This is a genomic window from Streptomyces sp. NPDC056128, assembly GCF_042263835.1.
Taxonomy (GTDB): domain Bacteria; phylum Actinomycetota; class Actinomycetes; order Streptomycetales; family Streptomycetaceae; genus Streptomyces.
Genome location: NZ_JBHJVQ010000001.1, coordinates 798,773 through 854,258 on the forward strand (window position 1 = coordinate 798,773; position 55,486 = coordinate 854,258).

53 protein-coding genes and 2 tRNA genes (1 of these 55 only partly in view) are annotated in these 55,486 nt (G+C 73.2%); 36 read left to right on the plus strand and 19 right to left on the minus strand.

From position 1 onward, the window contains the following. Positions 1–11 precede the first annotated feature (11 nt). From ACFC1X_RS03495 to ACFC1X_RS03505, 3 genes are all read right to left on the minus strand, one after another. Entirely contained in the window at positions 12–248 is a 237-nt protein-coding gene (locus tag ACFC1X_RS03495) for a hypothetical protein (protein WP_376348347.1), read from the minus strand. A gap of 66 nt (positions 249–314) precedes the next feature. Then, on the minus strand, positions 315–1,085 hold the full coding sequence (gene cobF / locus ACFC1X_RS03500) for a precorrin-6A synthase (deacetylating) (RefSeq protein WP_376348349.1): 771 nt from the start codon (positions 1,083–1,085) through the stop codon (positions 315–317). Positions 1,086–1,149: 64 nt separating this feature from the next. Continuing rightward, positions 1,150–1,665: a DUF309 domain-containing protein gene (locus ACFC1X_RS03505; RefSeq protein WP_376348350.1), complete on the minus strand. Its 516-nt coding sequence runs from the start codon at positions 1,663–1,665 to the stop codon at positions 1,150–1,152. Positions 1,666–1,764: 99 nt separating this feature from the next. On the opposite strand from ACFC1X_RS03505, the gene ACFC1X_RS03510 reads away from it, so the two are divergent. After that, a tRNA-Pro gene (locus tag ACFC1X_RS03510) sits at positions 1,765–1,838 on the plus strand. A gap of 86 nt (positions 1,839–1,924) precedes the next feature. Here the strand turns inward: ACFC1X_RS03510 and ACFC1X_RS03515 are convergent. After that, positions 1,925–2,923: a GDP-mannose 4,6-dehydratase gene (locus ACFC1X_RS03515; protein WP_376348351.1), complete on the minus strand. Its 999-nt coding sequence runs from the start codon at positions 2,921–2,923 to the stop codon at positions 1,925–1,927. Next, positions 2,920–4,050 (minus strand): glycosyltransferase, encoded by a 1,131-nt coding sequence (locus ACFC1X_RS03520; protein WP_376348544.1) that lies wholly within the window; start codon positions 4,048–4,050, stop codon positions 2,920–2,922. Before ACFC1X_RS03520 ends, ACFC1X_RS03515 begins: the two co-directional genes overlap by 4 nt. A gap of 141 nt (positions 4,051–4,191) precedes the next feature. On the opposite strand from ACFC1X_RS03520, the gene ACFC1X_RS03525 reads away from it, so the two are divergent. After that, positions 4,192–4,878 (plus strand): response regulator transcription factor, encoded by a 687-nt coding sequence (locus tag ACFC1X_RS03525; protein ID WP_376348353.1) that lies wholly within the window; start codon positions 4,192–4,194, stop codon positions 4,876–4,878. Continuing rightward, positions 4,875–6,251, plus strand: a complete 1,377-nt coding sequence (locus ACFC1X_RS03530; RefSeq protein WP_376348355.1) for a sensor histidine kinase — start codon at positions 4,875–4,877, stop codon at positions 6,249–6,251. Before ACFC1X_RS03525 ends, ACFC1X_RS03530 begins: the two co-directional genes overlap by 4 nt. 19 nt (positions 6,252–6,270) lie before the next feature. Here ACFC1X_RS03530 and ACFC1X_RS03535 read toward each other — a convergent pair whose 3' ends face one another. The 5 genes from ACFC1X_RS03535 to iolC are packed head-to-tail and all read right to left on the minus strand — an operon-like array spanning position 6,271 to position 11,793. Continuing rightward, the gene (locus ACFC1X_RS03535) at positions 6,271–7,056 is read right to left on the minus strand and encodes a GntR family transcriptional regulator (protein WP_376348356.1); all 786 of its coding nucleotides are present in this window, start codon (positions 7,054–7,056) and stop codon (positions 6,271–6,273) included. Positions 7,057–7,088: 32 nt separating this feature from the next. Then, complete coding sequence (gene iolD, locus ACFC1X_RS03540) at positions 7,089–8,987, minus strand: 3D-(3,5/4)-trihydroxycyclohexane-1,2-dione acylhydrolase (decyclizing) (RefSeq protein WP_376348358.1); 1,899 nt, start codon at positions 8,985–8,987, stop codon at positions 7,089–7,091. Further along, a complete protein-coding gene (gene iolB / locus ACFC1X_RS03545; protein ID WP_376348360.1) occupies positions 8,984–9,904 on the minus strand; it encodes a 5-deoxy-glucuronate isomerase in 921 nt (306 codons plus the stop codon). The genes iolD and iolB overlap by 4 nt, the downstream gene beginning before the upstream one ends. A gap of 25 nt (positions 9,905–9,929) precedes the next feature. Next, on the minus strand, positions 9,930–10,817 hold the full coding sequence (locus ACFC1X_RS03550) for a deoxyribose-phosphate aldolase (RefSeq protein ID WP_376348361.1): 888 nt from the start codon (positions 10,815–10,817) through the stop codon (positions 9,930–9,932). A gap of 13 nt (positions 10,818–10,830) precedes the next feature. Then, a complete protein-coding gene (gene iolC, locus ACFC1X_RS03555; protein ID WP_376348363.1) occupies positions 10,831–11,793 on the minus strand; it encodes a 5-dehydro-2-deoxygluconokinase in 963 nt (320 codons plus the stop codon). A gap of 234 nt (positions 11,794–12,027) precedes the next feature. Between iolC and ACFC1X_RS03560 the strand changes: the two genes are divergently transcribed. The 5 genes from ACFC1X_RS03560 to ACFC1X_RS03580 all read left to right on the plus strand — a co-directional run bounded on the left by ACFC1X_RS03560 (position 12,028) and on the right by ACFC1X_RS03580 (position 16,561). Next, positions 12,028–13,050: a sugar ABC transporter substrate-binding protein gene (locus ACFC1X_RS03560; RefSeq protein ID WP_376348364.1), complete on the plus strand. Its 1,023-nt coding sequence runs from the start codon at positions 12,028–12,030 to the stop codon at positions 13,048–13,050. Continuing rightward, positions 13,050–14,126: an ABC transporter permease gene (locus ACFC1X_RS03565; protein ID WP_376348366.1), complete on the plus strand. Its 1,077-nt coding sequence runs from the start codon at positions 13,050–13,052 to the stop codon at positions 14,124–14,126. Before ACFC1X_RS03560 ends, ACFC1X_RS03565 begins: the two co-directional genes overlap by 1 nt. Before the next feature lie 5 nt (positions 14,127–14,131). After that, the gene (locus ACFC1X_RS03570) at positions 14,132–15,130 is read left to right on the plus strand and encodes an ATP-binding cassette domain-containing protein (protein WP_376348368.1); all 999 of its coding nucleotides are present in this window, start codon (positions 14,132–14,134) and stop codon (positions 15,128–15,130) included. Between the two features lies 1 nt (position 15,131). Beyond that, positions 15,132–16,034, plus strand: coding sequence for a sugar phosphate isomerase/epimerase family protein (locus ACFC1X_RS03575; protein WP_376348369.1), 903 nt, complete (start codon positions 15,132–15,134; stop codon positions 16,032–16,034). A 113-nt stretch (positions 16,035–16,147) separates the two neighbouring features. After that, complete coding sequence (locus ACFC1X_RS03580) at positions 16,148–16,561, plus strand: VOC family protein (protein ID WP_376348371.1); 414 nt, start codon at positions 16,148–16,150, stop codon at positions 16,559–16,561. A gap of 40 nt (positions 16,562–16,601) precedes the next feature. Here ACFC1X_RS03580 and ACFC1X_RS03585 read toward each other — a convergent pair whose 3' ends face one another. Together ACFC1X_RS03585 and ACFC1X_RS03590 are read right to left on the minus strand one after the other, a co-directional pair. Beyond that, entirely contained in the window at positions 16,602–17,606 is a 1,005-nt protein-coding gene (locus ACFC1X_RS03585) for a Gfo/Idh/MocA family oxidoreductase (RefSeq protein WP_376348372.1), read from the minus strand. A gap of 83 nt (positions 17,607–17,689) precedes the next feature. Next, positions 17,690–18,850: a phytanoyl-CoA dioxygenase family protein gene (locus ACFC1X_RS03590; RefSeq protein WP_376348374.1), complete on the minus strand. Its 1,161-nt coding sequence runs from the start codon at positions 18,848–18,850 to the stop codon at positions 17,690–17,692. 127 nt (positions 18,851–18,977) lie between these two features. Between ACFC1X_RS03590 and ACFC1X_RS03595 the strand changes: the two genes are divergently transcribed. Next, positions 18,978–20,012 (plus strand): LacI family DNA-binding transcriptional regulator, encoded by a 1,035-nt coding sequence (locus ACFC1X_RS03595; protein ID WP_376348376.1) that lies wholly within the window; start codon positions 18,978–18,980, stop codon positions 20,010–20,012. A gap of 362 nt (positions 20,013–20,374) precedes the next feature. Continuing rightward, the gene (locus tag ACFC1X_RS03600; RefSeq protein ID WP_376348378.1) at positions 20,375–21,019 is read left to right on the plus strand and encodes a TMEM175 family protein; all 645 of its coding nucleotides are present in this window, start codon (positions 20,375–20,377) and stop codon (positions 21,017–21,019) included. Here the strand turns inward: ACFC1X_RS03600 and ACFC1X_RS03605 are convergent. Continuing rightward, positions 20,997–22,160 (minus strand): Gfo/Idh/MocA family protein, encoded by a 1,164-nt coding sequence (locus ACFC1X_RS03605; RefSeq protein WP_376348380.1) that lies wholly within the window; start codon positions 22,158–22,160, stop codon positions 20,997–20,999. The two genes, ACFC1X_RS03600 and ACFC1X_RS03605, sit on opposite strands and share 23 nt — an antisense overlap. A 141-nt stretch (positions 22,161–22,301) precedes the next feature. After that, on the minus strand, positions 22,302–22,655 hold the full coding sequence (locus ACFC1X_RS03610; protein ID WP_376348382.1) for a cupin domain-containing protein: 354 nt from the start codon (positions 22,653–22,655) through the stop codon (positions 22,302–22,304). Positions 22,656–22,811: 156 nt separating this feature from the next. Between ACFC1X_RS03610 and ACFC1X_RS03615 the strand changes: the two genes are divergently transcribed. From ACFC1X_RS03615 to ACFC1X_RS03640, 6 genes are all read left to right on the plus strand, one after another. Further along, on the plus strand, positions 22,812–23,462 hold the full coding sequence (locus tag ACFC1X_RS03615) for a GntR family transcriptional regulator (protein WP_376348384.1): 651 nt from the start codon (positions 22,812–22,814) through the stop codon (positions 23,460–23,462). A 46-nt stretch (positions 23,463–23,508) separates the two neighbouring features. Further along, positions 23,509–24,276 carry a PIG-L deacetylase family protein gene (locus tag ACFC1X_RS03620; RefSeq protein WP_376348386.1) on the plus strand — a complete coding sequence of 256 codons (768 nt, stop codon included), beginning with the start codon at positions 23,509–23,511 and terminating at the stop codon, positions 24,274–24,276. Continuing rightward, positions 24,273–25,013 carry a 4-carboxy-4-hydroxy-2-oxoadipate aldolase/oxaloacetate decarboxylase gene (locus ACFC1X_RS03625; RefSeq protein WP_376348388.1) on the plus strand — a complete coding sequence of 247 codons (741 nt, stop codon included), beginning with the start codon at positions 24,273–24,275 and terminating at the stop codon, positions 25,011–25,013. Before ACFC1X_RS03620 ends, ACFC1X_RS03625 begins: the two co-directional genes overlap by 4 nt. Next, positions 25,010–26,125, plus strand: coding sequence for a 4-oxalomesaconate tautomerase (locus ACFC1X_RS03630; protein WP_376348389.1), 1,116 nt, complete (start codon positions 25,010–25,012; stop codon positions 26,123–26,125). Before ACFC1X_RS03625 ends, ACFC1X_RS03630 begins: the two co-directional genes overlap by 4 nt. Next, positions 26,106–27,056, plus strand: coding sequence for a VOC family protein (locus tag ACFC1X_RS03635; RefSeq protein ID WP_376348391.1), 951 nt, complete (start codon positions 26,106–26,108; stop codon positions 27,054–27,056). The genes ACFC1X_RS03630 and ACFC1X_RS03635 overlap by 20 nt, the downstream gene beginning before the upstream one ends. Positions 27,057–27,179: 123 nt before the next feature. Next, positions 27,180–28,508, plus strand: a complete 1,329-nt coding sequence (locus tag ACFC1X_RS03640) for an MFS transporter (protein WP_376348393.1) — start codon at positions 27,180–27,182, stop codon at positions 28,506–28,508. Between the two features lie 657 nt (positions 28,509–29,165). Here ACFC1X_RS03640 and ACFC1X_RS03645 read toward each other — a convergent pair. Together ACFC1X_RS03645 and ACFC1X_RS03650 are read right to left on the minus strand one after the other, a co-directional pair. Next, the gene (locus ACFC1X_RS03645; protein WP_376348395.1) at positions 29,166–30,125 is read right to left on the minus strand and encodes a bile acid:sodium symporter family protein; all 960 of its coding nucleotides are present in this window, start codon (positions 30,123–30,125) and stop codon (positions 29,166–29,168) included. Between the two features lie 87 nt (positions 30,126–30,212). Next, a complete protein-coding gene (locus ACFC1X_RS03650) occupies positions 30,213–30,623 on the minus strand; it encodes a cupin domain-containing protein (protein ID WP_376348396.1) in 411 nt (136 codons plus the stop codon). A gap of 228 nt (positions 30,624–30,851) precedes the next feature. Between ACFC1X_RS03650 and ACFC1X_RS03655 the strand changes: the two genes are divergently transcribed. The 12 genes from ACFC1X_RS03655 (at position 30,852) to ACFC1X_RS03710 (ending at position 41,942) form a co-directional block, all read left to right on the plus strand. Further along, positions 30,852–31,448 (plus strand): carboxymuconolactone decarboxylase family protein, encoded by a 597-nt coding sequence (locus tag ACFC1X_RS03655; protein ID WP_376348398.1) that lies wholly within the window; start codon positions 30,852–30,854, stop codon positions 31,446–31,448. After that, entirely contained in the window at positions 31,445–32,971 is a 1,527-nt protein-coding gene (locus ACFC1X_RS03660) for a sugar ABC transporter ATP-binding protein (protein ID WP_376348400.1), read from the plus strand. The genes ACFC1X_RS03655 and ACFC1X_RS03660 overlap by 4 nt, the downstream gene beginning before the upstream one ends. Then, complete coding sequence (locus ACFC1X_RS03665) at positions 32,968–33,987, plus strand: ABC transporter permease (protein WP_376348402.1); 1,020 nt, start codon at positions 32,968–32,970, stop codon at positions 33,985–33,987. Before ACFC1X_RS03660 ends, ACFC1X_RS03665 begins: the two co-directional genes overlap by 4 nt. A 52-nt stretch (positions 33,988–34,039) precedes the next feature. Next, entirely contained in the window at positions 34,040–35,020 is a 981-nt protein-coding gene (locus tag ACFC1X_RS03670; protein ID WP_376348404.1) for a sugar ABC transporter substrate-binding protein, read from the plus strand. A gap of 54 nt (positions 35,021–35,074) precedes the next feature. Further along, complete coding sequence (locus ACFC1X_RS03675) at positions 35,075–36,022, plus strand: LysR family transcriptional regulator (RefSeq protein ID WP_376348406.1); 948 nt, start codon at positions 35,075–35,077, stop codon at positions 36,020–36,022. Between the two features lie 73 nt (positions 36,023–36,095). After that, positions 36,096–37,016, plus strand: a complete 921-nt coding sequence (locus ACFC1X_RS03680) for a VOC family protein (RefSeq protein WP_376348408.1) — start codon at positions 36,096–36,098, stop codon at positions 37,014–37,016. A gap of 20 nt (positions 37,017–37,036) precedes the next feature. After that, on the plus strand, positions 37,037–38,485 hold the full coding sequence (locus ACFC1X_RS03685) for an NAD-dependent succinate-semialdehyde dehydrogenase (protein ID WP_376348410.1): 1,449 nt from the start codon (positions 37,037–37,039) through the stop codon (positions 38,483–38,485). Further along, complete coding sequence (locus ACFC1X_RS03690; protein WP_376348412.1) at positions 38,482–39,255, plus strand: fumarylacetoacetate hydrolase family protein; 774 nt, start codon at positions 38,482–38,484, stop codon at positions 39,253–39,255. Before ACFC1X_RS03685 ends, ACFC1X_RS03690 begins: the two co-directional genes overlap by 4 nt. Further along, positions 39,252–39,623 (plus strand): VOC family protein, encoded by a 372-nt coding sequence (locus ACFC1X_RS03695; RefSeq protein ID WP_376348414.1) that lies wholly within the window; start codon positions 39,252–39,254, stop codon positions 39,621–39,623. The genes ACFC1X_RS03690 and ACFC1X_RS03695 overlap by 4 nt, the downstream gene beginning before the upstream one ends. Before the next feature lie 25 nt (positions 39,624–39,648). Continuing rightward, positions 39,649–40,434 (plus strand): alpha/beta fold hydrolase, encoded by a 786-nt coding sequence (locus ACFC1X_RS03700; protein WP_376348416.1) that lies wholly within the window; start codon positions 39,649–39,651, stop codon positions 40,432–40,434. Continuing rightward, entirely contained in the window at positions 40,431–40,910 is a 480-nt protein-coding gene (locus ACFC1X_RS03705) for a heme-binding protein (protein WP_376348418.1), read from the plus strand. Before ACFC1X_RS03700 ends, ACFC1X_RS03705 begins: the two co-directional genes overlap by 4 nt. A gap of 3 nt (positions 40,911–40,913) precedes the next feature. Then, a complete protein-coding gene (locus tag ACFC1X_RS03710; protein WP_376348420.1) occupies positions 40,914–41,942 on the plus strand; it encodes a methionine synthase II (cobalamin-independent)-like protein in 1,029 nt (342 codons plus the stop codon). 28 nt (positions 41,943–41,970) lie between these two features. On the opposite strand, the gene ACFC1X_RS03715 is transcribed toward ACFC1X_RS03710, so the two are convergent. Next, on the minus strand, positions 41,971–42,258 hold the full coding sequence (locus ACFC1X_RS03715) for a putative quinol monooxygenase (protein ID WP_376348422.1): 288 nt from the start codon (positions 42,256–42,258) through the stop codon (positions 41,971–41,973). Positions 42,259–42,459: 201 nt separating this feature from the next. On the opposite strand from ACFC1X_RS03715, the gene ACFC1X_RS03720 reads away from it, so the two are divergent. The 7 genes from ACFC1X_RS03720 (at position 42,460) to ACFC1X_RS03750 (ending at position 49,896) form a co-directional block, all read left to right on the plus strand. After that, positions 42,460–43,929 (plus strand): aldehyde dehydrogenase family protein, encoded by a 1,470-nt coding sequence (locus tag ACFC1X_RS03720; RefSeq protein WP_376348424.1) that lies wholly within the window; start codon positions 42,460–42,462, stop codon positions 43,927–43,929. Next, a complete protein-coding gene (gene lhgO, locus ACFC1X_RS03725; RefSeq protein ID WP_376348426.1) occupies positions 43,922–45,121 on the plus strand; it encodes an L-2-hydroxyglutarate oxidase in 1,200 nt (399 codons plus the stop codon). Before ACFC1X_RS03720 ends, lhgO begins: the two co-directional genes overlap by 8 nt. A gap of 141 nt (positions 45,122–45,262) precedes the next feature. Next, on the plus strand, positions 45,263–46,123 hold the full coding sequence (locus tag ACFC1X_RS03730) for an amidohydrolase family protein (RefSeq protein WP_376348428.1): 861 nt from the start codon (positions 45,263–45,265) through the stop codon (positions 46,121–46,123). Between the two features lie 11 nt (positions 46,124–46,134). Continuing rightward, positions 46,135–47,859 (plus strand): thiamine pyrophosphate-dependent enzyme, encoded by a 1,725-nt coding sequence (locus tag ACFC1X_RS03735; protein ID WP_376348430.1) that lies wholly within the window; start codon positions 46,135–46,137, stop codon positions 47,857–47,859. Between the two features lie 18 nt (positions 47,860–47,877). Beyond that, the gene (locus tag ACFC1X_RS03740) at positions 47,878–48,963 is read left to right on the plus strand and encodes an Ldh family oxidoreductase (protein ID WP_376348432.1); all 1,086 of its coding nucleotides are present in this window, start codon (positions 47,878–47,880) and stop codon (positions 48,961–48,963) included. Between the two features lie 45 nt (positions 48,964–49,008). Beyond that, a tRNA-Pro gene (locus ACFC1X_RS03745) sits at positions 49,009–49,082 on the plus strand. 139 nt (positions 49,083–49,221) lie between these two features. Beyond that, entirely contained in the window at positions 49,222–49,896 is a 675-nt protein-coding gene (locus tag ACFC1X_RS03750; RefSeq protein ID WP_376348434.1) for a glutathione S-transferase family protein, read from the plus strand. A 170-nt stretch (positions 49,897–50,066) separates the two neighbouring features. Here the strand turns inward: ACFC1X_RS03750 and ACFC1X_RS03755 are convergent, their stop codons facing one another. After that, positions 50,067–51,146 (minus strand): hypothetical protein, encoded by a 1,080-nt coding sequence (locus ACFC1X_RS03755; protein ID WP_376348436.1) that lies wholly within the window; start codon positions 51,144–51,146, stop codon positions 50,067–50,069. A 72-nt stretch (positions 51,147–51,218) separates the two neighbouring features. Between ACFC1X_RS03755 and ACFC1X_RS03760 the strand changes: the two genes are divergently transcribed. After that, positions 51,219–53,033, plus strand: coding sequence for a LuxR C-terminal-related transcriptional regulator (locus ACFC1X_RS03760; RefSeq protein WP_376348437.1), 1,815 nt, complete (start codon positions 51,219–51,221; stop codon positions 53,031–53,033). Between the two features lie 19 nt (positions 53,034–53,052). Here ACFC1X_RS03760 and ACFC1X_RS03765 read toward each other — a convergent pair whose 3' ends face one another. Further along, a protein-coding gene (locus ACFC1X_RS03765; protein ID WP_376348546.1) for a CHAT domain-containing protein crosses the window boundary here: on the minus strand, positions 53,053–55,486 show its 3' portion. The gene runs 614 nt beyond the window's last position; only the last 2,434 of its 3,048 coding nucleotides appear in the window; its start codon lies off the right edge, out of view; its stop codon occupies positions 53,053–53,055.

Sequence of the window (55,486 nt, forward strand, 5' to 3'; positions counted from 1 at the left end):
AGGGCCACCACCTAGATCTTATCAGGAAAGTTGGGCGCCTCCTTCATTTTTTTATATCTGTCTGTCTTGTGCGTGTGGCCGCCATGGTCAGATTCTTTCTTCGGCTGCGCGTTCCCGTCTATCGTCTGGTCCAGCGCGGCCAGCAGCATCCCGAGCATGATCGTGACGAAGACGACGTTACGGCGCCGCCGGTCCAGCACGGGCGGCTGGGCGGCGGCGGTCCGCGGCGCTTCCTCGGCGACTGTCACGAGGTCACGATCACACCCGTGCAGCGGCCACGCATGCGGGGACGGTCCGCCCGGGTGCGCCGGAACCTAGGCTCTGGGGCGCCGCCGCAACAGGTACGTGTCCATGATCCAGCCCTTGCGCTCCCGCGCCTCCGCGCGCAGCCGCTCGATGCGCGGCCCGGCCTCGGCGATCGGACCCGAGTCGAGGATCTCGTCCGGGGTGCCCAGGTAGGCACCCCAGTAGATGTCCAGGTCCTGGTCCGCGTACCGCCGGAAGGTCTGGTGGGCGTCCAGCATCACCACGACGTCGTCGACGCCCTCGGGGAAGCCCTCCGCGAGCCGCCGCCCGGTGGTGATCTGCACCGGCCGCGCCACCCGGTTCAGCCCCGTCCGGTGCCGGGCGGCCAGCGACGAGACGCTGCTGATGCCGGGCACCACGTCGTACTCGAACGCCACGCTGCCGCGCCCCAGGACCTCCTCCAGGATGCCCAGCGTGCTGTCGTACAGCGACGGGTCGCCCCACACCAGGAACGCGCCGCTCTCGTCCTCGCCCAGCTCCTCGGCGATCAGCCGTTCGTAGATGCCGGCGCGGGCCAGGCGCCAGTCCTCGACGGCGGGGGAGTACGCCGCGCCCTCCGCGCTCCGGTCCCGCTCCGGGTCACGGGCCTCGACGACCCGGTACGTGCCCTCCGGTACGTGCGTCTCCAGCATGTCCCGGCGCAGCCGCACCAGGTCGTCCTTCACCTCGCCCTTGCCCAGGACGAAGAACACGTCCGTGCTCCGCAGCGCCCTGACCGCCTGCAGGGTCAGCTGGTCGGGGTCGCCCGCACCGATACCGATCACATGAATCTTCCGCACCCCACGAGTCTGCCGTACGCCACCGACAGCACCCGGACCGGGCCGCCCGGCCGGCAGGTGCGGGTCAGCCCCGGAGCCGCGGCGCCCGCGCCCCCGCGTCCACGGACGCGCCGTCCTCCACGTCCCCCGCCAGCTCCCCGGCCCACCCGGCGACCGAGCCGAGGTCCATCCCGTACGGCCGTTCCCGTCCGGCGTCCGACGCCGCCCACTCCGTCACGGCGCCCACCCCGCGCCGCAGCAGCCTGGCCCCGCCGGTGCCGTTGCCGCGGGCCGCGTGCGTGAGCCCCACCGCCAGCTGGGCCATCCCGCGCCACAGCTGCCGCTCCTCCTCGGGGCCCGACTTCCAGGCGTCCTCGAAGACCTCGTGCGCGTGGAACGGCTTCCCCTCGTCAAGCAGCCGCTGCGCCTCGGCGACCGTCTCGTCCGGCGCCCGGACGACGCCCTCCGGCTGACGGGCGACGCCGTCCGCGCCGTACGGCAGCGGGCGCCCCAGCCCGTCGCGCGGCCGGGCGTTGCGCGCCCGCCCCTCGTCGTCCCGGTCGCGGGCGTCGGCCGGGCGGTCCGATGCTGTCCTGTCCATACGGCCGATTGTCCCCCGACCGTCCCGCTTAGGCGTGGCCCGGTGGGTGCGGTAAGGTGCTGTCGCGTGATCGCGCGGTCGCACCGCGCGTGGGCACACCGGGACGTGGCGCAGCTTGGTAGCGCACTTGACTGGGGGTCAAGGGGTCGCAGGTTCAAATCCTGTCGTCCCGACGGTGACCGAAGAAGGACCTCCGCGGGCGTGAGCCCGCGGAGGTCCTTCTCACATGTCCGGCCGCCACAGCCGCGGGCCCGCCCGGTCAGACCTGGTAGCGCTCCGCCGCGAACAGGTCCAGGTGCTCCTTCACCCACGCCGACGTCCGGCGCAGCCCGTCCGCCAGGCCCACCTGCGGCTCCCAGCCCGCCCACCGGCGGGCGCGGGAGTTGTCGGACAGGAGGCGCTGGACCTCGCTGCCGCTCGGGCGCAGCCGGGCGGGGTCCACGACGATCTCCGCGTCGGTGCCCGCGGCGACGGTGAGGGCCTGCGCCAGGTCGCCGATGGATATCTCCCGGCCCGAGCCGAGGTTGACCACCTGCCCGAGGGCCCGGTCGCAGTCGGCCATCGCCATGAACCCCCGCGCCGTGTCGGTGACGTAGGTGAAGTCCCGGGTCGGCGTGAGCGAGCCGAGCCTGATCGTGCGGGCCCCGGAGTGCAGTTGGGCGAGGATCGCCGGGATCACCGCGCGGGCGGACTGCCGGGGGCCGTAGGTGTTGAAGGGGCGCACCACGGTGACCGGCAGTTCGAAGGCGTGCCAGTGGGACAGCGCCATCATGTCCGCGCCGATCTTGGACGCGGAGTACGGCGACTGCGGCTGCAGCGGGTGGCTCTCGCTGATCGGCGCCGTGCGGGCGGTGCCGTACACCTCGCTGGTGGAGGTGTGCACCAGGCGGCGCACCTGGTGGCGCCGGCAGGCCTCGGCGATGTTCTCGGTGCCGACGACGTTCGTCTGGACGTAGGCGCCGGGCGAGTCGTAGCTGTACGGGATGCCGATCAGCGCGGCGAGGTGGAAGACCGTGTCGCAGCCGTCGACGGCGTCCATCACGCGGCCGGCGTCGCGGACGTCGCCGGTGACCGTCGTGACCAGCGGGTGGCCGAGGAGGTGGGCGAGGTGGCCCTTCTCGGCGTACGGCTTGTAGTGCGTGAACGCCCGGACCCGGGCGCCCCGGGCGATGAGCAGGTCGACCAGGGCCGAGCCGATGAAACCCTCGGCTCCGGTGACCAGGACCTCGCGGCCGGTCCAGTCGGGGGTGTGGTTCATGGGGTGCGCTCCAAGGGGTCGAAGGTCGGCAGGGGGTGGCCGGCGAGGCGCAGTACCTCGGCGGCGAGCAGGTCGGCGGCGTACGCGTGCGGGCCGGGGTCGGCGGCCGACTCCATCGCCGCGAGCCGGGCAGGATCGGTCAGCAGCGGTTCGATCAGTTCGGCCAGCCGCGCCGCCGAGGTCTCGGCGTCGGACAGCAGCAGGCCGGCCCCGGCGTCGGTCAGCACGCGCGCGTTGTGGGTCTGGTGGTCGCCGGGCGCGTGCGGGTAGGGCACGAGCACCGCGGGCACTCCGGTGCTGGCGAGTTCGGCGACCGTCGCCGAACCGGCCCGGCAGACCACCAGGTCGGCGGCGGCGTACACCTGGTCCATGTGGTCCAGGTACGGCACCACGCGGGCCACCTGGCTGCCCGCGAGCCGGAACCGGGCCTCCTCCAGGGCGTCCGGCCCCGTCTTGATCAGCAGGTGTACGTCGGTGCGCCGACGCCAGCGCCGGGCCAGTTCCGTCGCGGCTTCGGTGAGCCGCGCGGCGCCCAGGCTGCCGCCGTTGAAGACGACGAGCCGGGCCCCGTCCGGCACCCCCAGCGCCCTCCGTGCCTCGGGGCGCCGGGCGTCGCGGTCCAGTCCGGCGAGGGCCGCCGCGATGGGCATGCCGACGACGCGGGCGTTCTCGCCGCCGGCCAGGCCCGAGCGGGAGCGGTCGAAGGCGACCGTGACGTGCGGGGTGAGCCGGGCGGCGAAGCGGTTGGCGCGGCCCGGCACGGCGTTGGACTCGTGGATCAGGCTCGGCAGGCCCGACCAGCGGGCCCCGAGGATCACCGGGGCGCTCGGATAGCCGCCCATGCCGACCGCCACCTGGGCCCCCTGCTCGCGCAGCACGGTCCGGCACTGCCCGGCCGACCGCACCAGCGCCGAGGGCAGCAGGTAGCGCCGGGCGCCGAGGCTCGGGTCGAAGGGGATCATGTCGACGGTGTGCAGCCGGTACCCGGCCTGCGGGATGAGCCGGGTCTCCAGGCCCCGGGTGGTGCCGACGAAGGAGATCTCCGCGGCCGGTACGACGCGGCGCAGCGCGTCGGCGAGGGCGAGACCGGGGTAGATGTGCCCACCGGTACCGCCCGCGCCGATCACCACGGACAGCCGGGGCGGGGGACTGTGATGTCCGGCGGGCGGCACGTGGGCCGGGCCGGAGGACGAGGATCCGAACATGGCCGCCACGGTCACAAGCCGGCCTAAGAAGGTTTTAAGACGCTCCTTTGGCAGGCTGGGCGCGTGCTGAGAAGAATTCTGGTGGTCGACGACGAGCCCGAGGTGCGGGCCGCCGTCGAGGACGGCCTCACCGTCGAGGGCTACGCGGTCAGGGGCGCCGCCGACGGCCTCGCGGCCCTCTCCGAGGTCGCCGCCTGGCAGCCGGACGCCGTGGTCGTCGACGTGATGATGCCGGTCCTTGACGGCCTGGCGTTCTGCCGCCGCCTGCGCGGCGTCGGCGACCGGACCCCCGTGCTCGTGCTGACCGCGCTGGACTCGGTGAGCGAACGCGTCGACGGGCTGGACGCCGGCGCCGACGACTACCTGGTCAAGCCGTTCGCGCTGGACGAGCTGACCGCCCGGGTGCGGGCCCTGCTGCGCCGGGCGGACACCGGCGCCCAGGAGCCGGGCGACCTCCTGTCGTACGCCGACCTGGTGGTGGACCCGGAGACCCGGACCGGACGGCGCGGCGAGCGGGCCATCGAGTTCAGCCGGACCGAGTTCGCGCTGCTGGAGCAGCTGCTGCTCCACCCCGGACAGGTCCTCACCCGGGAGACCCTCTTCGAACGGGTCTGGGGACACGACTTCGGTCCCGGCTCCAACTCGCTCGCCGTCTACGTCGGTTACCTGCGCCGCAAGCTGGAGGCGGAGGGCGAGCCGCGTCTCGTGCACACCGTGCACGGTGTCGGCTACCGCCTGGGCGCGGCGTGAACCGGCCGTGGCGCCTCGTGCCGCGCCCGCGCCGACTGCGGTCCCGGCTGGCGCTGGCGGCCTCGGCGGCCGTCGTCCTCGTCACCGTCGGCGTGTGCACGGCCGCGTTCTTCGTCCTGCGCTACAAGCTCTACCAGCAGGTCGACCAGAACCTCGCCCAGTCGGCCACCCTCGTCGCCCAGCAGAGCCGGGAGGACGGGCCGACCGTGCACCGCGGCGAGTGCCGCTTCCTGGGCGCCCCCGCCTGCGCCCAGACGGTGCCGCCCGACCCGGCCGACGACCCGGCCGAGCCGTACGTCCTGCCCGTGTCCCCGGCCGTCCGCGAGGTCGCGGCGGGCCACCGGGCGCCCTACTACCGGAACATCACGGTCGACGGGCACCCCGCGCGCATGCTGACCACCACGTTCGGCGACGGCACCGCCGTCCAGGTCGCGCTCCGTTCCGACGTCGCCGAGCGCGGCGTGCACCAGGCCGCGTGGCTGCTGAGCGGCATCGGCGCGGCGGGCGTGGTCGTCGCCGGACTGCTCGGCTACGCCGTCTCCCGCACCGGCCTCGCCCCCGTCACCCGGCTCACGGCGACGGCGGAGCGGGTCGCCGCCACCCGCGACCCGCGCCACCGCATCGACCTGCCCGCCGGTCCGGGGTCCGGCCGCCACCGGGACGACGAGATCACCCGGCTCGCGACGACCTTCAACACGATGCTCGACGAGCTGGAGCGGTCGGTGACGGCGCAGCGCCGGCTGATCGCCGACGCGTCGCACGAGCTGCGCACCCCGCTGACCGCGCTGCGCACCAACGCCGAACTCCTCACCCGCGCCGACCGCCTGCCCGCCGACCGGCGCGAGCGGGCGGCCGGTGCCCTGGTCCGGCAGCTGGAGGACGTCACCACCCTGGTGAACGACCTCATCGAGCTGGCCCGGGACGAGGAACCGCAGCCGCTCCTCGAACAGATCGACCTCGCCGCGCTCACCCGGCACACCCTGATCCGCGCCCGCGAACGCTGGCCCGGCATCATCTTCACCCTGGACGTCACCGACCGCGCGGCCGGCCTGCTGCGCCCCGGCATCCCGGCCCGGCTGGACCGGCTGCTCGGCAACCTGCTGGACAACGCGGCCAAGTTCAGCCCGCCCGGCGGCACGGTCGAGGTCGTCCTGACCGAGCGGGAGCTGACCGTGCGCGATCACGGCCCCGGCATCGCCGACCAGGACCTGCCGCACATCTTCGACCGCTTCTACCGGGCACCCTCCGCCCGCGCGCTGCCCGGTTCGGGCCTCGGACTGGCCATGGCCCGCCAGATCGCCCGCACCCACGGCGCCGAACTCACCGCCGAGCGGGCACCCGGCGCGGGGGCACTGTTCCGGCTCACCTTCTGAACCGGCCCGGTGACCCGCGTCAGGTCCTGACCAGCAGCTGGAAGTCGAACGCGTACCGGGACGCGCGGTAGATGTGCGTCCCGTACTCGACCGGGCGCCCGGTGTCGTCGTACGCGGTGCGCTGCATGGTCAGCAGCGCGGCGCCCTCCCGTTCGTCGAGGCGCTCGGCCTCCTCGCCCGTGGCGATGCGGGCGCCGACGGTCTGGCGGGCGCTGTGCAGGGTGATCCCGGAGGCGCGCATCAGCCGGTACAGGCCGGTCGACTCCAGCCGTGTGTCGTCGAGTTCCAGCAGTCCCGCCGGAAGGTAGTTGCACAGCAGCGCCACCGGCTGGCCGTGGGTGAGGCGCAGTCGCTCCAGGACGGTGACCTCGTCGCCCTCCGCGACGCCGAGCGCCGCCGCCGCTTCGGCGGGGGCCGGGACGCCCTCGTGGCGCACCACCAGGGTGCCGGGACCCTGCCCGGCCGCCTCCAGGTCGTCGTACAGGCTGCTCAGCTCCAGCGGGCGCTTGACCTGGCTGTGCACCACCTGGGTGCCGACGCCGCGCCGCCGGACCAGCAGGCCCTTGTCCACCAGGGACTGGATGGCCTGGCGGACGGTCGGCCGGGACAGTCCGAGGCGGACGGAGAGATCGACCTCGTTGCCCAGCAGGTTCCCCGGCGCGAGGACGCCGTGCTCTATCGCCCCCTCCAGCTGCTGGGCCAGCTGGTAGTAGAGCGGCACGGGACTGCTCCGGTCGAGGGCGAAGTCCAGGGTGCTCAGCGCGGGGGCGGTCACGGCACGTGCCCGGTCGCCGGTCTTCGCCATGGACGTACCTCCGTTGCGTAGGTGACGGGGTGTCAGAGGTGGTGGCGGCGGTCGGCGACCGCGTGCTCGTACCGCGCGCGGGCGTCGGTGACGGCCTCGCGGGCGGACACCTCGGCCACCGGCACGTCCCACCAGGCCTCGGCCGGGAGGGCGTCGCGGGCGGCGGCGGTCTCGACGTAGACGCAGGTCGGGCGGGTCGCCGCGCGTGCCGTCGTCAGCGCCTCGCGCAGCTCCCGCACGGTCTTGGCGCGCAGCACGTCCATGCCGAGGCTGGCCGCGTTGGCGGCGAGGTCGACGGGGAGCGGGGCGCCGGTGAAGGTGCCGTCGGCGGCGCGGTGGCGGTAGTCGGTGCCGAACCGCTCGGCGCCGACCGACTCGGACAGGCCGCCGATCGAGGCGTAGCCGTGGTTCTGCACCAGGACCAGCTTGACCGGCAGGTTCTCCTGCACGGCGGTGACGATCTCGGTCGGGTTCATCAGGTAGGTGCCGTCGCCCACCAGGGCCCACACGGCCGTGCCGGGCGCGGCCTGCTGGACGCCGAGCGCGGCCGGGATCTCGTAGCCCATGCAGGAGTAGCCGTACTCCAGGTGGTACTGGCGCGGCGAGCGGGACCGCCACAGCTTGTGCAGGTCGCCGGGGAGCGAACCGGCCGCGTTGATCACCACGTCGTCGTCGCCGACCACCGCGTCCAGCGCGCCCAGCACCTGCGTCTGGGTCGGCACGGCGCTGTCGTCGTCGGCCTGGAAGGCGCCCCGCACCTTCTCCTCCCAGCGGGTCCGGCCGGCCCGGTACTCGTCCTCGTACGACGACGGCACCCGGTGGCCGGACAGCGCCTCGGTCAGCGCCGTGAGCCCGGCCCGCGCGTCGCAGACCAGGGTGCGGGCGGCGAGCTTGTGGGCGTCGAAGGCGGTGATGTTGAGGTTCAGGAAGCGGACGTCCGGGTCCTGGAAGAGGGTGCCGGAGGCCGTGGTGAAGTCCGAGTAGCGGGTGCCGACGCCGATCACCAGGTCGGCGGTGCGGGCCAGGTCGTCGGCGACGGCGGTGCCGGTGTGGCCGATGCCGCCGAGGTCGGCCGGATGGTCGTGGCGCAGGGCGCCCTTGCCGGCCTGGGTGGAGGCGACGGGGATGCCGGTGGTGTCGACCAGCGCCCTCAGCGCCGCCTCGGCCTCGCTGTGGTGGACGCCGCCGCCCGCGACGATCAGCGGGCGCCGGGCGGCGCGGAGCGCCTGGACGGCCTCGGTCAGCTCCTCGGGGTCGGGGGCGGGCCGCCGTACCCGCCAGACGCGGTCGGCGAAGAACTCCTCCGGCCAGTCGAACGCCTCCGCCTGCACGTCCTGCGGCAGCGCGAGGGTGACCGCGCCGGTCTCGGCCGGGTCGGCGAGCACGCGCATCGCCCGGAGCGCGGAGGCGAGCAGCGCCTCGGGGCGGCTGATCCGGTCGAAGTACCGGGAGACGGGACGCAGGGCGTCGTTGACCGACACGTCGGCCTCGACCGGGTGCTCCAGCTGCTGGAGCAGCGGGCCGGCGGCGTGCGAGGCGAAGTAGTCGCCGGGCAGGAGCAGGACCGGCAGGCGGTTGACGGTCGCCAGGGCCGCGCCGGTGACCAGGTTGGTGGCGCCGGGGCCGATGGACGTCGTCACCGCCTGTGCGGAGAGGCGGTTGAGCTGCCGGGCGTACCCGACGGCGGCGTGCACCATGGCCTGTTCGTTGCGCCCCTGGTGGAAGGGCATGACGGGGGGTGTCTCCCCACCAGGCACAGTGCCGTACTCGACGAGGGCCTGGCCGACGCCCGCCACGTTGCCGTGGCCGAAGATGCCCCAGGTCCCGGCGATCAGGCGGTGCCGTACGCCGTCGCGTTCGGTGTACTGGGCGGCCAGGAAGCGCACCAGGGCCTGGGCGGTGGTCAGTCGGCGGGTGCCGGTGGCGCTCATGCGGACCTCTCCGGTGCGGTGTAGAGGGGGAGTCGGGGGTCGACGGCCTGGTCCGGCCAGGTGTCGCGGATCCAGGCGTGCTCGGGGTGGTCGCAGATCAGCCAGGCGCGTTCGGCCTCCGGGCCCGCCATGACGTTGAGGTAGTACATGTGGTGGCCGGGGACGGCCATCGACGGTCCGTGCCAGCCGTCGGGGATGAGGACCACGTCGCCGTTTCGCACCTCGGCCAGCACGTCCGTGCCCTTGCCCTGCCCGGACGGGGAGACCCGCTGGTAGCCGAGGCCGGGGGTGCCGTCGTGGTCGGCGAACTCGAAGTAGTAGATCTCCTCCAGCACCGACTCCTCGCCGGGCCGGTGCTCGTCGTGCTTGTGCGGCGGGAAGGACGACCAGTTGCCGCCCGGGGTGAGCACCTCGACCGCGATCAGCTTGTCGCACTCGAAACCCTGTTCATCCGCGCCTCCGGCGCGGGCGGCCGCACCGAAGTTGTTGACCTGCCGCGAGCAGTTACCGGTGCCGCGCAGCTCCACCGGCACCGAGGACGCCGGTCCGTACCGGGCGGGTAGGCGGCGGGTGCAGCGGGCGCCGGTGAGGGCGAAGCGGCCGCCGCCGGTCGAGGTCACGGTCGTCCGCGCGTCGCGGGGGACGTACGCGAAGTCGCTGACGCCGCCGAACACGCTGTCGCGGCCGGTGAGTTCGAAGGTGTCCTGGCCGAAGTCGTCGGCGGTGGCGACGGTGCAGCCGCCGTTCAGCGGCAGGACGATCCACTCGCTCTCGCCGCTGTCGAAGGTGTGACTGCCGCCGGGCGGCAGGTTCAGGACCCGCAGGCCGGCGTAGCCCCAGCCGGCGCTCTCGGGCGTCACGTCCACGGCGTACGGGCCGTCCGCCGCCGCCTTGCCCGCTGGAAGGTGATACGTCATCGCCTACTCCTCCGCCTCTCCTCGGTCACAGCAGTCCGACGGCCGTGTCCACCGCCTGTTCGACGCTGCCCTCGGCCGGGTAGAGCAGCGAGCGGCCGACGACCATGCCCTGCACGGTGGGCAGCCTGAGCGCCTTGCGCCAGCGCTCGTAGGCGGCGCTCTGGTCGGCCGGTGAGCCGCCTATGTCGCCGCCGAGCAGTACGGCTGGCAGCGTGGAGGTCTCCAGGACCTCACCCATGTCCTCCGGGTCGTCGGTGACGGGCAGTTTCAGCCAGGTGTAGGCCGAGGTGCCGCCGAGGCCGGCGGCGATGGCGACGGAGCGGGTGACGGCCTCGGCGGACAGGTCGTTGCGGACCCGGCCGTCGACCCGCCGGGAGATGAACGGTTCCACGAACAGCGGCAGTCCGCGCTCCGCCATGGCGTCCACGGCGCGGGCGGCGGCCTCCATCGTGGCCAGCGAGCCCGGATCGTCGTAGTCGATGCGCAGCAGCAGCTTCCCCGCGTCGAACCGCAGCCGGGCGATGTCCTCGGCGCGGTGACCGGTGAAGCGGTCGTCCATCTCGAAGGCGGCGCCCGCGAGGCCCCCGCGGTTCATCGACCCCATGACGACCTTGTTCTCCAGCACCCCGAGCAGCAGCAGGTCGTCCAGCACGTCGGCGGTGGCGAGCACGCCGTCGACGCCCGGCCGGGACAGCGCGGTGCACAGGCGCTCCAGCAGGTCGGCCCGGTTGGCCATGGCGAGCCGGCGGTCGCCGACGCCGAGCGAGCCGCGGGCCGGATGGTCGGCCGCCACGATCATCAGCCGGCCGGAGTCGCCGATCAGCGGCCGGCGGGTACGGCGGGCCGCGGCCTCGGCGACCGCCTCCGGGCGCCGGGCTCTGACCGCGGTGAGGTCGGGGATGCTGAGGGACAAGACGAAGCTCCGTTCAGGGAGTGGCTCGCGCGAGGAGGTCGTCGACCTCGGCCCCGGTGGGCATCGCGGAGGAGCAGGCGAGTCGGGAGGCGACGAGGGCGCCGGCCGCGTTGGCGTACCGCATGATCCGCTCCAGCTCCCAGCCGGAGAGCAGACCGTGGCAGAGGGAGCCGCCGAACGCGTCGCCCGCGCCGAGGCCGTTGACCACCTCGACCGGCACCGGCTCCACCTCGGCGCTGCGGCCGTCGCGGTGCACGGCCAGGACGCCCTTCGGCCCCTGCTTGACGACGGCCAGCTCCACACCGGCCGCCAGCAGCGCCTCGGCGCAGGCCCGCGGCTCGCGGACGCCGGTGGCGATCTCGCACTCGTCCAGGTTGCCGACCGCGACGGTCGCGTGCCGCAGCGCCTCGGCGTAGTACGGGCGGGCCTGGTCGGGGTCGGCCCAGAACATCGGCCGCCAGTCGAGGTCGAAGACGGTGGTGCCGGACTTGGCGCGGTGGGCGAGCGCGGCCAGGGTCGCCGCGCGGCTCGGCTCCTCGCTCAGCCCCGTCCCGGTGATCCAGAAGATGCGGGCGGCGCGGATCGCGTCCAGGTCCAGCTCCTCCGGGTGGATCTCCAGGTCGGGGGCCTTGGGGCGGCGGTAGAAGTACAGGGGGAAGTCGTCCGGCGGGAAGATCTCGCAGAAGGTCACGGGGGTCGGGTAGGCGGCCACCGGTGTGACCCAGCGGTCGTCGACGCCGAACTCCTGGAGCGCCCGGTGCAGGTAGCCGCCGAACGGGTCGTCCCCGGTCCGGGTGATGACGGCCGTTGCGCGGCCGAGGCGGGCGGCGGCGACCGCCACGTTGGAGGCCGAACCGCCGAGAAACTTGCCGAAGGTCTCAACCTCCGCCAGGGGTACGCCCGTCTGCAAGGGATAGAGATCGACCCCGATGCGGCCCATCGTGATCAGATCGAAACGCGGGACTGACTCGGCCATGTGCGACGCTCCTCGGGCTGGGCGGGGGCCTGCCGCCTCCCAGGTGTATGACTCCTGGACGACGCTGTCAATAGTTTGTACTTACATTCGGACCTGTGAGTGAAATGATGTCTTGACAAAGTATTGACAGCGGGCGCCCCAAGGACTTGTATCCGGTCCCAGCGCAACAGCCGTTCTTCTCTGGTCTGGCACACGGCTTCCCGTCGCACAGTCGCACAGTGAGGTGCAGGAAAGATGGACCGCTCTTCGCACGCCCGCTCCCGCAGATTCGCCCCTGCCGTGGCCCTCGCCGCCGCCGCGGCCCTGACCCTCGCCGGCTGTTCCAGCAGCTCGGGCGGGAAGAAGGCCGACAAGGAGGGAGAGTCGGGCGCCTCCGCGGGCAAGGCGAACACCCCCCGTATGACCGTCGCCCTGGTGACCCATCAGGCGCCCGGCGACACCTTCTGGGACATCGTCCGCAAGGGCGCCGAGGCCGCGGCCGCCAAGGACAACGTCAAGCTCGTCTACTCCGCCGACCCGAACGCGGGCAACCAGGCCAACCTGGTGCAGAACGCGATCGACCAGAAGGTCGACGGCATCGCCGTCACCCTCGCCAAGCCGGACGCCCTGAAGAGCGTCCTCGGCAAGGCGGAGAAGGCCGGCATACCCGTCGTCGGGCTCAACTCCGGTCTCGCGGACTGGAAGAAGCTCGGCCTGATGGAGTTCTTCGGCCAGGACGAGAGCGTGGCCGGCGAGGCGCTCGGCAAGCGGCTCAACGAGGACGGCGCGAAGAACGCCGTCTGTGTGATCCACGAGCAGGGCAACGTCGGCCTGACCCAGCGCTGCGAGGGCGTGAAGAAGACCTTCGAGGGGTCGATCGAGAACCTCTACGTCAACGGCACCGACATGCCCTCGGTGAAGTCGACCGTCACCGCCAAGCTCAAGCAGGACGGCGACATCGACCACCTCGTCACGCTCGGCGCCCCCTTCGCCATGACGGCCGTGCAGGCCGTGGACGAGTCCGGCAGCGAGGCCAAGGTCGCCACCTTCGACCTCAACAAGCAGCTGACCGGCGCCATCGAGAAGGGCGACATCGAGTTCGCCGTCGACCAGCAGCCCTACCTCCAGGGCTACCTGGCCGTCGACGGACTGTGGCTCTACAAGAACAACGGCAACTACAGCGGCGGCGGTGAGCAGCCGGTGCTGACCGGCCCGGCCTTCGTCGACGAGTCCAACGTGAAGGCCGTCGCCGAGTTCGCCTCGAAGGGCACCCGGTGATGAGCATGGCCCGACAGGCTGAGCCGGCGGTGACCACACCGCCGGCCCCCGGCCCCAAGGAGACCGACGGGCGCACCCGCGAGCGCTCGGTGGCCTTGCGCGTGCTCGCCCGGCCCGAGGTCGGGGTCTTCCTCGGCGCCGTCGCCGTGTTCGTCTTCTTCCTGATCGCCGCCCCCTCGGTCCGCGACGGCGGCTCCATGGCGACGGTCCTCTACCAGTCGTCCACCATCGGCATCATGGCGCTGCCGGTGGCCCTGCTGATGATCGGCGGCGAGTTCGACCTGTCGGCCGGTGTCGCCGTGGTCACCTCCTCGCTCACCGCGGGCATGCTCAGCTACCAGCTGACCGTGAACGTCTGGATGGGCGTGATCGTCGCCCTCGTGGTCTCCCTCGCCGTCGGCGCGTTCAACGGCTGGGTGCTGATGAAGACCGGCCTGCCGAGCTTCCTCGTGACGCTGGCCACCTTCCTCATCCTCCAGGGCGTCAACCTCGCCGTCACCAAACTCGTCACCGGCAACGTTGCCACCGACGACATCAGCGACATGGACGGCTTCGACCAGGCCAAGGCCGTCTTCGCCTCGTCCTTCGACGTCGGTGGCGTCGAGGTGAAGATCACCGTCTTCTACTGGCTGGTCTTCGCCGCCCTGGCCACCTGGGTGCTGCTCCGCACCAAGTACGGCAACTGGATCTTCGCGGTCGGCGGCAGCCAGGAGTCGGCCCGCGCGGTCGGCGTGCCCGTCACCTTCACCAAGATCACGCTGTTCATGCTGGTCGGCTTCGGCGCCTGGTTCGTCGGCATGCACCAGTTGTTCTCCTTCAACACCGTGCAGTCCGGCGAGGGCGTCGGCCAGGAGCTGATCTACATCGCCGCGGCCGTGATCGGCGGCTGTCTGCTCACCGGCGGCTACGGTTCCGCCATCGGCCCGGTCTTCGGCGCCTTCATGTTCGGCATGGTGAACCAGGGCATCGTCTTCGCCGGCTGGAACCCCGACTGGTTCAAGGCCTTCCTCGGCGTGATGCTGCTCGGCGCCGTCCTGATCAACCTGTACGTGCGCCGCGCGGCGACCCGGAGGTGACGGAAATGACCACCAAGACCCCCGGCACCCACGGTGCCGTCCGCACGGACCCCGCACCCGGGCAGGACGGCCCGATCGTCGAACTGCGCGGCACGGGCAAGGCGTACGGGAACATCCGCGCCCTGCACGGCGTCGACCTCGCCGTCCACCCCGGCCGGGTGACCTGCGTGCTCGGCGACAACGGCGCCGGCAAGTCCACCCTCATCAAGATCATCTCCGGGCTGCACCAGCACACCGAGGGCGAGTTCCTCGTCGACGGCGAGCCGGTGCGCTTCACGACCCCGCGCGACGCGCTCGCGCGCGGCATCGCCACGGTCTACCAGGACCTCGCGACCATCCCGCTGATGCCGGTGTGGCGGAACTTCTTCCTCGGCTCCGAGATGACCCGGGGCCCCTGGCCCGTGCGCCGCCTCGACATCGCCCGCATGAAGCGGACCGCCGACGAGGAACTGCGCAACATGGGCATCGTCCTGGACGACCTGGAACAGCCCATCGGGACCCTCTCCGGCGGCCAGCGCCAGAGTGTCGCCATCGCCCGCGCCGTCTACTTCGGCGCCCGCGTCCTCATCCTCGACGAGCCCACCGCCGCCCTCGGCGTCAAGCAGTCCGGCGTGGTCCTCAAGTACATCGCGGCCGCCCGCGAACGCGGCCTCGGCGTCATCTTCATCACCCACAACCCCCACCACGCCTACATGGTCGGCGACCACTTCAGCGTGCTGCGCCTGGGCACCCTCGAACTCAGCGCCGCCCGCGCGGGCATCACCCTCGAACAGCTCACCAACCACATGGCGGGCGGCGCCGAACTGGCCGCCCTCAAGCACGAGCTGGCCCAGGTCGGCGGGGTGGACGTGGAGGCACTGCCGGACGCGGAGCCGAAGGAGGGGGAGCCGCAGGGGGAGAAGCCGAAGGAGGAGAAGCCGAAGGAGCAGGAGTCGCAGGACACGGTGCCGGGGGACACTCCACCCGTCACCGACGCACCGCACACCGTCGAAGGGAAGACCTGACATGCCCGCTGCCCTGGACCGCATCCGCGTCGGCTCGGCACCCGACTCCTGGGGCGTCTGGTTCCCCGACGACCCTCAGCAGGTGCCCTGGGAACGCTTCCTGGACGAGGTCACCGAGGCCGGGTACGACTGGATCGAGCTGGGCCCCTACGGCTACCTCCCCACCGACCCGGCCCGGCTCACCGACGAGGTGACCCGGCGCGGACTCAAGGTCTCCGCGGGCACCATCTTCTGCGGGCTGCACCGCGGCCCCTCCGAGTGGGACGCCACCTGGGAGCAGGTCGGCCGCGTCGCCGCCCTGACGCGGGCCATGGACGCCAAGCACCTGGTCGTCATCCCGTCCTTCTGGCGCGACGACAAGACCGCCGAGATCCTGGAGCCGCCGGAGCTGACCGGCGAGCAGTGGACCCACCTGACCCGGGGCATGGAACGCCTCGCCCGCGAGGTGCGCGACACCTACGGCCTGGACATCGTCGTCCACCCGCACGCCGACACCCACATCGACACCGAGGAGCACGTCGAGCGCTTCCTCGACGCCACCGACTCCGGCCTGGTCAACCTCTGCCTGGACACCGGCCACTACGCCTACTGCGGCGGCGACAGCGTCAAACTGATCGAGACCTACGGCGAACGCATCGGCTACCTGCACCTCAAGCAGGTCGACCCGGAGATCCTCGCCGAGGTGCGGGCGGGCGGCGTGCCCTTCGGGCCGGCCGTGCAGCGCGGCGTGATGTGCGAACCGCCGGCCGGCGTGCCGGAGCTGGGCCCGGTGCTCACCGCCGCCCAGAAACTGGACGTGGACCTGTTCGCCATCGTCGAGCAGGACATGTACCCCTGCGAGCCGGACAAGCCGCTGCCCATCGCGGTGCGCACCCGGAAGTTCCTGCGCTCCTGCGGCGCCTGAGGCCGACCGCGCCGGCGGGCGGGTCCCGCCGGTGCGCCGCTCGGCGGGCCGTTGTCGGTGGTGCGCGCTAGCGTGCGCAGCACTGGCACTTTCGTCCCGACCCGGGAGGCGTCATGACCTCGCGACTCAACCCTTACCTCAGCTTCGACGGCGATGCCCGACAGGCGATGGAGTTCTACGAGCAGGTGTTCGGCGGCACCCTGGCGCTGAACACCTTCGGCTCGGCCGGCATGCCCGACCCCGCCTACACCGACAAGATCATGCACGCCATGCTGGACACCCCGAGCGGCTTCACCCTGATGGGCGCGGACACCCCGCCCGGGATGGACCACACGCCGGGGACCAACTTCTCGGTGAGCCTCAGCGGCGACGACGCGGCCGAGCTGCGCGGCTACTGGGAGAAGCTGTCCGCCGGCGGCTCCGTCTCCGTGCCGCTGGAGAAGCAGATGTGGGGCGACGTCTTCGGCATGTGCACCGACCGGTTCGGCATCCCCTGGATGGTGAACATCAGCGAGCCGACGGGCTGACCCCGCCGGCTCGTCGTCCGTCCTGCCGTGAGCGCCCGGCTCAGCCCCGCCGCACCTCCGCGATGGTCACGGGCCGGTGCTCGTGCAGCGACAGGGTGCACGCCTCGGCGATCCAGCCCGCCTCCAGCGCGTCCTCGATCGTGCAGGGCGAGGGCCGCCCGCCCGCGACGACCTCGGTGAAAGCGCCGAGTTCGGCGCGGTAGGCGGCGGTGAACCGGTCCATGAAGAAGTCGTGCGGCGTGCCCGCCGGGAAGGTCACGCCGGGCTCGACCGAGCGCAGCGGCAGCCGGTCCTCCAGGCCGACGGCGATGGAGTCGGCGAAGCCGTGGAGCTCCATGCGGACGTCGTGGCCACGCGCGTTGTGACGGCTGTTGGAGACCACGGCGATCGTGCCGTCGTCCAGGGTGAGGACCGCGCCGGTGGTGTCGGCGTCGCCCGCCTCCCTGATGTACTCGGCACCCCGGTTGCCACCGACGGCGTACACCTCGGTCACCTCGCGGCCGGTCACCCAGCGGATGATGTCGAAGTCGTGCACCGAGCAGTCCCGGAAGATGCCCCCGGAGGCGGCGACGTAGGCGGCGGGCGGCGGCGCCGGGTCCAGCGTGGTCGACCGCACCGTGTGCAGCTTGCCCAGCTCGCCCCCCAGCACCGCCTCCCGTGCGGCGGTGAACCCGGCGTCGAAGCGCCGGTTGAAGCCGATCTGCACCGGCACGTCGCGGCCCGCGACCGCCTTGAGCACGTCGACGCCCTCCGCCATGGTCCGGGCGACGGGCTTCTCGCAGAAGACCGGTACGCCGGCCTCGACGGCGGCCACGATCAGCTCGGGGTGGGCGTCGGTCGCCGCGGCGACCACCACACCGTCCACGCCGGCGGCCAGCAGCGCCTCCGGCGAGGCGGCGACCTCGGCGCCGAACCGGTCGGCGGCGGCTCGCGCGGCGTCCGCGAACGGGTCGGCGACGACCAGCGAGTCGAGGGCGTCGAGTCCGGAGAGGGTCTCGGCGTGGAAGGCACCGATGCGGCCGAGGCCGAGGATTCCGATACGCATGTTCTTCGCTGCTCCTTGTGCGTGGTTGCCGTGGCCGGTACCCGGTCGAGTCCGCCCAGCACGTTCTGGTCCCGTTCCCCCGCTCAGCTCGCGCGCCGCGCGCCGGCGGCCCGCAGTGCCTCGCGCAGCGCCTCGGGCGGCCACCGCTCGCCCAGCGCCCGTCGTACGAGGTCGGCCTGCGAGGGCGGGGCCAGTCCGTCGACCGGCGGGTCACGGTCGAGGTTGGTGGGGAAGGGGTAGCCCTCGGCGCTCGCGGCGATCACGTTCTCCAGCCACCGCTCGTCCACGCCCCGGGCCCGGCGCTCCAGCAGTACGGGATAGACGGCGTTCACCACCGCCTCCCGGTCCACGCTCTCCATGGCGCGGCCGAACGCGGAGGAGATCTGGAGCAGGTTGGCCATGCGGCGGATGCCGGCCGAGCGGTTGGTGCCGGCCGCGTGGAACAGCGCGGGGCTGAAGAAGACCGCGTCGCCCTTGGCGAGGGGCAGCTGGATGTGGTGCGCCTCGAAGTACGCGCGGAACTCCGGGAGCCGCCAGGCCAGGTAGCCCGGTGCGTACTTCTGGGAGTGCGGCAGGTACATCGTGGGCCCGGACTCCACGGGCATGTCGCGGTGCGCGACCGCGCCCTGGAGCGTGAGCACGGGGGAGAGGCGGTGCACGTGCGCCGGGTAGGCGGCGGCGGCCTCGTTGGAGAGGAACCCCAGGTGGTAGTCGCGGTGCACGGTCTGCGCGGTGCCGCCCGGGTTGACCACGTTGATCTGCGAGGTCACCTGGTATCCGGGGCCCAGCCAGGCGTGGGCGACCAGGGCGAGCGCGTCGTTGGCGTAGTACTCGGCGAAGGACTCGGGGTCGTGCAGGGCCGTCTTCTCCAGGGCGTTCCACACCCGGTCGTTGGCGCCGGGCGCGGCGAAGTGGTCGCCCGCGGTGGCGCCCGAGGCGCGCTGGTCGTCGATCAGGGCGTCGAAGACGGCGGTGGCCCGGTCGACGACCGCCGGGTCCGGGAACGCGCCCCTGAGGACGACGATGCCGGGGCCGTCGGCGAGGGCGTGGACCAGTTCGGCCGCCGTCCCCGGGTCGTCGCGCAGCCGTCCGGCCTCGTAGACCGGGACGTTCCGCTCCACCGCCACGGCCCGGGGGTGGCCGGCCGGGTCGGTGGCGCGCTCCACCAGCGCGCGGAAGGCGCCGAGGTCGCAGTCCCGTTCGGAGAGCCGGGTGCCGTGGGCGGGGACGGGCGTCGCGGACATCGTCGTCCTTTCGCTGACAGGGGCGGCACGGTGCTGTCATTCTTGTCCTGACAAACAGCGCGAACAACCAGCAGCCAGCCATCAAAAACCCCTCAAGCCGCCCGCGCGGGGACTGGAGGAGCCGGTCATGGGCCATCCCTTCCCGATCAGGGAGATCGCACGTCAGGCGGGGCTGAGCGAGGCCACCGTCGACCGGGTGCTCAACGGCCGGGGCGGGGTGCGGGAGTCCACGGCGGACGAGGTGCGCCGGGCCATCGCCGACCTGGACCGGCAGCGCACCCAGGTCCGGCTGGTCGGCCGCACCTTCATGATCGACATAGTGATGCAGTCCCCGGAGCGCTTCTCGACGGCCGTGCGCGCCGCCCTCGAGGCCGAACTGCCCTCCCTGCACCCCGCCGTCGTGCGCTCGCGCTTCCACTTCCGTGAGACCGGCCCGGCCGGCGGGCTGACTGCGACCCTGGACCGGATCGCCCGGCGCGGCTCGCAGGGAGTGATCCTCAAGGCGCCGGACGTCCCTGAGGTCGCCGCCGCGGTGGGCCGCCTGACCGCGGCGGGCGTGCCCGTCGTGACCCTGGTGACGGACCTGCCCGCCGCCTCCCGGCTCGGCTACGTGGGCATCGACAACAGGGCGGCCGGCGCGACCGCCGCCCACCTGACGGGCCAGTGGCTCGGCGACCGTCCCGGCAACGTCCTCACCAGTCTCAGCAGCGGCTTCTTCCGCAACGAGGAGGAGCGCGAGATGGGCTTCCGCGCCGTCATGCGCGCCCGGCACCCGGAGCGCGTCCTCGTGGAGATCGCCGGGGGCCAGGGGCTGGACGCCACCCAGTACGACCTCGTACGGGCCGCGCTGGAACGTGATCCGGAGATCCGCGCGGTCTACTCGATCGGCGGCGGCAACATCGCCACGCTGCGGGCCTTCGCCGACCTGGGCCGCGCCTGCGCGGTGTTCGTCGCCCACGACCTCGACCAGGACAACACCCGCCTGCTGCGCGAGCACCGCCTGTCCGCCGTGCTCCACCACGACCTGCGGCAGGACCTCCGGGAGGCCTGCCGACTGGTGATGCGGGCCCACGGCGCACTGCCGCCCGCGGGCCCGTCCCTGCCCTCCGCGATCCAGGTGGTCACCCCCTACAACATGCCGCCCGGGACCGCGGCGGTTTGACGGGCGGCGGGGGCTGTTCGGGGCCGGGTGACGTGCGTGTGGCCCGGGGCGGTCGGCGGGCCGCCGTGCTCCGCGGTGGTGCGGGGCGCAGCCCGGAGTGCCCGCCCGGTGCGGGCCGCCGCCGGAGGGGTCCGCAGCCGGGGCACCGCGGCGGTGTGGCGTGCGGTGGTGGCAGGGGTGGTCGGCTGTTCGGGGTGCTCCGGCTCGGTCCGGGGCGGGGGCCGGGGGCGGTGCCTCGGCCGGTGGGCCGGGGGGCTGGGTGGCGCCGCACGAGAGTGCCCGGCACCGCGGGCGTGTGACGTGGCGTGGCGTCCCGGGCGTGTGACGCCGCGCCGCGTGGTGCCGCTCCTACCGTCGGGGGCATGTGGAAATCGACTCCGGCCGGCGGTCCCGAGCGGGTGGTGGCGCTGGCCGACGGCGTCTTCGCGATCGCCATCACCCTGCTCGTCCTCGACTTCTCCATGCCCCGCGGCCTCGACCCGGCGGCGTACCGCGACGAACTGCGGGAGCTGGTGCCCAACCTGGGGGCGTACGCGCTGAGCGTCGTCGTGCTCGGTGTCTTCTGGCGCGACCACCGCCGCATCTTCCGCTTCGTCGAGCGGGTCGACGGCCAGGTGATCACCCTGTCGCTGCTCGGCCTCGGCGTCGCCGCCCTCGTGCCCTTCCCCACCACGCTCATCTCCGAGTACGGCCACGAGCCGGCCTCCGTCGCCATCTACGCGGCGGCGGTCGCCTCCCTGGGCGCCTCGCACCTCGCCCTGGTCGCGGTCCTGGCCGCCCGGCCCTGGCTGCGCGGCGACGCCGTCCCCGAGGAGGGCTTCCTGATCTACGGCCTCGATCTCGCCGCCTCGGTCGTGGTGTTCGCGCTCAGCGTCCCGCTCGCCCTCGCGATCGGCCCCGCGGCCATGTGGGGCTGGCTCGTCCTGCCCCCGGTGAAGGTCATGATCGGCAGGTGGGCGGTGCGGGCGCGTCGCCCGCCCGGGGTCAGGCGGGAACCTCGGGGGTGACCCAGCCGCCGCTCAGCGCCGACCGTGCCATCGCGTCCAGTACGGCGGCGCTGTGCACGGCGTCCGGCAGGCCGGCGCCGTACGGCACGCCCTCCGCGACCGAGCGCAGGAAGCGGTACGCCTCCACCACCTTGAGGTCGTCGTAGCCCATGGCGTTCGCGGCACCCGGCTGGAAGGCCGCGAACTCGCCGTGCCCGGGGCCGACGTACACCGTGGAGACCGGCTGGTCCTGGTACCCCGTGCCCCGGCTGACGCCCAGCTCGTTCATGCGGCGGAAGTCCCAGAACACCGCGCCCGTGGTGCCGTGCACCTCGAAGCCGTAGTTGTTCTGCTCCCCGACCGAGACCCGGCAGGCCTCCAGGACACCCCGGGCGCCGGATGCGAAGCGCAGCAGGCAGTTGACGTAGTCCTCGTTCTCGACCGGCCCCGACTCGCCGCCCGCGGCCCGTGAGTGACCGGCCGTCGCGGCGGTGGGCCGGGCCCGCTCGGGCAGGAAGATCGCGGTGTCGGCGGTCAGCGACGCGATGTCGCCGAGCAGGAAACGGGCCAGGTCGGCGCCGTGCGAGGCCAGGTCGCCGAGCACCCCGCTGCCGCCGCGCTCACGCTCGTAGCGCCAGGTCAGCGCGGACTCGGGATGGGCGGCGTAGTCGCTGAAGAGGCGGATGCGGACGTGCGTGACGGTGCCGATCTCGCCGGTGGCGATCAGGTCGCGGGCGGCCTCCACGGCGGGCGCGTTGCGGTAGTTGAAGCCGACCGCGCCCTGGACGCCCGCCGCGGCGACCGCGTCCGCGACCGCGCGGGCGTCGCCGGTGGTCAGGCCGACCGGCTTCTCGATCCAGATGTGCTTGCCCGCCTCCGCCATCGCCACGGCGATCTCGCGGTGCAGGAAGTTCGGCGCGGTGATGCTGACCGCGCCCACGCCCGGGTCGGCGGCCACCTCCCGCCAGTCACGGGTCGTCGACGCGAACCCGAACTGCTCGGCGGCCTCCTCGGCCCGCCCCGGCACCTCCTCCGCGACCGCCACCAGCTCCGGCCGCAGGGCGAGCCGCGGGTAGTGGTGCCGGACGCGGGCGTACGCCTGGGTGTGCACCCGGCCCATCCAGCCGAAACCGACGACGGCGACCCCGAGTGCGTCGACCATGAGAGCCCCTCTTCGGACCTGTCCGTGATCTGTCCAGGCCACCCTGGGCGGGCGTCGGCATCATGTCAACCTTTTGACAGGACAAACCTCCGGACCTCGGCACCCAAGACCTCAGGAGCCAGGACCTCAGGAGCCAGGACCTCAGGAGCCGCCGAGGTTGATCGCGTACGCCTTGCGCAGCGTCTCGTGCACCGTCCACGTCGTGCGGTCGCCCTCGCGCAGTACGGCCAGGTCGCCGGGCCCGACCCTCAGCGTCGGGCCGCCCGCGACCTCGATGGTGGCCGAGCCGCTGAGCACGACGAACAGCTCGTCCGCCTCGGTGTCGGTGACCACGCCCGGCGTGATCTGCCAGATGCCCCGCACCTGGCTGCCGTCCGGCGACTCCCAGACCACCTTGCCGGTCACCTCGGGGGCACCGGACACGATCTGGTCGGGGGAGAGCGGCTCGGGTTCGAGTTCCGCGTCGGGCACATGGACGACGAAGCTGTGGGTCATGCCGCGACGCTAGCCGGGGCGCACGGCGGCGCGGGGGAGACAGGGTGTGCGGAAACCGGCCGGGTGCGACGACACTCCGTCAACGCGAACAAAATTGTTGACAATCTTGTTTGGCTAGATTTACGTTCGACAAGCACTCACTCAGGGAGGGCGACCATGCCGAACCAAGCCCGTCCGGGCACCGGGGAGCAGGCCAAACAGCTTGCGCTCGGCCAGCTGCGGCAGGCGATCCTGCGCGGCGACATGGCACCCGCGCAGCGGCTGGTGGAGAACGAACTCGCCGAGCAGTTCGGCGTGACCAGGGCCAGTATCCGGGCCGCGCTGATCGACCTGGAATCCCAGGGGCTCGTCGAGCGCATCCGCAACCGCGGTTCACGCGTACGGGTGGTGACCGTGGAGGAGGCGGTCGCCATCACCGAATGCCGCCTGGTCCTCGAAGGGCTCTGCGCGGCCAAGACCGCCGCGGCCGTCGACGACGGGCAACTCGCCCAGCTGAAGGAGCTGGGTTCGGCGATGCGCAAGGCCGTGGCCGCGGGCGAACCGCTGACCTACTCGGATCTCAACCACGAACTCCACGCCAGAATCCGGGAGTTCTCCGGCCAGCACACGGCGGTGGAACTGCTGGAACGGCTCAACGCCCAACTGGTGCGCCACCGCTTCCAGCTGGCGCTGCGCCCCGGGCGGCCACAGCAATCCCTGAACGAGCACCTGGCCATGATCGAGACGATCGAGGCCAGGGACCCCCAGGCCGCCGAGGCGGCCGTCCGGGCCCACCTCACCAGTGTGATCGAGGCGCTGCGCGACTGACGCACACACCGAGGCGGGCGCCCCTGTCCAGCAAGGAGACCCGAGCATGACCCACGGCAACGCGCCCGCCGCCGTCCCCCGTTCGACACTCGCCCGTTCGACCCTCGTCGTCACCGCGCACGCCGGTGACTTCGTGTGGCGGGCGGGCGGCGCCATCGCCCTGGCCGCCGCACGCGGGGAGCAGGTCACCATCGCCTGCCTGACCTTCGGCGAGCGCGGCGAGTCCGCCAAGGCATGGCGGGAGGGGAAGACGCTGGCGGAGATCAAGGCACTCCGCCGGGACGAGGCCGAGCGGGCCGCCGCCGCCCTCGGCGCCGAGGTCCGCTTCTTCGACGCCGGCGACTACCCGCTGACCGCCACCCCCGAACTGACCGACCGGCTCGTCGAGGTCTACCGCGCCACCCAGCCCGACGTCGTGCTCACCCACCCCGTCGAGGACCCCTACAACGGCGACCACCCGGCCGCCAACCGCCTCGCCCTCCAGGCCCGCGTCCTCGCCCAGGCCATCGGCTACCCGGCCGAGGGCGAGATCATCGGCGCCCCGCCCGTCTTCTACTTCGAGCCCCACCAGCCCGAGATGAGCGGCTTCCGGCCCGAGGTGCTGCTCGACATCACCGAGGTGTGGGAGACCAAGCGCGAGGCCATGGAATGCCTCGCCGCCCAGCGGCACCTGTGGGACTACTACACCGACCTCGCCGTCCGCCGCGGTGTCCAGCTCAAGCGCAACGCGGGCCCCAACCTGGGACTCGCCCACACGACCATGGCCGAGGCGTACATGCGCCCCTACCCGCAGATCGCGAAGGAGCTGGCATGAGCGGCGTCGTCGTCACCAACCCCCCGAAGGCCGACGCCGCCGACGTCGAGGCGCTCGCCGGGTACGGCGTGGCCACGGTCAGCGAGGCGATGGGCCGCACCGGACTGCTCGGGCCGGAACTGCGCCCTGTCCAGCAGGGCGTACGGATCGCAGGCACCGCCGTCACCGTCCTCGGCTGGCCCGGCGACAACCTGATGATCCACGCCGCCGTCGAGCAGTGCGGCGAGGGCGACGTCCTGGTCGTCACCACCACCTCCCCGTCCACCGACGGCATGTTCGGCGAGCTGTTCGCCACCGCCCTCCAACGGCGCGGCGTACGCGGCCTGGTGATCAACGCCGGCATCCGCGACACCCAGGAGCTGCGGGAGATGGGCTTCGCCGCCTGGTCCCGCGCGGTCAGTGCCCAGGGCACGGTCAAGGCCACCGGGGGCTCCGTCAACGTCCCGGTCGCCGTCGACGGCCAGGTGATCCGCCCCGGCGACGTGATCGTGGCCGACGACGACGGCGTGGTGGTCGTCCCCCGCGAACGGGCCCGGCGGACCGCCGAGGCGTCCGAGGCCCGCGAGGCGAAGGAGGCCGGTGCCCGCGCCGCCTTCCTCGAAGGCCAACTGGGCCTGGACCGCTACGGGTTGCGCGAGAAGCTCGCGCAACTCGGCGTGACCTACCAGTCGTACGAGGAGTACGAGGAGTACGAGGAGTACGAGGAGTCCACGGCCGCCGCCGGGGAGCCGTCATGAGCGCCCCCGAGGAGGTGCGCTGCACACTGATGCGCGGCGGCACCTCCAAGGGCGCCTACTTCCTCGCCGGCGACCTGCCCGCGGAACCCGCCGCCCGAGACGCCCTGCTGCTGCGCGTCATGGGCAGCCCCGACCCGCGCCAGATCGACGGGCTCGGCGGCGCCCACCCGCTGACCAGCAAGGTCGCCGTGGTCTCCGGCTCGGCCGACCCGGACGCCGACGTCGACTACCTGTTCCTCCAGGTCGCCGTGGACGCGCCCGAGGTCACCGACCGGCAGAACTGCGGCAACCTCCTGGCCGGGGTGGGCCCGTTCGCCGTGGAGCGCGGACTCGTCCCGGCCGGGGACACCGAGACGTCCGTACGCATCCGGATGCTCAACACCGGTGAACGCGCCGTCGCGACCTTCCCGACCCCGGGCGGGCGTGTCGACCCCACCGGCACCGCGGCGATATCCGGGGTGCCCGGGACCGCCGCGGCGGTCGTCATCGAGTTCCCGCAGGGCACCGGCCCGCTGCTGCCCACGGGCAACGTCCGCGACACCGTCGCCGGCACCGAGGTGACCTGCGTCGACAACGGCATGCCGGTCGTGCTGATCCCGGCCGTCGCGCTCGGGGTCGGCGGGTACGAGACGCCCGCGGAACTGGAGGGGGACGCGGCGCTCGCCGGCCGCCTGCGCGAGATACGGTCGGCCGCCGGGCACCTGATGGGCCTCGGCGACGTCGAGGGCACCACCGTGCCCAAGCTCACCCTGCTGGCCCCGCCCCGGGACGGCGGCGCGGTCGCCACCCGCACCTTCATCCCCGTGCGCTGCCACACCTCCATCGGCGTGCTGGGCGCGGCGAGCGTGGCCGCGGGCCTGCGCCTGCCCGGCGGGGTGGGGGAGGGGATCGCGCGACTCCCCGACTCCGGCGACCGCGTGCGCGTGGAACACCCCACCGGCTTCCTGGAGGTCGACGTCCAGGTCGACCCCGGTCCCCCCGTGGTCCGGCGTACCGCCGTCGTACGCACCGCGCGCAAGATCTTCGACGGCACCGTCTTCCCCCGGTCCGCCGCGGCGGCGCCGATCCCCGCACAACGCCCTGGAGGGCACCATGACTCCGCCGCTCGGTGACATCGCCCATGTCGGCCACGCCCAGCTGTTCACCCCCGACCTGGACGCCAGTGTCGCCTTCTTCACCGACTACCTCGGCCTCACCGTCAACGGCCAGGACGGCGACACCGTCTACCTGCGCACCTACGACGACTACGAGCACCACAGCCTGGTGCTCACCGCCCGCGAGCGGGCCGGCCTCGGCCGCCTCGCCCTGCGCGCCTCCGGCGAGGAGGCGCTGCGGCGCCGGGTGGCGGCCCTGGAGGCCGCGGGCCGCCCGGGGACGTGGGTGGAGGACGAACCCGGCCTCGGCCCGCTCTACGTCACCACCGACCCCGACGGCCACGAACACGCCCTGTACTGGGAGAGCGAGCACTACCGGGCGCCGGAGGAGCTGCGGCCGGCACTGAAGAACCAGCCGCAGGCCAAACCCAACCGGGGCGTGGGCGTACGGCGGCTCGACCACGTCAACTTCCTCGCCGCCGACGTCCTCGCCAACGCCGAGTTCCAGGAACAGCTCCTCGGTGCCCGGCCCACCGAGCAGATCCGCCTCGACTCCGGGCGGATCGCCGCCCGCTGGCTGACCTTCACGGACAAGTCGTACGACGTCGTCTACACCGAGGACTGGACCGGCTCCTCCGGGCGCCTGCACCACATCGCCTTCGCGGCCGACACCCGCGAGGACATCCTGCGCGCCGCCGACCTCGCCATCGACACCGGCGTGTTCATCGAGACGGGGCCGCACAAGCACGCCATCCAGCAGACGTTCTTCCTGTACGTCTACGAGCCCGGCGGCAACCGCGTCGAGCTGTGCAACCCGCTCACGCGGCTGGTGCTGGCGCCCGACTGGCCGCTCGTCACCTGGACCGAGGCCGAGCGCGCCCAGGGGCAGGCGTGGGGCCTGCGGACCATCGCGTCCTTCCACACCCACGGGACACCGACAGTCGACTGACAGGGGGCGCACAGCGCGGGCGGAGATTGTCAACAAAAGCGTTGACACTTTGGAGTGGGGTCCTTAGCGTCGCCCCCACACAGTCCCCTCCAGGCACCGCCTCCTGGACGAGAGGAAACAACGATGTCCTCCTCACCCGCGCTGTCCGCCCGTGGCACCAGACTGGCCCTGCTGGTCGTCGGCCTCTGCTGGCTCGCCGTCCTCTTCGACGGCCTGGACATGTTCATCTACGGCTCGGTGCTGCCCCACATGCTTGAGGAGAAGGCCCTCGGCATCACCTCGGGGCAGGCCGGCGACCTCGGCAGCTACGCCACCTTCGGCATGCTGGTCGGCGCGCTCACCGCGGGCACGGTGGCCGACCGGATCGGCCGCAAGAAGCTGATGGTCTCGTGCGTCGCGCTGTTCTCGCTGGCCTCCGGGCTCTGCGCGGTCGCGGACGGCGTCACCGTGTTCGGCCTCGGCCGGACCCTGGCCGGCGTCGGCCTCGGCGGCCTGCTGCCGACCGCGATCAGCATGGTCTCCGACTACGCCCCGCGCGGGCGCGGCGCCCTCGTCATCGGCCTGCTGATGACCGCCCATCACGCCGGCGGCATCCTCTCCGCCTACGTGGCCCTGTGGATCGTGGAGCCGCTCGGCTGGCGCGCCGCCTTCTGGGTCTGCGTGGTCCCGCTGCTCTTCGTCCCCGTGCTGCTGAGGTACCTGCCCGAGTCGCTGAGCTTCCTGGTCGCCCAGGGCCGGACCGACCGAGCCCACGAACTGGCCGCCCGCTACGACGTAGAACTCCCCGCGGCCCCCGCCTCCTCCGCCACCACCGCCCGCTGGGAGAACCTGGCCAACCTGTTCCGCGGCCGCGAGTGGATCCAGACGCTGCTGTACTGGCTGGCCTCGTTCGGCGGGCTGCTGCTCGTCTACGGCGTCGCCACCTGGCTCCCGACCCTGATGCGCAACGAGGGCTACGAGCTGGGCTCCGCGCTTACCTTCGTCGTGCTGTTCAACCTGGGCGGCATCGTCGGCATGCTGGTCGCCGGCCGCGCCTCGGACCGCTTCGGCGCGCCGCGCATCTCGGCGATCTGGTTCGCGCTGACCGCCTGCGGCGTCTTCCTGCTCAGCGTCCACATGCCGTCGGCACTGACCTACGTGGTCGTCTTCCTCACCGGCGTCTTCCTCAACAGCGCGCAGACCATGATCTACGCGACCGTCTCCATCGGCTCCGCCCCGGCCAACCGCGCCACCGCCGTCGGCTGGACCTCCGGCATGGGCCGCTTCGGCGCGGTCTTCGGCCCCTGGCTCGGCGGCCAGCTCCTCGCCGCGAACAAGGGCGACTGGGGCTTCACCGCCTTCGCACTCGCCGGCTTCTCGTCCATGGTCTTCATCGGCGTAGCGGCCCTGCGCACGACACGACACGAGGCTGCCGCGAGGCGGGGCGACAAGGATCTGATCGCCGCGCACTGAACGCCTGCGGCGGGGGAGGGGGCTTGGGTTGGTGCGGGTGCGGGTGCGGGTGCGAGTGCGGGTGCGGGTGCGGGTGCGTCGCGTGCTCCTGCGCGGCCGGTGCGGCACGGTAGGGCGGTGGGCACCGCGCCGTACCGGCCGGGTGAGGCGAGGGGCGTAGTGGAGGGCCAGGGGAGCACGCGGCAGCGTCCCGGGATGACTCAGGTGCTCGTTCGCGACGCTCGCCGCCGGGGCGGTACGTCCGCCCGAGCGGCGCAGCCCGGCGGTACTTCCGGCCGGCGCGTGTGACCGGGACGGCACGTCCCACTGAGCCGCGTGACCGCCGCGACCGGGTCACGCGGGCGCGACGGTGCTCCGCGCGGGGCGCGGGGGAGGCCGCCCCCGGTGCGTGCCCGCACCGGAGTCAGGGACGAGGCCCGTCACACGGTCGGCCCGGACGGACCGGTGGGCGGGCATGGGGTCCGGTCCGGCCGACGGCCGGTCACGGGGCTGGTCCGGTTGAAGGGGTGGCGGGCAAGGCATTGGCCTGGCCGACGGCCGGTCACGGGGCTGGCCCGGTTGAAGGGGTGGCCGGCAAGGCATTGGCCCGGCCGGCCACCGGTCATGCGGTCGGCCCGGTCGACGGGTGCGCGGCCCCGGACCTGCCCGCCGGGCGCCCTATCGCCCCCGGCGTGACATCCACGCGGCCGTCAGGGCGCCGGAGATGTTGTGCCAGACGGAGAAGACCGCGGCGGGGAGGGCCGCCAGGGGGCTGAAGTGGGCCGTGGCCAGGGATGCTGCGAGGCCGGAGTTCTGCATGCCTACCTCGAAGGCCATCGCCCGGCTGCCGGGTTCACCGAGCCGGCCGAGGCGGCCCGCCCCGTAACCGAGGGCCAGGCCGAGGCCGTTGTGCAGGACCACCGCGACGAACACCAGTCCGGCGGCCGACTTGATGGCGTCCGCGCTGCCCGCGACGACCACCGCGACGATCACGGCGATCGTCAGCGCCGACAGCCAGGGCAGCGCAGGAAGCGCCCGCTGCACGTACCGCCCCGCGAGCAGCCGTACGACGACGCCCGCGAGGACCGGCAGCAGGACCGTCTTGAGGATGTCGGTGACCATGGACCCGGCGTCCACCGGAAGGTACTCGCCGGCCAGCAGCAGCGTCAGCGGCGGAGTGACCAGCGGCGCGACCAGCGTGGAGACGGTGGCGACGGAGACCGAGAGGGCGACGTCACCGCGCGCGAGGTACGTCACCACGTTGGAGGCCGTACCGCTGGGCGCGCAGCCGACCAGGATGACGCCGGCCGCGAGCTGCGGGGGAAGGTCGAGCAGGTGGGCCACGGCCCAGCCGAGCCCGGGCATGATGACGTAGTGCGCGACCAGTCCCAGGGCCACCGCCCAGGGACGCTTGGCGACCCCGCGGAAGTCCTCCGGGGTCATGGTGATGCCCATGCAGAACATCACGACGCCCAGCAGGTACGGCACGGCATCGCTCCACCCGGTGAAACTTCCGGGGAGCAGCAGGCCGAGCGCGCCGGCCACGAGGACGAGGATCGGGAAGACGGTCACGGCCCGCCGCGCGGAGCGGTCGGCGGTGACGTCGGTACTGGCCTGTTCGGGTCGTTCGGTTCGCACCGTGCGAGGTAACGCCTGGTCGGGCGCATGACGCAAAGCCGTCTCGCGATGTGATCATCGGTACGGGTGCGAGACGGCGGCCCGCGTTCAGTCGCGGCCCATCCGGTCCCCCTCCGACAGGTGCTCCACCGTCCGGCCGGTCTCCGTGAACGTCCGCGTCACATGCCCCGAGGAGTACACCCACAGAATGCGCAGCGGCGTGTTCCCGACGTTGCGGAAGAGGTGCGGCACGGGAGAGGGGATGTAGGTCGTGTCGAACCGTTCCAGCCTCGTCACCTCGCCGTCGACCCACACCTCCGCCTCGCCGTCCAGGACCGTCACGTGCTCGTCGCAGTTGTGCGAGTGCAAAGGCGCCCCGGAACCCACCGGGTAGACGCTCATGCCGCTGGTGATGCGGTTCTCCCCACCCGCCGACGGTGTGGTGATCAGGGGCGTGGTCACGACTGCGCCACCCCGGTCGAGCAGGGGCACCGACGCTGCCTTGATGATGGTGGTCATCCCGGATTTCCTCTCCAGTCGGGCGTTTCGCGACGACCGACGTTAGGCCGCGCCCGCGCGAATCGGTGCCCTCCGGAGTGCAGGTTTACGTTGCAGTCCGAGAGGGGTGAGCATCTTCCACCCGGCTGTACCGTCACCTGTCATCGCACGGCTCTCGCCCCGTTGCGGCAACTCGCCGGAAAGAAAAGCCGGAAAGAAGTGCCGAAAGAAAAGGCAGGTATCGGCCAGATGAGACTCCCCGTTCTCACCGAAGAGGAAATGGACCAGCGGCAGCAGGAGTTGGCCGCTCGGATCGCCGGCCGCCGCGGTGCGGTCCGCGGCCCCTTCCGGGTCTGGCTGCACAGCGCGGACATGTGCGAACGGGCCGAGTCCCTCGGCGCGTTCGCCCGGTTCGACTGCGGTCTGCCCCGGCACCTGCGGGAGCTGGCCCTGCTGATGGCGGCCCGCAATTGGGACGCGCAGTACTCGTGGAACGCGCACGTGCGCCAGGCGGTCGAGGCCGGGATCCCCGAGTCCGCCGTCGAGGCCATCGCGCAGCGGCGCGAGGCCGCCTTCGACGATCCGGCGGACACGGCCTTCTACCGGTTCTGCCGCGAGGTCCTGGAGGAGCACTTCGTCTGCGACGCGACCTTCGCCGACGCGCTGGCGCACTTCGGGGCCAAGGGCCTGGTCGACACCATCGGCGCGCTCGGCAACTTCACCATGCTCGGCATGTGCCTGAACACCTTCCAGGTGGACCTCCAGCCCGACCGGGAACCCCCGTTCCCGGACGTCCGCGGCTACGGCCGGGTCGCCGCCCCCGGGACCGACGGGACGCGGCCGTGACACCGGCCGCACCGGCCGAACCGGCCGCCGGGCCCGACCCGGTCGTCCGCGTGCGCGGGGTCACCAAGAGCTTCGGCGGAGCCGCCGCGCTCAAGGGCGTCGACCTCGACCTGTACCCCGGCGAGATCCACGCCCTCATGGGCATGAACGGCGCCGGCAAGTCCACCCTCGTCCAGGTGCTGTGCGGCGTCCACCGGCCCGACGCCGGCACCGTCGAGATCGGCGGCCGGGTGCGGGACGGCCTGACCGTGCGCAGGGCCCGCGGTCTCGGCCTCTCCTCCGTGCCCCAGCGCCGGGAACTGGCCCCGGGCCTCACCGTCGCCGAGAACATCATGCTGGGCGACCTGCCGACCCGCCGTTTCGGCGCCGTCGACTGGAAGGCGGTCCGCGCCCGGGCCGGGGCGGCGCTGTCCCGCCTCGGCCTCGACATCGACGTGCACCGCGTCGCGGGCTCGCTGACCGTCGCCGAGCAGACCATGGTCGAGGTGGCGCGGGAGGTCCGCCGCGGCGGCAGGGTGCTGATCCTCGACGAGCCGACCGCGTGTCTCGGCGCCGAGGACGCCGACCGGGTCCGCGCCCTGGTGCGCACCCTGCGGGACGAGGGCGTCGCCGTCGTCTACATCTCCCACTACATAGACGAGGTCATGTCCCTCGCCGACCGGGTCACCGTCCTGCGCGACGGCACCCTGGTCCGCAGCGCGCCGGCCGCTGAACTGGACCCCGCCTCACTGGTCCGCGGCATGGTCGGCCGGGAGGTGGTCTCCACCCGCCCCGAACGCCCCGCGCCCGCCGGCGAACACGGACTCGTCGTCCGCGGACTCGGCCACGGCCGCGCCATCCGCGACTTCACCGTGGAGGTGCGCAAGGGCGAGATCGTCGCCGTCCTCGGCCCCGCCGGCGACGCCCAGTCCCGCCTCTTCGACCTGCTGTCCGGACGACAGCGCCCCGACACCGGCGAGATACGGGTCGACGGCCGGCCGGTGCCGCCCGGCCGCATCCCCGCCTCCCTCGCCGGCGGACTGCGCTGCGTCACCGGCGACCGCCGCTCGCTCGGCCTGGTCCAGGGCATGACCGTGGACGAGAACCTGATGCTGGCCGGTGACCGCCTCGCCCGGCGCAGACTGCACCGGACCGCCCGCCTCGCCCGCCGGGCCGCCCCCGTGCGCGACACCTACGGCGTCGTCGCCCTCAGCGGCAACCCGCCGGTCGGCTCACTGTCCGGCGGCAACCAGCAGAAGGTCCTGCTCGGCAAGTGGCTGGAGACCGACCCGGTCGCCTGCTTCCTGGAGGACCCCACCAACGGCGTCGACGTCGCCGCCATGGCCGACATCCACGCCCTCGTCGACGGCCTCGCCGCGCGCGGTGTCGCCGTCCTGCTCGCCTCCTCGTCCGCCGAGGAGGTCATGCGCCTGGCCGACCGGGTCGTCGTGGTGAGCGCCGGCCGCACGGTCGCCGAACACGACATCACCGCCATCACCCGCGACCAGCTCGTCGCGACCGCACTCGGAGGTCGACCGCAGTGAGCCTCAAGACCCCCTCCGCCGCCCCGGACGCCACGGCCGGCACCCCCCGGCGCGCCGGCACCCCCGGGCTCCGGGCCCGCGGACCGCTCCACGTCCAGCACGGCGGACTCGTCCTCGTCCTGGTCCTCGTGTGCGTGTTCACCGCCGTGCAGGCCGACGCGTTCACCTCCTCGCAGAACCTGCTCAACGTGCTGCGCCAGGTCAGTGTCAACGCCGTCATCGCGGCCGGCCTGACCCTGCTGATGACCGCGGGCGGCATGGACTTCTCCATGGGCAGCAACGCGGCCGTCACCCTGTGCGTGGGCGCGCAGCTGAGCGACGGCGGCTGGTCCACGCCCGCGGTGGTGGTCGTCTGCCTGGCCCTCGCCACGCTGATCGGACTGGTCAACGGGCTGGTGGTGACGTACACCAGGGTCGCGCCGTTCGTGGCCACCCTGGCCTCGGCGATGCTGCTTGACGGTGTCGCCCTGCTGGTCCTGGACGGCATGAGCGTCACCATCGGCGACAAGATGTCCGCGCTCGGCAACGACGAGGTGCTCGGCGTGCCGTACCTGACCGTCGTGGCGGTCCTGGTCCTGGCGCTGACCGGCGTGACGATGCGGTTCACCACCTTCGGCCGCGACGCCTACGCCATGGGCGGCAACGAGCACGTCGCCCGCCTGAGCGGCATCAACGTCGACGCCCGCAAGCTCGCCCTGTACGCCCTCGCCGGTGTGCTGGCCGGCCTGGCCGGGCTGATGCTGCTCTCCCGGCTCGGCGCCGCCGCGCCCAACACGGCGGGCCTCCAGACCCAGTTGACCGCCGTCGCCGCCGTGGTCATCGGCGGGACCTCGCTCGCGGGCGGCCACGGCACGGTCGTCGGCACCGTCTTCGGTGTGGTCCTGCTAGGGGTCGTCGCCAACGCCCTGAACCTGCTCCAGGTCAACAGCAACTACCAACTCGTGGTCACCGGCGGCGTACTCCTGGTCGCGGCGGTCATCAACGAGTTCCAGCGCAAGTCCTCCCCAGGCCATTAGCACCCCCCTCCGCAAGCACCTTCTCTTCGACGACGCAGGAAAGGCCCGCCCCATGAAGTCCACCGCTCCCTCCCACCGCCGTGCCGCCGCGGTCTCGTTCGCCGGGGCCGTCGCCCTGGTCCTCGCCGGATGCGGCTCGGAGAGCGACAGCGGGGGCGCCGCCGACGGCTCCGTCTCCCTCGGGTTCGTCAACGGCTCCAACACGCACTTCCACACCTGTCTGCTGCGCGCCGTGGAGCGGGAGGCCGAGGCCCGGAACGCCAAGGTCTACTCCGCCAACTCCAAGCAGGACGCCGGGACCGAACTGTCCAACATCGAGGACATGATCGCCCGGAACGTGGACGCCCTGATCGTCCAGACCGTGAACGTCGACGCCCTGGAGGGCGACATAGCCAAGGCCAAGGGCGCCGGCATCCCCATCTACCTCACCTCCGTGGCCACCTCCGACATGGCGGACGTGCTCGGCGCCGCCGTGGTCGACCTGAAGAAGGTCGGCGCCATGGACGCCGGGTGGATCGCCAAGGACGCGGGTGGCAGGAACGTGACCGTCGGCGTTGTCGCCGGCGCCCCTGGTGCCGCCTCCGACCTGCTGGTCGGCGGTTTCGAGGACGCGCTGCCGAAGACCGCGAAGGTGGTCGCCAACCAGCCCGGCATGTTCAACCCCGCCAAGGCCCAGGACGTCGCCGAGAACATGATCCAGTCCCATCCCGACCTCGACTACGCCTTCGTCGCCAACGAGGAGATGGCCCTCGCCGTCCGCAAGGCCTTCGACGCCGCCGGCGCCGAGGACGTCAGGATCGTGTCCGTCAACGGCACCGAGGAGGGCGTCGCGGCGGTCGAGGACGGGCGTCTCTCCGCCACCGTCGCGAACTCCGCGATGACCATCGGGCAGACCGCGGTCAGGAGCACCGTCTCGCTGCTGGACGAGGAGCAAGGCGGTGACGACCAAGGTGTTGACAAAATCTCCGACATTCCTCTTGTCTTGGTCACCAAGGAAAACCTGAGCGAGGCTCCCCAGTACTGCCCCAAGTAGGGCCCCCACCGGGAACCGGCGTCCGACTCAGCGTCGGGCCTTGGGAGGAAGAACATGGACCGCCTGCTCCTCATGCACAGCTTCGTCACCGTCGCCCAGGTCGGCAGCTTCAGCGGGGCCGCCAAGAAGCTCGGCTCGTCGGGCTCCCTCGTCTCCCGCCACGTCGCCGAACTGGAACGCCAGGTGGGGGTCCGGCTGGTGAACCGCACCGCCCGGTCGGTGAGCCTGACCGAACCCGGGCGGCGCTACGCGGACTTCGCCGCCCGCATCCTGGACGAGATCGAGGCCGAGGACGCCGGGATCGCCCAGCTCCACGACCGCGCCGAAGGCACGCTCAGCGTCATCTGCCCCAAATGGATAGGCAGCCTCGATCTCGGCGACGCCATCGCCGCGTTCTCCGCCGCGCATCCCAAAATCCAGATCCGTTTCGAACTCGGCGGAATGTCGGACCGTACCTACGATTTCCTGGACAGCGGATTCGACATCGCCTTCCACACCCGGGACCTCAGGGACTCGAGCGTCCGTTTGAAGAAGATCTCCTCGCTGCCCTTCGTCCTGTGCGCCTCGCAGGAGTACACGGAGCGGCACGGCTCGCTCGCCCACCCCAACGACCTCGCCGCCCACGACTGCCTGGTGCACGTCAACGACCCCGTGTGGCGGATCGGCCACGGCCACGCGAGCACCCTGCACAAGATCCGCAACATCGCCTTCTCGTCGAACTCCTACATCGCCCTCCAGAAGGCCGCCGTGCACGGCCGCGGCATCGCCCTGCTGCCCCAGCGGCCCGCCTACGACGACCTGGTCTCCGGCGCCCTCCAGGTGCTGCTGCCCGAGCTGGCGGTGCCGGACCGCCCCCTGTTCGCCATCTACGGACCCGGCCGGGACACCCCGCGCAAGGTCAGCGTCTTCCTGGACTTCCTCGCCGGCTGGTTCTCCCAGAACCCGATTCCCGCTCTTCGCGCGTCATCGCCCACCACGGCGCAACAAACGATTGCGAACTGAGCGGGCCCCGGCCCATTGAGGCGCCCGAGACGGCGAACCTACGCTCGCCGGGCGAGACGGAAACGAGGAATCCATGGGAATCCAGAGAATCGAATCGGTCACCTACGGCATCGACGACCTTCCCGAATGCGTCACATTCTTCGAGGACTTCGGCCTTCTCCCGGTGGAGCGGACCGACGAGCACGCGGTGTTCGAGACACGCACCGGACAGACCCTCCACCTCGACACCGCACCCGGCCCCCCGCTGCCGCCCGCCGTGGAGAGCGGACCCACCCTGCTTGAGGTCGTCTGGGGCGTCGACACCCGGCAGGAACTCGACCGCCTGGTGGCCGCGGCCGGCCGGGACCGCGAGGTCCGGGAGAGCGCCGACGGCACGCACCACACCGTCGACCACAGCGGCTTCGGCGTCGGACTCACCCTCGCCCGGCCGAAGCGGGTCACCGTCGCACCCCGCCGCGCCAACACCCTGGGCGCCGTGGTCCGCTGGAACGAGGCCCTCACCCCGGTCACCCGCGCCCACCCCCTGCGCATGTGCCACGTCGCCCTCAACATCACCAAGGCCGGCCGGGAGGAGGCCGTCGCCTTCTACACCGACCGCCTCGGCTTCCGGCCCACCGACGTGGTCGAACCCATGGGCGTCTTCATGCGGGCCCCCGGCGACGACGACCAGCACACCATGCTGCTCTGCCACCGCCCCGACCGGACCGGCGTCAACCACGTCGCCTACGAGGTCCCCGGCTTCGACGACGTGATCGAGGGCGGCAACTTCATGATCGGGCGGGGCTGGCGCGAGGCCCGCAGACTGGGCCGCCACACCATCGGCTCCAACGTCTTCCGCTTCCTGCACGCCCCCTGCGGCGGACGCGTCGAGTACGCCGCCGACATGGACCGGGTCGACGACACCTACGAGACCCGCGTCCACGAGACCACCCCGCCCCACCACATCTGGGCCCTGCGCACCAACCGCGACCAGGACGACACCGTCCCGTCCTGACCCTGAGAGGGCACACATCCATGACCACCGATCACGGCCACCCCGCCGCCCGCATGTACATCGCGGGCCAGTGGTGCCAGGGGGCCACCGGCGACACCGCCCCCGTTGTGGACCCGGCCACCGAGGAGGTGATCGGGGACGTACCCCTGGCCGCACCGGCCGACCTGGACCGGGCGCTCGGCGCCGCCGCCGAGGGCTTCGCGGTGTGGCGCGCCACCCCCGTCGCCGAACGCACCCGCGTCCTGCACCGCGCCGCCGACCTGATCGCCGAACGCGCCCCGGACATCGGCCGCGTCATGACCCGGGAGCAGGGCAAGCCGCTCCACGAGTCGACCGGCGAGGCCCGGCGCACCGCCGAGACCCTGCGCTGGCACGCCGACGACGCCCGCCGCGCCTACGGCCGCATCATCCCCTCGGACCCCGGCACCCTCCTGACCGTCCGGCGCGAACCCATCGGCCCGGTCGCCGCCTTCGTCCCCTGGAACTTCCCCGTCGGCGGACCCAACCGCAAGATCTCCTCCGCGCTCTCCGCGGGCTGCTCCCTCGTCATCAAGGCCTCCGAGGAGACCCCGGCCACGGCGACGGAACTGGTCCGCTGCTACGCCGACGCGGGCCTGCCCACCGGCGTCCTGAACCTGGTCTTCGGCGAACCCGCCGAGGTCTCCGCCCACCTGATCTCCTCCCCGGTCACCCGCCTGGTCGCCTTCACCGGCTCCGTCCCGGTCGGCAAGCTCCTCGCGGCCAGGGCCGGCGAGGTCATGAAGCCCGCCCTGATGGAACTCGGCGGCCACGCCCCGGTGATCGTCTGCGCGGACGCCGACCCCGTGACGGCGGCCCGCAGCGCGGCCCGCGCCAAGTGGGCCAACGCCGGGCAGGTCTGCACCTCCCCGAGCCGGTTCCTCGTCCACGAGTCGCTCGTGGACGCGTTCACCGACGAGTTCGTCAGGGCCGCCGAGGCGGTCGTCGTCGGTCACGGGCTGACGGAGGGCACCACCATGGGCCCACTCGCCAACGAGCGCCGCCTCGAGGCCATGGAGCGGCTCACCGCCGACGCCGTCGCCCGCGGGGCCAAGGTCCGCACCGGCGGCGAGCGCCCGGACCGCCCCGGCTACTTCTTCCCCCCGACCGTCCTCACCGACGTACCGACGGACGCGGCACTCCTCTCCGAGGAACCCTTCGGGCCGCTCGCGCCGATCCTGCCGTTCCACGACCTCGACGAGGCGCTCGCCACCGCCAACGCGCTGCCCTACGGACTGGCCGCCTACGGCTTCACCGGCTCCGCCGCCACCGCCGAGAGACTGTCCGGCGAACTCCAGGCCGGCATCCTCTCCCTCAACCACTGCGGCGGCTCCGTCCACGAGGCCCCCTCCGGCGGCGTCAAGGACAGCGGCTACGGCCGCGAGGGCGGACCCGAGGCCCTGGACGCCTACCTGGTCACCAAGCGCGTCTCCCACCTGCTGGCGCCATGAGGTACGCACGCGTCTCGGCCGGCGGGCGGGCGGTCTGGGGCCGGGTGGGGGAGGAGCACGTCGAGCTGCTGTCCGGCTCCCCGCTCGAAGCGGCCCGCCCCGACACCATCGGCACGGTGCCGCGCGCCGACGCGCACTGGTTGCCGCCCGTCGTCCCGCCCGTCTTCTACGCGGTCGGCATGAACTACCCCCGGCACATCGCCCACGCCGGCGCCCCGACCCCGCGCCGGCCCGAGGTCGGCTACCGGGCCAACAACGCGCTCACCGGACACCTCTCACCGATCGTCAGACCGGCCGGGGTCACCGGCCGCTTCGAGGCCGAACCCGAACTCGTCGCCGTCATCGGCCGCACCCTCAGACACGCCGGCCACGACGAGGCCCGCGAGGCGGTCTTCGGCTGGACCATCGGCAACGACGTCAGCGCCCGCGCCTGGCAGCACCAGGACCGCACCTTCTGGCGCGGCAAGAACAGCGACACCTTCAAACCGATGGGCCCCTGGATCGAGACCGACGTCGACGCCCTCGCCCAGACGACGACGCTCCGCGTGAACGGCGAGACGCGCGCCGCGTACCCGACCGGCGACATGGTCTTCGACCCGTACGACCACATCGTCGAGGTCACCAGGCACATCACCATGCACCCCGGTGACGTGCTCTGGATGGGCGCCGAATCCGTCTGCCACCTCGAACCGGGCGACACCGTCGACGTAGAGATCAGCGGCATCGGCGTGCTGTCCAACCCCGTACACACCGAAGGGAACCCGTCATGAGCGCAGCGCCCCGCTACATCCATCACGTCAACTTCCCCACCACCGACCCCGACCGCACCGCCGACTGGTACGCCAAGGTCTTCGGCATGAAGCGGATCATGCCCAAGTCCAACACCCGCGTGGTGCTGATGACCCGGGGCACCTTCGACCTGCACTTCACGCCGGTCGAGGAGATGGAGCGCATGGCGCCCTACCACTTCGCCGTCGAGGTCGACGACTGGGACGACTTCCTCGCCCACCTCGGGGAGCTGGGCATCCGCCACACGCGACCCGTCCAGCGCCCCGAGAACCAGTCCAAGTTCTGCTACATCCACGACCCCGACCACACCATGATCGAACTCGTGTACCACGCCAAGCGGCCCAACTGAGCACGCCCGCTGAGGAGTTACTTCCATGCCCTACGCCGACTCCGACGGCATCTCCCTCTACTACGAGCGCCACGGCAGCGGCCCGGCGATCCTGTTCGTGCACGGCAGCGGCGGTCACCACGCCGCCTGGTGGCAGCAGGTCGCGGCCCTGCGCGAGGAGTTCACCGTCGTCACCGTCGACCTGCGCGGATTCGGCAGGTCCGACAGCTCCATGCCCGAGTTCGACGGCCAGGACTTCCCCAGCGACGTCGTCGCGGTCCTCGACCGGGAGGACCTCACCGACGTGATGCTCGTCGGCCAGTCCATCGGCTCCGTCGCCGCCCTCCGCGCCGGCCTCCTGCGCCCCGGACGCGTCGGCTCCGTCGTCCTCGGCCACTCCCTCGGCGGCATCAGCCACCCCGAGCTGAGGGAACTCGCCGCCGGCGACCGCGCCGAGGCCGTCAAGCTGCCGGTCGTCGACCGCCTGCTGACCAAGGCGTTCCAGCGCGAGCGCCCCGACCTCACCTTCCTCTTCCAGCAGATGGGCACCTTCAACGTCGCGAAGATGCAGGACCTGCGCAACCTCGACACCGACGGACCCTCCCTGGACGAGATACGGGCCTCCGGCGTCAAGGTCGCCTTCCTCGCCGGTGAGAAGGACGCGGTGCTCGGCGTCAAGACCGTCACCCGCGCCCACGAACTGCTGCCCGGCTCGCACCTGGAGATCGTCCCCGGCGCCCCGCACTCCATGTACTGGGAGACCCCGGAGCCGTACAACGCGGCCGTCGCCCGCCTGCGCCGCACCCTGACCACCCCGAAGGAAGCCGCATGAGCAACATCAGCCTCGACGCCGCCGAGGAGATCATCGCCGCCGCCCACCTGCGTGCCCGGGCGATCGGCAAGGCCGTGAGCGTCGCCGTCGTCGACGCCGGCGGATTCGTCGTCGCCGTCCGCCGCCCCGACGGCGCCCGCCCGCTCACCCCCGACATCGCCCGGGCCAAGGCGTACACCGCGGCCGTCATGCAGCGCCCCGGGAGGATGCTGAAGAAGTGGCAGGAGAGCCAGCCCGTCTTCTTCTCCCAGCTCTCCCAGCTCCCGGGGGCCGCGCTGCCCATCCTCGCCACCGAGGGCAGCGTCACCATCAAGAAGGACGGCGAGGTCATCGGCGGCCTCGGCATCGCGGGCGGCACCGCGGAGGAGGACCAGGTCATCGCCGACGAAGTCCTCGAAGCGCTCGGCTACGAACTGGAGTTCGCCGCCTGGGGTGTCGCCGGCACGCCCGCCGGCGACGCCGGAAAGGACGCCTGACCCATGGCCGACACCTTCAACTACCGCATCGACCACCACGGCAGCCTGGTCCGCCCCGCCGAACTCGTCGCCGCCCGCGCGGCCGGCGACCCCGAGGCGCTGCGGGCCGCCGAGACCCGCGCGGTCGAGGAGGCGGTGGCCCTCCAGCGCAAGCTGCGCTGCACGGTCGTCACCGACGGCGACCTGCCGCGCGAGGACTTCCGCACCGCCGTCCTCACCAGCGTCACCGGCTTCCGCCGCACGGACCGGACGGGCCCCGACGGCCTGGTCCGCTGGGTCGCCGAGTCCCTGCCGAAGGCGAACGGACCGCTGCTGCCCGGCTACGGCACCCGCCTGTCGGGGCTGACGGTGATCGCGCCGAAGGCGACGCTGCCGTCCCCGGCCTACCTCGCCGCCACCACCTTCGAACCCGGCCTCGGCCCGGCCTCCGCCCGTGAGCTGGGCGAGGCGCTGGCGGAGATCGTCCGGGCGGAGATCGCGCTGCTGGTCTCCGAGGGTGTACGCCTCGTCCAGCTCGACAACCCGCTCCTGCTGGACCACCTCGCCACCGACCCGTCCGCCCCCGGCGCTCTGTCCTTCGAGGACGCCCTCGCGGTGGACGCGGCGGCGGTACGGCCGGCCGAGCGCCCCGAAGGCGTCCGCGTCGGCGTCGCACCCGGCTGGACGGCGCCGGACGCCGTGGACCGGGCCCGCGCCGAGCGCCTCTACGCCACCGTCCCCGCGGACCGCTGGGTGCTGCCCTTCGACCGCGGAACCGACGCCGAACTGGACCTCGTACGGGCGCTGCCCGAGGACCGGGACGTGTGCCTGGGCGTGGTCGACGCGACCACACCCGAGCTGGAGGACATCGACACGGTGATGAAGCGGATCGACACCGTCGACACGTTCAAGGACATCGAGGACGCGGCCGTGGCGCCGTCCCGCGGCTTCGCCGACGTGGCGGCCCGGCCGCTCCTCGACGCCGGGGACCAGCGCCGGAAGCTGGTGCTGGTGGAGACGGTCGCCCGCTACTGCTGGGGCAACGAGTTCTGAGGACGGCCACCCTTGAGGAAGGCCGCCCTCACAACGTCTCGGCGAAGGTCACCGACCGCTCCGTCAGCAGCGGCCACACGGCCTTGACGATCTGCTCCTCGAAATGCGGCGCCGCCTTGTGCGCAGCGAACCCGGCGGCGTCGTCGTAGCACTCGTACAGCAGGAAGCCGCCGGGCTCGTCCACGACGGCGTGCACCTCGTACCGCTGGTTCGCGGGCTCCGCCCGGGTCGCCTCCCGCGCCCTCAGCAGCGCGGCACGCACCGCGTCCGCGTCGGCGGGTGCGCAACGGTAGTGGGCGACCAGTGCGTAGGCCATGTCTGGGCTCTCCTCGGCTCCCGGCGGCGCCGTGCGCGCCGTCCGGCCCGTCGATTCCAGCACGGACCGACCCGCGGGCGGCCCGCGCACGACGCAACCAATGCCTGCCGCCACGGGCCTGGTGAAGCCACCCCCGCATGGTGTGTCGTCGCGGTCATCCGCACCGCGGCCGACGTGCCGACGTAAGGAAGAAGTGATCCGATGCGCACTCTGGAAACGCTCCTCGGCGGAGAGTGGACGACGACCGGCGACTGGATCGACGTCCACGACCCGGCCGACGTCCGCACCCCCTTGGCCCGCGTCCCGGCCCTGTCCGCGAAGGACGTCACCCGGGCCTACGACCACGCCGAGCGGGCCTTCCCCGGCTGGAAGCGCGCCGGCCCCTTCGAGCGGGCCGGCGTCCTCACCCGCGCCGCCCGGCTGATCCGCGAACGCCTGGACGCGATCGCCGCCGACGTCACCGCCGAGAACGGCAAGACCCTGGCCGAGGCCCGCGGGGAGGCCGGCAAGGCCGCCGACTTCCTGGACTACTACGCCGGGCTCGCCCGCCAGGGCTACGGCACCCTCCTGCACGACGCCCGGCCCGACACCCGCACGTACACCCAGCGCGAACCCATCGGCGTCATCCTGGTCATCAGCCCCTGGAACGACCCGCTGATCACCCCGGCCCGCAAACTCGCCCCGCTGCTCGCCACCGGCAACGCGGCCGTCCTCAAACCGGCCACCGAGACCCCGGCGTCGGGCCTGCACCTCGCCCGCGCCCTGCACGACGCGGGCCTGCCCGCCGGCGTCCTGAACGTCGTCACCGGCCGCACCGCCGAGATCGAGGAAGCGCTCCTCGACGACCCCCGGATCGCCGGCATCACCTTCACCGGCTCCAACGCCGTCGGCAACCGCATCCGTCGCCGCCTCGCCGACCGGAGCGTCCGCTTCCAGGGCGAGCTGGGCGGCAAGAACGCCTCCGCCGTGCTGAAGGACGCCGACCTCCCCGCCGCCGCCCGGTCCGTCGCCGCCGCCTCCTTCGGCCAGGCCGGCCAGCGCTGCACCGCGACCAGCCGGGTCGTCGTCGAACGCCCGGTCTACGAGGAGTTCACCCGCCTCCTGGTCGCCGAGGTCGAGGCGCTCACCGTCGGCCCCGGCGGCGACCCGGCCACCACCCTGTGCCCGCTGGCGAGCCCACGGCAGCGCGACGCCGTCCTCGCCGACCTGGACCGCGCCGTCGAACAGGGCGCCACGGTGCTCACCGGCGGCAGGGCGGACACCGGCGGCGAGCGCGCGCACGGCTGCTACGTGCTGCCCACCGTCCTCGCCGACGTGCGCCCCGGCACGGACCTCTGGCGCGACGAGGTCTTCGGCCCGGTCCTCGCGCTGCGCGCCGTGGACGACTTCGCCGCGGCCGTCGACGCGGTCAACGACTCCGACTACGGGCTCGCCGCCGCCGTCTTCACCCGCGACCTCGCCCGCGCGTACCGCTTCGCCGACGAGGCCGAGTGCGGCCAGGTCGCCGTCAACACCACCACCACCGGCTGGGACGTCCACCTGCCCTTCGGCGGCTTTCACGACTCGGGCACGGCCTACAAGGAGCAGGGCGAAGAGGTCCTGCGCTTCTCCACCCGGGTCAAGACGGTCGCCGTCCACTTCGGCCCGGCGGAGGGGGAGACCGATGGCTGACGAGACGGTCGGCGTCGTCGGCGCCGGCATCGTGGGCCTGGCCACGGCCCGCGAGATCGCGCTCCGGCGCCCCGGCACCCGCGTCGTCGTGTTCGAGAAGGAACAGCGGGTCGCCGAGCACCAGACCGGCCACAACTCCGGCGTCGTGCACGCCGGTATCTACTACACACCCGGCAGCCTGAAGGCGGAGCTGTGCGTGCGCGGGGTGTCCCTGCTGCGCGAGTACTGCCAGGACCGCGGGCTGCCGTACCGGGAGGTCGGCAAGCTCGTGACCGCCGTCCGCGCGGACGAACTGGACCGCATGGACCGCCTCTACGAGCGCGCGAAGCACAACCACGTGCCCGATCTGCGCAAGGTCTCCAAGAACGAGATCAAGGAGCTGGAGCCGCACGCCGGAGGCATCGCCGCCCTGCACTCCCCGCGCACGGCCATCACCGACTATCCGGCGATCGCCCGCGAGTTCGCCCAGGACGTCACGGACTCCGGCGGCGAGGTCAGGCACGGCTTCTCCGTCACCGGCATCGCGCACCCGACCGGCGGGGTCGAGGTCGCCTCGGCGCGGGAACGCGTGCGGGTCGACCGGCTGATCCTCTGCGCCGGCCTCCAGTCGGACTCGGTCGCGCGGCTCGCCCGGGACCGGCCCGAACCCCGGATCGTCCCGTTCCGGGGCGAGTACCTGCTGCTCCGGCCGGACCGCGCCCACCTCGTACGCGGCCTGGTCTACCCGGTGCCCGACCCCCGCTACCCGTTCCTCGGCGTGCACTTCACACCCCGCGTCGACGGCACGGTGGAGGTCGGACCCAACGCGGTCCTGGCCCTGGCCAGGGAGGGGTACCGGCTCACCGACGTCTCCCCGCGCGACCTGCTCGGCCTCGCCGCCTACCCCGGCACGTGGCGGATGGCGGCCCGGCACTGGCGCACCGGCCTCAAGGAGTACCGGGGCGCGCTGTCCACGGCCGCCTTCATGAAGGACGCGGGCCGCTACGTCCCCGGCGTCGGCCCGGCGGACGTGGTCCGCGGGGGAGCGGGCGTCCGGGCCCAGGCCCTGGACCGGGACGGCACCCTCGTCGACGACTTCCGCATCCACCGGGCCGGCCGGGTCACCGCCGTGCGCAACGCGCCCTCCCCGGCCGCCACGGCCTCCATGGCCATCGCGGAGCACATCGCCGGCGCGGTCTTCGGCGACGCCTGACGCACCCCGGGAACGCCCTGCGTGCGGCTCGTTTCCGCGCAACTACAGCTTGCGCGCCGGGCTCTCGGCAAGGCCCCGCCGTCCGCCTAGCGTTCCCCGCGCAGCACCTCACCACCCCGTTCGAGAAAGCGAGTTCACCCCATGTTCGTCGTCGACACCCAGATCCACATCTGGACGGAAGAGACCCCGGACCGCCCCTGGGTCCCGGGCGCCCGCGAGCGCATCCGCCTCAACGGCCACCGCGAGGACCCCTTCTCCTACGAGGAGGCGCTGGAGCTGATGGACGAGGCCGGCGTCAACCGGGCGCTGATCCTGCCGCCGTCCTGGGAGGGCAACCGCATCGACTACGCCCTGGAGGCCTGCGAGGCCCACCCGGACCGCTTCGGCATCATGGCCCGCGTCCCGCAGGACAACGAGGCCGAGGGCACCGCGATGCTGACGGACTTCGCCCAGAACCCGCACGTCAAGGGCGTCCGGCTCACCTTCCACCGCCCGCAGGACCGCAACTGGATGATCGACGGCACCAACGACTGGTACTGGCCGATCGCCGAGCAGCTCGCCATCCCCACCATGGTCCACGCGCCGATCTGGAAGCGGGAGCTGGGCGAGATCGCCGCCAAGCACCCCGAGCTGAGGATCATCATCGACCACATGGGCATCATGGCCCGCTGCGTGGACGACGCGATCGGCTACTGGGTGTCGGAGACCGCCGACCTGGCCGCCCACCCGAACATCTACGTGAAGGTCTCGGCGCTGCCGGGCTACTCGACGCAGCCCTTCCCCAACAACAACATCCAGAAGTACGTCCGCGAGATGGTCGACCGGATGGGCCCGCGGCGCTGCTTCTACGGCACCGACATCACCCGCCTGCTCGGACACGGCATCACCTACACCGACACCATCGAGCAGTTCACCAAGCACTGGGACTTCACACCCGACGAGCTCGAATGGATCATGGGCCGCGGCATCTCCGAGGTCCTGAACTGGCCGTACGAGGGCTGAGGACACACGAGATGACGACGGACAGCACGAACGGGCCGAGCCCCGAAAGCCGTGACGGCGGCGACGCGCTCGTGAGCGCCCTCAACGCCCTCGGCGCCGACCACGTCTTCTGCTCCTCGGGCTCCGAATGGGCCCCGGTGTGGGAGTCCCTGGCCCGGCGCCACCGCGACGGTGCGCCGGCACCGGAGTACCTCGACCTCACCCACGAGACGGTGGCGGTCGGCATGGCCACCGGCTACGGACTGATCAGTCGCCGCCCGCAGGCCGTACTCCTGCACGCTGCCCCCGGCCTGCTCCAGGGCTCGATGGCCGTGCACGGGGCGCTCCTCGCCGGTGTCCCGATGCTGGTCGCCTCCTCCGAGTCGACGACGTACGGCGACGGACCGGGCCAGGACCCGGGCGGCCAGTGGTACCGCAACCTGTCCGTCGTCGGCGGCCCGCACCACGTGGCCCAGCCGTTCACCAAGTGGGCCAATGAGGCAGCCGACATCAGCACCCTGCCCACCATGGTCACGCGGGCCGCGGAGCTGGCCTGGCGGGCCCCGGCCGGTCCCGCCTACCTCAACATCCCGCTGGAGATCCTGCTGGAGGACTGGGACGGCCGCGAGGCCGGGCCCGTCGCCCCGCCGGGCGCCACACACAGCTCGCCCGAAGAGGCCGACGCCGTCGCGGAGTTGATCCGCGCGGCGAAGAACCCGGTGGTCGTCACCGAGACGGCCGGACGCGAGGCGGGCGGTCTCGAGTCCCTGGTCGCCTTCGCCGAGGCATGGCGGATCCCGGTCGTCGAGCCCGACTCCGCGGTGTGCGGCAACTTCCCGCGCACCCACCCGCTGCACGCGGGCAGCGACATCGGTCCGTGGATGGACGAGGCGGACCTGATCCTCCTGGTCAACTGCCGGGCGCCCTTCTATCCGCCGAGCCGCCGGCCGGCCAGGGCGAAGGTCGTCGTCATCGACCAGGTGCCGCAGCGCCCGCACATCGCCTACCAGGTCCTCTTCGCCGACAAATACCTGGAGGGCGACGTCGCGAACACCCTGCGCCAACTGGCCAGGAGGGCCACGGACCTGGACCCGGCCGCGGTGGCCGCCCGGGACGCGGCCCAGGAGGAACGGCACGCCGCCGAGCGGGCGGCCGTCGCCGCCGCCGAGTCCCGGGCCGAGCGGTCCGGGGAGGGCGTCGACCCGGTCCACGTCGCCGCCACCCTGCGCGGACTCCTGGACGGCCGGGACGGCATCGTCGTCGACGAGACCATCACCCACAGCCGCGTCGTCAAACGGCACCTGCGCACCGCCGGACCCGACTCCTACTTCTACGTCCAGGGCGGCCTCGGCCAGGGCATCGCCGTCGCCCTCGGCGTCAAACTCGCCGCGAGGGAACGCCCGGTGGTCCTCACCGTCGGCGACGGCGCCTTCACCTACAACCCGGTGATCCCGTCGTACGACGCCGCCAGGACCTACGACCTCCCGGTGCTGGTCGTGATCTTCAACAACCGTGTCTACAAGTCGATGAACCTCAACCACCGCCGCTTCTACCCCGACGGCGCGGCCGCCGAGACCGGCGAGTGGCTCGGCACCGACCTGCACCGCCTGCCCCGGCTCGCCGCCTTCGCCGAACCGTTCGGGATGCACACCGAGACCGTCGACACCACCGACGCCCTCGCACCCGCGCTGGAGCGCGCGCTGAAGGCCGTCACGGAGGGCACCACCGCCGTCGTCGACGTCCTCGTCACCCGCTGACCCAGGAGACCCCGCACCATGACAGACACCCCCGCCCCCGGGCCGGTCGAGATCCGCGTCCCCGCCGACGACCTGCGCGCCTTCGCCGCCGCCCTCCTGGAGAAGGGCGGCCTCGGCCCCGCACCCGCCCGCACCACCGCCGACGTCTTCGTCTGGGCGGCGCTGCGCGGCGTCGAGTCCCACGGCATCGCACGCGTCCCCGCCTACCTCGACCTGCTCGCCAAGGGCGTCGCCAACGCCACGCCCGGCCTCCGGGTCGAGTCGGCCACCCCGGCCGCGGCCGTGATCGACGCCGACCGCGCCCCCGGTCCGGTCGCCCTGTCCGCCGCCGCCGACGAGGCGGTCGAACGGGCCCGTGCCTTCGGCATCGCCTCCGTCGGCGTGCGCCGCACCGTCCACACCGGCGCCATCGGCTACTACGTCTCCCGGATCGCCGAACAGGGCCTGGTCGGCCTCGGGTTCGTGGCCGGCATGCCCAACATGGGCTACACCGGCGTCAAGGGCGCCGCCGTCGCCACCAGCCCCCTGGCCGTCGCGGTCCCGGCCGCCGACCGCGCCCCGCTGCTGCTCGACATGGCCACCGCCACCATCGCCCTCGGCAGGATCCGCCAGGCGAAGGCCAACGGCACCCCGCTGCCCGAGAACGCCGCCGCCACCGCGGACGGCACCCCCACCACCGACCCCGAGCAGGCGGTCATGCCGCTCCCGCTCGGCGGCGCCAAGGGCTCGGGCATGTCCCTCGCCTTCGAGCTGCTGACCAGTGTCCTGGTCGGCGCGCCGATCCTCTCGTCCTTCCACTCCGACGACCCCGCCGGTCGCGAACACCGGCAGAACGCCCTGCTCATCGCCGTCGACCCGGCCGCCTTCGGCGGGAGCGCGGCCGACTTCACCAAGGCCGTGGACGACACCCTCGGCACCCTGAAGGGCCTGCCGGTCGCGGACGGCGCGGACGGGGTGTACTACCCCGGTGAGCGCAGCGCCGCCGTGGCAGTGGAGCGCGGCGCGCGGGGCGTGCCGGTGGCACCGAAGGTCTGGCGCGAACTGACCCGGCGGGCCGCGGCGCTCGGCGTCACACCGCCGGACGTCGTCCCGTCCCCCGGATGAGGTAGGGTTGACCAGCGCGATCACGGGAATCCGCGGATCGCGCACCGGGACGTGGCGCAGCTTGGTAGCGCACTTGACTGGGGGTCAAGGGGTCGCAGGTTCAAATCCTGTCGTCCCGACGGTGGTGAAGGGTCCTCGCGGGCGACAGCTCGCGGGGGCCTTTTCTTGCTGGGCGGACACCCTCTTGACGCGCCCCGGACCCGGGCCGACACTTCCCGAGTAATCCTAGTGAATAGGTAGGGAAACGTGGGGAGAACCATGTCCGTCACACCGCTCACCCCCGCTCCCGCCTTCCGGGGCCGGATCGGCCGCGACCCGCGCAGCGGGCACTACGCAGTGCCGCGCCGCTACCGCCTCCACCTGTCGCCCGGTCACGACGACTGTCTGGGCATCGCCGTCGTGCACAGCCTTCTCGCCCTGGACGAGATCTGTCCGGTCACTTTCCTGGACCCGGTCCCCGACCGCGCCGACGGCGGCCACTCCGTCCTGCGCCCCCTCTACGAGGCGAGCGCCCACCACTACCGGGGCCCGGCCGTCGCGCCGGTGCTCAGCGACGGCTGGTCCGGCCGGATCGTGTCCACGCACGCGCGCGACATCATGCGCGACCTCGCCCGCTCCTTCACCCCCGCCGCCGGTCCGGTGCTGTACCCGTGCGGTGCCGAGGCGGAGCTGGCGGCCGTCGAGCAGCTGTGCGTCCGGGCCCCCGACCCCGCGGCGCTGCCCGGCGTACTGGACGTCCTGGAGCGGCGCCTGACCGCGCACACCCACGTCGTCGGCGACCGGCTCACCGCGGCCGACGTCGAGGTGTGGGCGGCCCTCGTCCGGCGCGGCGGCCCCGGCCACGGCGCCGACCACCCCGCCCTGTGGTCCCACGTGCGGAACCTGACCGCGCACCCCGCCTTCGGCCGGCACCTCGCGGGCCGTCCCGCCTGACGGAAGGGCGCCGGCACCCGCCGGCTCACGGAAGTCGCCGTGTCCGCCGCCCCCCCGCGGCGGACACGGCATGTGCCGCGGACGTCACCCTCCCCCGAAGGTGGCGTCCGCGGCCGGCCCCCGGCGCCGGACTGTGGCCGCGGCGCCCGGGTGCTTGTGGAGCCGCGCGGTCACCAGCACATGACCGCGGTCTCGCCCGCACCCCACGAGGAGTACAGGCGCACCCGGACGACATAGCGGCGGCCCTTGACGAAACGGGCCCTGATGGTGGCGCTGCGGGAGGTGCCGCCGTCGTCCTGTCCCGCGAGGAAGCGGGGCACGCCGTCCCGCTCCTCGAAGACCACGACGACGGCGTCGCTGTCCCCGAACGTGCCCACCGTGTACTCGCGGGTCTCCGGCGGGTCCAGACGGAAGTCGGCCTGCTCGCCGGGTCCGAGGCCGAGCGGCACCGAACGGAACGGCACCAGCGGACCCGGCCGGCCGGTGGGCGGGTACCAGCGCAGGGCGAACTCCTTGTCGGCGGCGGACAGGGTGCCGGGCGGCTGGAGACCCGAGCGGTAGTGCTCGGGCTCCAGTATCAGACCCGACGGGAAGGGGTACTCCATGATCGACTGCGGGTCCCAGACCGGTCCGTTGGCCTCGTCGCCGTCGAGCTTGCGCAGGATGTTGTGGAAGGTCCGCTCCCGGCTCCAGTGGTTGGGCGGGCCCGCCAGCTCGGCGTAGACCGCCTCGTCGTCCCAGAGGATGCCCGCGAACGGGCTCTGGTGCTCGTGCAGCATGCCGAGCGCGTGCCCGATCTGGTGCAGGGCCGTCGCGCGCTCACCCGGCGCGGTCAGGTCCCAGCCGAAATTCATCGTGCGGTCGTTCAGTCCGACCCGGAGCGCGTCCTTGCCGATCGCCGACCAGGATCCGTCACCGGGCTGGAAGCCGATGCGCAGCTCCGCCTCCGAGCGGTCCCGCACCTCGGTGAGATCGAGCCCGATGCCGAGGTCCCGCCACTCCCGGAAGCAGTCGCGCACCACGTCCCGCTGCTCCTCGGTCCCCGCCCACGATTCCCGCCGCGGCCGGCCGGACCCCCGCATGGGGACCACCGAGTCGTCGGTGTCGCCACCCAGGAAGCAGTAGTGCAGAACGGTTCCGCCGACCCACATCCGCTGCCCGCCGACGAGCGCGGCGACACGCTCGGCGGCCAGCCCCGCCGCGAACGCGGGGAGCGGCTGCTGCGCGAGCGAGCAGTAGCGTGCGGTCATGGCCCCCAGACTGCCGTCCGGCCGGGATCCGGCGCCTGAGTCGGGGGGTACTCAAGTCACCCTGTATCAGGGATGAGTAAGCCGACTCATGTTGTCGTGACGACTTCTCTGCGGGACGCGAAGACGCTTCGGACGCCCTGGCCGTTCACCGGGCGGACGGACGAACTGGAACTGGTGCGCCGGTCCGTGGCCGCCGGACGGGGCGGCCTCGTGGTGACGGGCCCGGCAGGCTTCGGCAAGACCAGGCTCGTGACCGAGGCCCTGCGCGGCCTGGACTGCGCCCGCGCGGCCGGTACGCCCGAGACCCGGGACATCCCCTTCGCCGCCTTCGCCCACCTGCTGCCCGAGAGCGTCACACTGCACCGCGCGGTACACCTGCTGTCCGGCGTACGGCTGCTGCTGGTCGACGACGCGCACCTGCTCGACAGCGCCTCCGCCGCCCTGGTGCACCAGCTCGCCCTGCACGGCCGCACCCGCCTCCTGGTGGTCGCCACCGAGGGCGCCGCCGTACCGGGCGCGGTGTCCCGGCTGTGGTCCGGGGAACTGCTGCCGCGCCTCGTCCTGGAGCCGCTGCCCCGCGAGGAGACCGCCGAACTGCTCACGGCGGGAGCGGGCACCGGCCTGGAGCCGCTCACCGCCGACCGGCTGCACCGCCTGTGCCGGGGGGACCTGCGGCTGCTGCGCGACCTGCTGACCGCCGTGCGCGAGCGCGGTCTGCTCGTGCCGGTGCCCGGTACGGACCAGCGGGCCTGGCGGGGGCCCGTACCGATCACCGTGGCGGTGCGGGAGCGCACCGCGCACCTCCTCGACCGCGAGCGCGCCGAGGAGCGCGAGACGCTCGAACGCCTGGCCTTCGCCGAGCCCCTGCCCCTGGACCCGGACGCCCTCGACGTACGGATCCTGGAGCGCCTGGAGGCGGACGGCCTGGTCACGGTCGACGACCGGGGCACCGCCCGGCTCGCCCACCCCCTGCACGGCCCGGTCCTGCGCGCCGCCGCGGGCCGGCTGCGCGCCCGGCGCCTGGCCCGCACCCCCGACCAGTACGGCCCCGCCCTGGCGGCGGAGCGGGCCGCCCTCGCACTGCGCATCGAACAGGCCGACGTACGGGAACTGGAGACGCCCGTGGGGGAGTGGCTGGCGGCCGAGGGAGCGCCGCTGCCGGCCGGGTACGCGGCGCTGCGCGCCCGGTTCGCCCGGTTGCGCGGGCGGCTGAGCGAGGCCGCCGCGTGGGCCCGGGAGGGACTGCGGACGAGCCTCGACGACTCCTCCTGCCTCAATGAACTCGCCCTGGCCACCGCACAGTCGGGCGCGACACCGGCGGAGAGCCACGGTACGGCCGCCTGGGCCGCCGCCGCGCGCGGCGACCTCGACGAGGCCGTCCGGGCGGCCGGTTCCGGCGACCCGTACGACGCCGTACGGCTCGGCGCCCCCGACCGGGCCGCCGGGCGGCTGACCGGCGTCTTCGCCGAGCACGCCGACGCCCTCGCGCGCGAGGACGGACCGGCGCTCGACCGGGTGGCCGAGGAGCTGGAGCGGCGCGGCTTCCTGCTGTTCGCGGCCGAGGCGCACGCCCAGGCGGTGCCCGCCCACCGTGACCCGCGCGCCGCCCGTACCGCCCGCACCCGCGCCGCCGCCCTCGCCAGGCGCTGCCAGGGCGCCCGCACCCCGGCCCTGTCCGGACTGGTGCTCGGCGAACTCACCGCCCGCCAGCGGCAGATCGTCACGCTGGCCGCCGCGGGTCTGAGCAACCGGCAGATCGCGGAGCGGCTCACCCTGTCCGTCCGCACCGTCGGCAACCACCTCTACGGCGCCTACACCCGCCTCGGCGCCGGTGACCGCGGCGCCCTGCCCTGGCTGATGGACCTGCCCGAGTCCCAGCCCGCCTGACGCGGTCGGCGGCCCGGTCTCAGGCCGCCCCGAACGCCGAGAAGGCCCAGCCGGTCGCCTGGTGCACCGCGTCGCCCGGCAGCGCGGCCCGCGCGTCGCGCAGCGCCTCAGCCAGCGACAGACCGGCGTCCAGGCCCTTGTGCAGGGTGAGCATCAGCGGCACCACCGCGGCGTCGTTGACCGGCGCGCTGCACGCGACCACGCCTGCCGTGCCCAGCGGCAGCAGCGCGGTGACCAGCCCGAGCAGCTCGTCCGCGCCGACCGACGCGAACCGCGCGGTGTCGCAGCAGGACAGGATGATCCGGTACGGGCTGCGGTCGAGGCGCTCCAGGTCGTGCACGATGAGCGGACCGTCCGCCATGCGCAGCGACGAGAACAGCGGGCTGTCCGCACGGAAGGTGCCGTGCGCGGCGATGTGCGCCAACGCGGCCCCGTCCAACTCCCGCAACACCCGCGGCACGCGCGCCGCGTCACCCTCCAGCACGGTGGGCCGCGGCACGGGGTCGTCGGGGGAACCGGCCCCGCCGCCCGGGACGCCATACCGGCCGACGGGGCCGAGCGCCAGGGCCGTCCGGTCGGGTGTCCCGTCGGTGGGGTCGGGCGTCTCGTCCGTGCGGCCCAGCGTCCCGTCGGTGGGGTCGGACGCCCCGTCTGTCCGGCCCAGCGTCCCGTCGGTGGGGTCGGACGCCCCGTCTGTCCGGCCCAGCGTCCCATCGGTGGGGTCGGGTGTCCCGTCTGTACGGCCCAGCGTCCCGCCCGTGCGCTCGGGCGCCCCGTCCGTGTCGTCGGGCGCCCCGTCCATGCGGCTCAGTGCCCCGACGGCAGGACCGAGCCTCCCGTCCGTGCCACCCCGCTGCCCGTCTGCGCGGCGCGGCTTCCCGTCCGCGCGGCCGATCCCCGCGTCCGCGCCGTCGGACGCCCCGCGCACCGGCCCCCTGTACGCATCGGCGCCGGGCGCGCCCGGCGCCACCCCGTACCGCTCCGCCAGCTCCGTCACCTCGGCGCCGCCGCTCGCCAGCCCCGGCCCGCGGACCAGGACCTGGCGGCCGCCGGGCGGTGGGGCCGTGTCCCTCGCCCGCAGCCAGCTGCTCGCCGACGGCGACACGCTCAGTACCCGCTCGCGCAGCGCGGGCAGCAGGGCCCACGGCACCCGGTGCAGGCGGCCGGGCGGGACCACCACCACCGGACCGGAGCCGAGGTGGGCCGCGGCAGGGCCGAGCAGCAGCTCCTGGAGGCGCGCGCCCGCCGCCTCCACCAGGGGCAGCCGCGCCTCCGCCCCCGGGTGGGCCAGCCGCCGCAGCCCGGCCTGCACGTGCTCCGCCTCCCGTTCCGCCTCGGCCAGCAGCCCGGCCTCGAAGCGCCGCACCCGTCCCTGTCCGCACAGCAGTACGTGCACGCGCCCGTCGAGCACGGCCAGTTCCACCAGCCGTACGTCGTCCCCCAGCCGCCGCAGCAGCCGCCCCACGTCGAACCGGTCGCCGTCGCCGGGCGCCTCGCCCCGCATGTGCAGGGTGCGGGACCGGATCTCCCGCTCCAGGCGCCGCTGTTCGCGCTCCAGGGCGGGGACGGGCCGGCCGCCGTCCGTGCGGGCCTCCTCCGCGCGGGCGGCGATCTCCCGGAACGCCGTCATGCCGCTCAGCAGCGCGGGATCGGCCGGCGGCCGGGTCGGCGGCGCCGTCAGCACCGTCGCCCGCCAGCGCTCGCTCCACACCAGCAGCCGCCGCGGCCCGCCCGAGACCAGACTGGCCTCCTGCGCGAGCGCCGCCAGTTCGGCCCCCTGCGCCGTGGCCCGGGCCCGCAGCTCCGAGGCGCCCAGCGTCATCCGGTGGTCGTCGAGCACGTCCAGGCCCCGCCTGCAGGCCTCCAGCACCCCCCGCGCCGACCCCGCCGCCCGGGCCCGCAGCGCCTGCGCCGCCCAGCCCGTCATCCGCGCCAGCGGCGGCCCGCCGTGCCGACTGCGCGCGGCCACCGCCAGATGCCGTTCCGCGTCCGCCGTCCAGCCGAGACCGAGCGCGATCCGGCCCGCGAGCAGCGACGCCTCCGGCGCGGCCGGCGCCCCGAAGGCGGCCAGCCGCTCGGCCACCGCCGCCGCGTCCGCGACCAGCCGCCCCGACGCGCGCCCCGTGGCGACCCGCGCCTCCAGCAGCACCAGCCGGGCGTGCGTCTCGTACCAGGTGCGCCGCTGCCCGGCGAACAGCCGCACCGCCAGCGCCGCGCGCGCCAGCGAGGTCCGGGGCTCGCCCGCCAGCCGGGCCGCCCGCGCGGCGACCAGCAGCAGCTCGGCCCTGCGGGTGGACTGCCCGCCGATCCCGTCCAGCGCGGCCGTCGCCGCGTCCGCCTCGGCCAGCGCCTCCGTGGCGAGCCCCGCCGCCATCAGCACCTCGCACCGCCGGATGGTGAGCATGAACGTCGGCGTGCCCAGCTTCGCGTACCGCTCCTCCGCCTCGTCAAGG

What these genes read in the sequence shown, in the direction of transcription:
- ACFC1X_RS03505 (WP_376348350.1), bottom strand. Translation starts at nt 1,665, where the DNA reads ATGGACAGGACAGCATCGGACCGCCCGGCCGACGCCCGCGACCGGGAC.
- ACFC1X_RS03515 (WP_376348351.1), bottom strand. Translation starts at nt 2,923, where the DNA reads ATGAACCACACCCCCGACTGGACCGGCCGCGAGGTCCTGGTCACCGGA.
- ACFC1X_RS03535 (WP_376348356.1), bottom strand. Translation starts at nt 7,056, where the DNA reads ATGGCGAAGACCGGCGACCGGGCACGTGCCGTGACCGCCCCCGCGCTG.
- iolD (WP_376348358.1), bottom strand. Translation starts at nt 8,987, where the DNA reads ATGAGCGCCACCGGCACCCGCCGACTGACCACCGCCCAGGCCCTGGTG.
- iolB (WP_376348360.1), bottom strand. Translation starts at nt 9,904, where the DNA reads ATGACGTATCACCTTCCAGCGGGCAAGGCGGCGGCGGACGGCCCGTAC.
- iolC (WP_376348363.1), bottom strand. Translation starts at nt 11,793, where the DNA reads ATGGCCGAGTCAGTCCCGCGTTTCGATCTGATCACGATGGGCCGCATC.
- ACFC1X_RS03560 (WP_376348364.1), top strand. Translation starts at nt 12,028, where the DNA reads ATGGACCGCTCTTCGCACGCCCGCTCCCGCAGATTCGCCCCTGCCGTG.
- ACFC1X_RS03565 (WP_376348366.1), top strand. Translation starts at nt 13,050, where the DNA reads ATGAGCATGGCCCGACAGGCTGAGCCGGCGGTGACCACACCGCCGGCC.
- ACFC1X_RS03570 (WP_376348368.1), top strand. Translation starts at nt 14,132, where the DNA reads ATGACCACCAAGACCCCCGGCACCCACGGTGCCGTCCGCACGGACCCC.
- ACFC1X_RS03575 (WP_376348369.1), top strand. Translation starts at nt 15,132, where the DNA reads ATGCCCGCTGCCCTGGACCGCATCCGCGTCGGCTCGGCACCCGACTCC.
- ACFC1X_RS03580 (WP_376348371.1), top strand. Translation starts at nt 16,148, where the DNA reads ATGACCTCGCGACTCAACCCTTACCTCAGCTTCGACGGCGATGCCCGA.
- ACFC1X_RS03585 (WP_376348372.1), bottom strand. Translation starts at nt 17,606, where the DNA reads ATGCGTATCGGAATCCTCGGCCTCGGCCGCATCGGTGCCTTCCACGCC.
- ACFC1X_RS03590 (WP_376348374.1), bottom strand. Translation starts at nt 18,850, where the DNA reads ATGTCCGCGACGCCCGTCCCCGCCCACGGCACCCGGCTCTCCGAACGG.
- ACFC1X_RS03595 (WP_376348376.1), top strand. Translation starts at nt 18,978, where the DNA reads ATGGGCCATCCCTTCCCGATCAGGGAGATCGCACGTCAGGCGGGGCTG.
- ACFC1X_RS03600 (WP_376348378.1), top strand. Translation starts at nt 20,375, where the DNA reads ATGTGGAAATCGACTCCGGCCGGCGGTCCCGAGCGGGTGGTGGCGCTG.
- ACFC1X_RS03605 (WP_376348380.1), bottom strand. Translation starts at nt 22,160, where the DNA reads ATGGTCGACGCACTCGGGGTCGCCGTCGTCGGTTTCGGCTGGATGGGC.
- ACFC1X_RS03610 (WP_376348382.1), bottom strand. Translation starts at nt 22,655, where the DNA reads ATGACCCACAGCTTCGTCGTCCATGTGCCCGACGCGGAACTCGAACCC.
- ACFC1X_RS03615 (WP_376348384.1), top strand. Translation starts at nt 22,812, where the DNA reads ATGCCGAACCAAGCCCGTCCGGGCACCGGGGAGCAGGCCAAACAGCTT.
- ACFC1X_RS03620 (WP_376348386.1), top strand. Translation starts at nt 23,509, where the DNA reads ATGACCCACGGCAACGCGCCCGCCGCCGTCCCCCGTTCGACACTCGCC.
- ACFC1X_RS03625 (WP_376348388.1), top strand. Translation starts at nt 24,273, where the DNA reads ATGAGCGGCGTCGTCGTCACCAACCCCCCGAAGGCCGACGCCGCCGAC.
- ACFC1X_RS03630 (WP_376348389.1), top strand. Translation starts at nt 25,010, where the DNA reads ATGAGCGCCCCCGAGGAGGTGCGCTGCACACTGATGCGCGGCGGCACC.
- ACFC1X_RS03635 (WP_376348391.1), top strand. Translation starts at nt 26,106, where the DNA reads ATGACTCCGCCGCTCGGTGACATCGCCCATGTCGGCCACGCCCAGCTG.
- ACFC1X_RS03640 (WP_376348393.1), top strand. Translation starts at nt 27,180, where the DNA reads ATGTCCTCCTCACCCGCGCTGTCCGCCCGTGGCACCAGACTGGCCCTG.
- ACFC1X_RS03650 (WP_376348396.1), bottom strand. Translation starts at nt 30,623, where the DNA reads ATGACCACCATCATCAAGGCAGCGTCGGTGCCCCTGCTCGACCGGGGT.
- ACFC1X_RS03655 (WP_376348398.1), top strand. Translation starts at nt 30,852, where the DNA reads ATGAGACTCCCCGTTCTCACCGAAGAGGAAATGGACCAGCGGCAGCAG.
- ACFC1X_RS03670 (WP_376348404.1), top strand. Translation starts at nt 34,040, where the DNA reads ATGAAGTCCACCGCTCCCTCCCACCGCCGTGCCGCCGCGGTCTCGTTC.
- ACFC1X_RS03675 (WP_376348406.1), top strand. Translation starts at nt 35,075, where the DNA reads ATGGACCGCCTGCTCCTCATGCACAGCTTCGTCACCGTCGCCCAGGTC.
- ACFC1X_RS03680 (WP_376348408.1), top strand. Translation starts at nt 36,096, where the DNA reads ATGGGAATCCAGAGAATCGAATCGGTCACCTACGGCATCGACGACCTT.
- ACFC1X_RS03685 (WP_376348410.1), top strand. Translation starts at nt 37,037, where the DNA reads ATGACCACCGATCACGGCCACCCCGCCGCCCGCATGTACATCGCGGGC.
- ACFC1X_RS03690 (WP_376348412.1), top strand. Translation starts at nt 38,482, where the DNA reads ATGAGGTACGCACGCGTCTCGGCCGGCGGGCGGGCGGTCTGGGGCCGG.
- ACFC1X_RS03695 (WP_376348414.1), top strand. Translation starts at nt 39,252, where the DNA reads ATGAGCGCAGCGCCCCGCTACATCCATCACGTCAACTTCCCCACCACC.
- ACFC1X_RS03700 (WP_376348416.1), top strand. Translation starts at nt 39,649, where the DNA reads ATGCCCTACGCCGACTCCGACGGCATCTCCCTCTACTACGAGCGCCAC.
- ACFC1X_RS03705 (WP_376348418.1), top strand. Translation starts at nt 40,431, where the DNA reads ATGAGCAACATCAGCCTCGACGCCGCCGAGGAGATCATCGCCGCCGCC.
- ACFC1X_RS03710 (WP_376348420.1), top strand. Translation starts at nt 40,914, where the DNA reads ATGGCCGACACCTTCAACTACCGCATCGACCACCACGGCAGCCTGGTC.
- ACFC1X_RS03715 (WP_376348422.1), bottom strand. Translation starts at nt 42,258, where the DNA reads ATGGCCTACGCACTGGTCGCCCACTACCGTTGCGCACCCGCCGACGCG.
- ACFC1X_RS03720 (WP_376348424.1), top strand. Translation starts at nt 42,460, where the DNA reads ATGCGCACTCTGGAAACGCTCCTCGGCGGAGAGTGGACGACGACCGGC.
- lhgO (WP_376348426.1), top strand. Translation starts at nt 43,922, where the DNA reads ATGGCTGACGAGACGGTCGGCGTCGTCGGCGCCGGCATCGTGGGCCTG.
- ACFC1X_RS03730 (WP_376348428.1), top strand. Translation starts at nt 45,263, where the DNA reads ATGTTCGTCGTCGACACCCAGATCCACATCTGGACGGAAGAGACCCCG.
- ACFC1X_RS03735 (WP_376348430.1), top strand. Translation starts at nt 46,135, where the DNA reads ATGACGACGGACAGCACGAACGGGCCGAGCCCCGAAAGCCGTGACGGC.
- ACFC1X_RS03740 (WP_376348432.1), top strand. Translation starts at nt 47,878, where the DNA reads ATGACAGACACCCCCGCCCCCGGGCCGGTCGAGATCCGCGTCCCCGCC.
- ACFC1X_RS03750 (WP_376348434.1), top strand. Translation starts at nt 49,222, where the DNA reads ATGTCCGTCACACCGCTCACCCCCGCTCCCGCCTTCCGGGGCCGGATC.
- ACFC1X_RS03755 (WP_376348436.1), bottom strand. Translation starts at nt 51,146, where the DNA reads ATGACCGCACGCTACTGCTCGCTCGCGCAGCAGCCGCTCCCCGCGTTC.
- ACFC1X_RS03760 (WP_376348437.1), top strand. Translation starts at nt 51,219, where the DNA reads ATGAGTAAGCCGACTCATGTTGTCGTGACGACTTCTCTGCGGGACGCG.